Origin of the sequence: Arthrobacter sp. UYCu712 (assembly GCF_040547005.1) — a bacterium.
Classification (GTDB): Bacteria; Actinomycetota; Actinomycetes; order Actinomycetales; family Micrococcaceae; genus Arthrobacter.
Genome location: NZ_JBEPOZ010000020.1, coordinates 1 through 57671, shown reverse-complemented (window position 1 = coordinate 57671; position 57671 = coordinate 1). Strand labels below are relative to the sequence as shown.

Sequence of the window (57671 nt, the reverse complement as noted above, 5' to 3'; positions counted from 1 at the left end):
TGCCCTTGGTGATCTTGAAATAGCCGACCTGGATGATGACGGACAGCGTGATCAGCACGAAGAGTCCGCCGATGAAGGCAAGGAGGAGTTCGGTCCGGGACAGGATGGCGAAGCCCGCGACGGCGCCGCCGATGGCCAGCGAACCGGTGTCCCCCATGAAGATTTTCGCCGGCGACGTGTTCCACCAGAGGAAGCCGACCAGGGCGGCACTCAGGATCGCGGCCAGCAGTGCGAGGTCCAGCGGGTCCCGGACGGAGTAGCAGCCGCTGCCGGCCTGCCGCGGGGAGCCACAGGCCTGGTTGCTCTGCCAGATCCCGATCAGGGTGTAGGCGCCGAACACCATCACCGAGGCGCCGGCGGCGAGACCGTCGAGGCCGTCCGTGAGGTTCACGCCGTTGGTCGCCGCGGTGACGATCAGGTTGGACCACAGCACGAACAGGATGGCGCCGAGCACGGTGCCGCCGAAGGCCAGATTGAGCCAGGGGATGTCGCGGACCAGGGAAATCTGGGTGGACGCGGGGGTCAGTCCGTTCTCGTCCGGGAACCGGAGGGCCAGGACGGCGAAAATGATGCCGACGGCGGCCTGCAGGATCAGTTTGGCCTTGGCGTCCAGGCCGAGGCTGCGCTGCTTGGAGATCTTGATGAAGTCGTCCAGGAAACCGACCAGCCCCATGCCGACCATCAGGAAGAGCAGGAGCAGGGCCGAGGCGGAGGGGCCCGGTGACGCCGGGTTGATCATCCACATGATGAGGTGGGTGAGCCCGTAGCTCGCGAGGACGGCCAGCACCACGATGGTGCCGCCCATGGTCGGCGTGCCGCGCTTGGTGTGGTGCGAGGTGGGTCCGTCATCGCGGATGAACTGGCCATAGCTCTTGCGGACCAGTAGCCGGATGAACAACGGGGTGCCCACGAGGGCAAAAAGCAACGCCAGGCCGGAGCCCATCAGCAGTGCAATCACAGCAGCGCACTCCCTTCAGTGGCGGTTCCGGCTGGTTTTCCAGCGGCATTTCCAGCAGGTATTTCGGCAGGTATTACGGCGGCATTTCCAGCAATGGGTTGCGCAGCGCTTCCGGCGGCTTGTGGACGTAATGCTATCCGATCGCCCAGATGGCGCAGCCCGATGCTGTTCGAGGACTTGAACAGCACCATGTCGCCGGGTTCGAGCTCGGCCTGCAGGAGCTCGTAGGCCGCCTCGGCAGTCTCGGCGAAGACGCATTCGTCGCCCCAGGACCCCTCGTTGACGGCGGAGACATAGAGCGAGCGTGCCTCCCGGCCGACCACCACCAGCCGGGAGATGTTGAGCCGGACCACCTGGGTACCGACCGCCATGTGCTCGCGGATGGAATCGGGGCCCAGTTCGAGCATGGCGCCCAGGACCGCCCAGGTCCGGCGGCCCCGGCCGAGGTCGGCCAGGGTGCGCAGGGCGGCACGCATCGATTCCGGGTTCGCGTTGTAGGCATCGTTGATGATGGTGACGCCGTCGGGCCGTTCGGTGCGTTCCATCCGCCACCGGCTGGCAGCGGTCTGGGCGCTCAGCGAGGCGGCGATCTGCGCGGCTGCTATGCCGGCGGCGTGGGCCGCGGCGGCGGCTGCCAGCAGGTTGGAGACGTGGTGGGCGCCAATGAGCCTGGCGGTGACTGGCTGCCCGGCGTCGTCGCCCGGCAGGAAGAGCTCGAATTCGGGGCTCCCGCCGGCGTTCAGCTCGAGGTTTTCCGCACGGACACGCTGTGCACCGGCGCCGTATGTACCGGCCCTGTCTGCACCGGCTCTGCCGGGCTGGCCGTCGCGGGCGGGCTGGGAGGAGAAGCCGAGCACGGCGGCACTGGTGCGGTCCGCCATGGCGGCGACGCGGGCGTCGTCCAGGTTCAGGACGGCGGTGCCGGTGGCTGCCAGGGCTTCGACGAGTTCGCCCTTGGCGACGGCGATGTTCTCCACCCCGCCGAATTCGCCGGCGTGGGCTGTGCCCACCCCGAGGACGACGCCGATGTCCGGGCGCACCATGTCCGCAAGGTAGCGGATGTGGCCAACGCCGGTGGCGCCCATCTCAATGACGAGGTAGCGGGTGTCGAAATCGGCTTTGAAGACGGTGAGCGGGACGCCCACCTCACCGTTGTAGGAACCCTGCGGGGCGACAGTGTGGCCGGCCCCGGAATCCCCTGCGAGGATCCCGGCGAGCAGGTCCTTCGTGGTGGTCTTGCCCGCGGAACCGGTGATGCCGATGACGGTCAGCGCAGCGCCTTCGGCTGCGCGGCGGGCACGGATCCGACGGACAGATTCGGCGGCGAGCGCCCCCATGGCGAGGACCGAGTCCGCCACCACGACGGCCGGGTAGTTCCGGCCCGCGGCGTCGGCGACGTCATGCTCCACGAGGGCCAGCACCGCGCCGAGAGCGAAGGCGGCGCCGACGAAATCATGTCCGTCGGCCGTCTCACCCGGCTTGGCGACGTAGAGGGAACCCGCTGTGGCTTCGCGGGAGTCGGTCACCACTGAGCCGGGCGTGATGCCCGGTTCGGCGGCCAGCCGGCCGTTGGTCAGGTCGGCGATTTCCGCCGCGGTAAATGCAATCATGTCGGTTTAGGACTCTATCCGCTGGTCTTGGAGAACGGTGAATCCCCGTGCTGTCAAGGCGGAGCGGAGCTCCACCCTGTCGTCGAGGGCGAGGTTGACGCCCTTGACTTCCTGCCACACTTCATGGCCCCGTCCCGCGACGAGGATGGTGTCCCCGGGCCCGGCCAGCTCGACGGCCCGGCGGATGGCGGCGTCGCGCGGGAAGACCTCCTCCACCGTGCAGTCGAGGCCCTCGCGGTCCTTGGCCTCGAGGGCACCGGCGAGTACGCCTGCCCGGATGGCGGCGGCGTCCTCGTCGTGCGGGTCATCGTCGCTGACGATCACGGTATCCGCGAGCCGGGCGGCGATGGCCCCCATCGCCGGGCGTTTGCCCTGGTCGCGCTGACCGGTGGCGCCGAAGACGATGATCACTTTCGAACCCGGCTCCGGTGAACGGACAGCCTCGAGCGCCCGGGCCAGGGCGTCGGGGTTGTGGGCGAAGTCGACCACCGAGGCCGGCGCCGTGCAGACGAGCTGCATGCGGCCGGGGACGGCGACGGTGAACGGATCCCGGGCGTCGAGGGCGGCCTGGACGGCGGCGGCATCGTGGCCCCCTGCGAGCACCATGACGGTGGCCAGGGCGGCGTTGGCGACGTTGAAGCTGCCCGGGAGGCCGGTGTGCACCCGCAGGCCCGTGCCGCCGCGGTGCTGGAGCGTGAAATCAGTGCCGAGGCCCCGCGGGGTCTGGCCGGTGACGGTCCAGTCCGCCGTCCCGCCGTCGGCGTCGGTGGCCGGGTCCGTCGAGAGGGTGGTGACGGGGATGTCTGCCGAGGCAGCCAGCTTCACACCCCATTCGTCGTCGACCGCCACCACGGCGGTGCGCGCGCGTTCAGCGGTGAAAAGGCGTGCCTTGGTCCTGAAGTACTCCGCCATGCTCCCGTGCAGGTCCAGGTGGTCCTGGGTCAGGTTGCTGAAGCCGGCGACGTCGAACACGATGCCGTCCACTCGGTGGAAGGACACCGCATGCGAGGAGACTTCCATGGAGGCCGCATCGAGGCCGCGTTCGCGCATGAGGGCCAGGAGGGCGTGGACGTCGGTGGATTCCGGCGTCGTGAGCAGGCTGGGAATCGGTTCTCCGCCGGCAAGGATCTCAATGGTCCCGATCAGGCCGGTCTTCTGCCCGAGGGCCTGCAGCAGGGCGTTGATGAAGTAGGTGGTGGTGGTCTTGCCGTTCGTGCCGGTGACGCCGTAGAGGGCGGGCGCGGCAGCGTCGTCCGGCCGGCTCCGGTAGATCAGGGCAGAGAGCCGGCCCACGAGGCTCCGGGGCTCCCCCGCCAGGAGCACCGGCACGGTGATGTCGTTGGAGAGCGCCAGCATGCGCGCGCCGGCGTCGTCCGTCAGCACGGCGGCGGCCCCCGCCTCCACGGCCTGGGAAACAAAGTCGGCCCCGTGCCGGGTGGCTCCGGGCAGCGCGACGTACAGGTCGCCGGGCTGCACGGCCCGGGAGTTCAGCGAGATCCCGGTGACGGGCACGGCGCCGGAAGCTCCGGGGACAGCGACGCCGATCGACTCACCAATGGTTTTCAGCGGCACCGCGGCGACCGCGGCGGGCCGGAAGCCAGGGGTCGCGTCATGGCCGGACGGCGCAGGGGAAGCGTCTGGGGCGTTGAGCTCTGACAAGTGGATCTCCATTTGTGGTGCTAGCGGATCTTGCGCTGCGCACGGAAAGATACTCCGGCCCGCAGGCTTCGTTTTGGTACTGGGTGCTCAATGGTGCGGGCGCTACTTGGCGAACTGCGGCAGCCGGGCGGGCTCGCCGGTGGACGGCTGGACGTTGAACGTCCGCAGCGTCTGACTCATCACCGAACGGAATACCGGGCCATTCGAGATACCGTAGATATCACCCTTGGGCCGTTGCAGGACCACTCCAACAATAAACCGCGGATCGTCCATCGGCGCCATCCCCACCATGGAGGCGGTGAAACCGCAGAACCCGGATTTGCCGTCATCGCACGGCGACTGGGACGTGCCGGTCTTCGCGCCGACCCGGTAGCCGTCGATCCCGGCTTCCTTGATCTGGCCCTCGGTCACGGCACTTTCGAGGATGTCGCGGACCTGCCTGGCCGTGTCCTTGGACACCACCTGCCGCGGCTCCTGGGCCGGGACCTTTTCCTCGGTGCCGTCCGGGTCGATGTAGCTGTCGATCAGCCGGGGCTGCAGCATAACACCGTCATTGGCGATGCTCTGGAACGCCCGGACCGTCTGGAGCGTGGACTGCGAGACGCCTTGTCCGAACAGCACCGTGTACTCCTGCCGGCCGTCCCATTCGTCGGCCGGAGTCAGGATGCCCGTGGCCTCAGCCGGGAGCCCGATCTTCGGGGCTTCGCCGATACCGAACTTCTGCAGCCAGTCGTGGCGCTGGTCCTTGCTCAGCCGCTGCCCGGCCATGACGGTTCCGGTGTTCATGGACCAGCCCAGGATGCCTGCCAGGGTCCGCTCCTCGGTGCCGTGGACAAAGGCGTCGCTGAAGGTCTGGCCGTCCACCGTGTACGTCGGCGGGATGGTGAACCTGTCCAGCGGGTTGGACAGGCCCTCTTCGATCAGGGCGGAGGCGGTGATCATCTTTTCCACCGATCCGGGCTCGTAGGCGGCGGTGATTGCCCGGACGCCGCGGTCCTCCGGAGCGGAGTTTCCCGGGTCGTTGGGATCCGGGGAGTTGGTGTCCGCCATGGTGATGATGTTGCCGGTTTTGATGTCCGAGATGATGATGACGCCCCATTCGGCGCCGAGCTTGTCACGCTGGCTTTGGATCGCCTGCTGCGCGAAATACTGGAGATCCGAGTTGAGCGTGAGCTTGATGTCCTTGCCGTTGACGGCGGGAGTCAGCTGGTCCACGCCTACCGGGATACGCAGCCCGTCGGCGCCGATTTCAAAGAGCCGCTTGCCCGGTGTGCCCTTGAGGACCTCGTCCTGGGTCTGTTCGAGCCCGGCCTGGCCGGCGGTGCCGTCCTTCAGGAATCCCACGATGCCGCCGGCGACGGCCCCGTTGGGATAGACGCGTTTGCTGGTGCCTTCGGTCACGATGCCGGGGATCTGCAGTTTGGAGATGCGGTCCTCGACGTCGGGCTTCAGGTTCTTGGCCACGATGTAGTACCGCTTGTCGCCGGTGAGGGCGTCCTTGACGTCGTTCCGCTCCATGCCAAGCACGGCGGCGAGCTCGGAGATGCCCTGGTCCCGGGAAACCTTGACCAGTTCATCCTTGCCGTCGACAGGTTCGAGCCGGCGGAACGTCTCGGTTTTGGTGTTGACGGTCTGGTCGACCACGATGTTGTAACGGATCACACTGCTGGCCAGCACGGTGCCGTTGGAGTCCAGGATGCTGCCGCGTTCGGCCGGCAGCTCGATCGGCGTGAGGCGGTTGTTGAGCGCTGCCTCGGCCATGCCGCCGACGTCGAGTCCCTGGACCAGGAAGAGTTTGCCGCCGACGACGAGCAGTAGCGTGAGCATCAGGCCGAGGCCCAGCCGCAGCCGCTGTGTGGCGCTCGGCACTTTTGCCTTGCGTGCCTTCCGGGTGTTCTGCGCCACGATGATTCCTTGCTGCTTGCCTGGCTGGTGATCCGTCCTGGGTTACTGTCCGGGGACCCTCTGGGCGGGGGCCGGGACGGATCCGCCGTGGAGTTCCGCTGCGGGCGGTGCCGGTTTTGCTGCGGCAGCCGGTGCGGCGGGGTCTGCTGCGCCGGGGGCCGCTGCTTCTGCCGGCACGTCGGCCGCCGGCTTGCGGCTCATGAGCGGCTCGTTGTTGGCGGCGGGCGGGACGACGTTGAGCTGGCCTGCGACGGCCGGCGCGGCGATGACCGCACCGGGGGCGTCGCCCTTCACCGCGGCCTTGGCCTTGCCGGTGACGGTCAGGGTGGACAGGTCGATCTGGCCCTTGCCGGTGGAGGCCACCATGCCCAGCTCGGTGGCTTTCGCCGCCAGGTTCTGGGGGGCGTCGAAGTTCTGCACCTGCTGGGTGAGATCCTGGTTCTGCTTCGTCAGGGTCAGCTGGTCGCTCCTGAGCTGGACCAGCTGGTACTGCGCGGTGGAGACGGAGATGTTGAGGACCAGCACTGCCATCAGCGCGACGGCCAGGATGCCGAAGCAGAGCACGACGAACGGGGCCCGGCGCTTGCGCGGGGCCGAACGTACGAGCGAGAGCGGGGTGCGGGCCTTGCGGGCCGGACCGGGGTTCAGGCCGGGTAGGGCGCGGGCAGTGGCGCCAGTGGCAACGGGGAAACGGTTGACGGCGGCGGTGCTCATGCGGTTCTCCTGGCTTTGATGCGTTCCACGGCGCGGAGCCGGGCGGAAGCTGCGCGCGGGTTCTCGGCAATTTCGGCGGCGGTGGGCACCTCGGTGCCCTTCGTCAGGGTCTTCAGTTCGGCCTTGTGTTCCTCAAGCTCCACCGGGAAACCGAGCGGGGCAGAAGATTTGGAGCCGGCCTGGAAGAAGCCCTTGACGATCTTGTCCTCCAGCGAGTGATAGGACATGACGACGACGCGGCCGCCGAGGGCGATGGCGTTGACCGCCGCGGGGATCGCGCGCTCTAGCACGTCGAGTTCCTCGTTGACCTCGATGCGGAGCGCCTGGAAAGTGCGCTTGGCCGGGTGCCCGCCGGATTTCGCGGCGCCCGCCGGGACAACCCCGCGGATCTGTTCGACGAGCTCACCGGTGGTGGTGAACGGCTTGGCGGCGCGGGCGGCGACGATCCTGTTGGCGATGCGGCCGGCGAACTTCTCTTCGCCCCACTTCCGGATGATCCGGACGAGGTCCTCCTCGCTGTAGTTGTTGACGACGTCGGCGGCGGTCTGGCCGCGGCTCGTGTCCATCCGCATATCCAGCGGAGCATCGAAGGAGTAGGCAAAACCGCGTTCCCGCTCGTCGAGCTGGAGCGAGGAGACTCCCAGGTCCATCAGGACGCCGTGGACCTGCGTGAAGCCGAGGTCCGCCAGGACTTCCGGGATTTCGTCGTATACGGCGTGCACGAGGTCGATCCGGACGTCGAAGGGCTTGAGCCGCTCCCCCGCCAGTGCCAGGGCTTCCTCGTCGCGGTCGATGCCGACCAGGTGGAGATCCGGGAAGCGCTGGAGCATGGCCTCGGAGTGCCCGCCCATGCCGAGGGTGGCGTCGATGACCACCGGGGCCTCGCCGCGGCTGCGGGCCGACTCGAATCCCGGTGCCAACAAATTGATGCACCGGTCCTTGAGGACCGGTACATGCCGTTCGGACGTGGGCTTCTGGTGAGGGTCAGTCATGCCTGCGTCCTTTCCTTGTCCGGGCGTGCTTGCCGTGCTGCCTGCGCAGCTGCGTTCCGCTTCTTGATCCAGATCCCCATCCGCGCCTACCCGGCGTCCGCCTGGCTCCGGGGAAGTGAGCCAGGAAAACAACTGGATGGGCGGCTGGAGATCTCGATCAAGAAACATCGTGTGCTGGTGGTGGTGGGGCTCAGAGAATCCCCGGTATGGCGTCGTCGGTCTCCGAGAAGGCTGTTTCCTTTTCGGCCAGGTACTCATTCCAGGCTTGGGCGTCCCAGATCTCCGCGCGGGTACCGGCGCCGATGACGGCCAGTTCCCTGCTGAGCCCTGCGTATTCCCGGAGCGCCGGCGGAATCGTCACGCGCCCCTGCTTGTCAGGTACCTCGTCAGAGGCTCCAGAGAGGAAAACCCGGATGTAGTCACGCGCCTGCTTGCTGGAGATTGGAGCCTCCCGCATCTGCTCGTGAACCCGGCCGAATTCAGCCTCACTGAAGACATAGATGCAACGTTCCTGGCCCCTTGTGAGAACCAGCCCGCCGGCAAGTTCCTCGCGGAACTTTGCGGGAAGGATAATCCGGCCCTTTTCGTCCAGACGCGGCGAATGTGTGCCGAGAAACACGGCCCACCGCCTGTCTGTTCGTAGGAAGCCCAACGTCCCCTTGCTGCCACTACCCTCTTACGTCCTCCACATTACTCCACATCCCTCCACAGTCAACGACACGCCGAAGAAGACTGCGTATTTTCAGGGTCAAGTGGGTCCGGAAGATCCGCGCAGCGGCAACGAATCGGGCCTGGTGGTGCGTAGTGGAGGGATTCCCGCCTCCGGCACGGACGGGACCCCGGAATTCACGACGCCCGGGCACGGGCCGGGGCCCGCAGCGTCCGGGAAGGACGGTGGATCGCCCCCTGTGGCACCAAAATGAGCCGATGTGACGGGGTTTTAGCGGGTTTAACGGGTGTTAACGGCAAAAGACCCGCCGGAGCGGGTCTCTTGCGCCTGCCGGGCTAGCCCGGTGGTGGGAAATGGAGGACGGGCCCGGCGCGGCTCAGGGCTCGCCCCGGTGCCGTTCGTCCCAGCGTTCCTCGAGGTTGCTCATAAACGAACTCCTCGGCTTTCCGGACTTCCGGCCGGATCCTGCGGCCCTCGCCTTGCCGGCCGCCGAACTGCGCATGGTCGCAAAGTAGACGCCGGCCCCCATCACGATGAAGCCGAGGACTCCAACGAAGATGTTCTGGACGGTGACGCCCACCAGCAGGAGCATGACGCCGGCCAGGGTGGCCAGAACCCCGATCACCAGATGACGGGTAGACCAGGAACGTCCCGGGTCCGAGCCCATTGAGCTGGCGAACTTGGGATCGTCCTCATGCAGCTGCTTCTCAAGTTGCTCAAGCAACTTCTGTTCGTGCTCCGAGAGCGGCATCACGACCTCCTTTAAGTCGGCCAACGTCCAGACTTGGCGCGGCCAGCGTACCTAACCCCATAACGACCGGGATTCCGGTGTGGTTCCCGTCCGCCGTCGTTGGTCGATTCGGGTTCCCACGAGTGGAGTTCCACGGCCCCTTCCGGGCTGTTCAGCTGGTCACGTATCAGCCCGAACGCTCGTTCCAAGTCGTTCTAAACCTACGTATATCTAGGATAGTTTGTTGCGGCCTGTTCTGAAAGACGCTGTGCAAGCTTGGCACACCCAAAACGCCGCCCCGGGCCTAAGAATCAGCCCGAGCCACTGCCGGGGTCCAGAAGACGGGCCGGGAGCACCGATTTTGTCCCGAATTTTCGCGTCACCGCGTCCAGCGCCTGTTCCGCGGCCCGCCAGTTGTCATCCCGGCGGTCCAGGCTCAGCTGAAGCGGCGCCTGGGCAGCTTCCTCCAGCTGCTCGGCCCGGATGCCGACGAGCCGTACCGTCATCGGCCGGTCCCCGACGGATGCCAGGAGCTGGACTGCCACGGCGTAGAGCAGCTGGGCGCTGTCGATCGGGGTGCTGACGGTCCGGCTTCGGGTGATGGTGGAAAAGTCCGCGTACCGGAGCTTGAGCGCGACGGTGCGGGCATGCATGCCGGCGCCGCGCAGCCGCTCCGCCGTGCGGTGTGAGAGCCGCAGCAGTTCGCGGTGCAAGAGCGCCTCGTCGGCTGTGTCCACCGCAAAGGTCTCTTCGGCCCCGATGCTCTTTTCCAGCCGGACCGGTGTTACCGGACGGGGATCGATACCCCAGGAGAGGTTGTAGACGTGTTCGCCGGAGGAGCCGAGAACCTTGCGCAGGGACGGCAGCGGCGAGGCGGCGACGTCCGCCACGGTGCGGATGCCCATCCTGGCCAGCACGTCGACGGTCTTGGCGCCGACGCCCCAGAGTGCGTTGACCGGAAGGCTGTGAAGGTAGGGAACTGTCTCATCCGGCCCGATCAGGAGCAGTCCGTCCGGTTTGCACCGGGTGGAGGCGATTTTCGCCACGAACTTGCTGGCCGCGATGCCGACGGATGCGGTGATGCCCAGTTCCCGGTGGACCCGGGCGCGGATGAGTTCGCCGATCTCACGCGGCGTGCCCAGCCGGCGGATCGCTCCGCCGACGTCCAGGAAGGCCTCATCCACACTCAGCGGCTCCACGAGATCGGTGATCGAGCCGAAGATTGCCATGATCTGTCCGGAGACTTCGTAGTACAGCTTGTGGCGCGGTTCGATGATGACGGCCGAGGGGCACATGCGCGCCGCCACCACCATCGGCATCGCCGATCGCACCCCGAACGCGCGGGCTTCGTAGGAGGCTGACAGCACGACGGAGCGGTCCGCCGGGTAGCCGACGATGACGGGTTTGCCCTTGAGTTGGGACCGGGTGCGCAGCTCCACGGAGACAAAAAACGCGTCCATGTCCACGTGCAGGATGCTGCTGCGCCGGAGTTCGCGAAGCGTCGCTTCAAGCTGCTGTTTATCCCTGTCCGGCCCCACACTGCAATCCTATGCCCAGGGACTGACTAAACTGGAGGCTGAATCCGGCGTCAACACCAGGAGGAAAGTCCCTGTGAAGGTTTTTGGAGAGCGCAAACGTGCTGCGGTTGCCGTTATTGCGGCAGGCGCCATCATGGCCCTGGCCGCTTGCACACCCGCCGCCCCCGGGACCACTTCCTCGTCGTCGGCGCCCGCGGCGTCCTCGACCGCCCCGCCCACCACCACCGCGCCGCCGAGCCCCTCAGCGGAGCCCGGCACGTCGGCGACGGTGGGGGCCATGGTGCCGGGCTTCCCGCAGCAACTGCTGCCGCTCATGCCCGGGGCAAAGGTGGTCTCGAGCAGTTTCGACAAGACCACGGTGCCTGCCACGGTGGCACTGGTCGGCAGCATCACCGCCCCGGCCGCGACGGCCCTGGCGTTCTATACGACCCAGCTGGAGGCCCAGGGCTTCAAGGCTGTTCCGGGTGAGACCGTGGGCTCGGTCCCGTCCAAGGACTTCCTGCGCGGTGATAGCGAGACGGTCAACATCTCGGTCGTGGAGACCGCGGGCGTCTCGACGTTCACCATCGGCGCAAACGTCGCCGCTGAGTCCGTCAAGTGACCCTCGCCGAGCAGCTGCGCCTCGAGCAGACTGACTACGTTGCCGCTGTCGCCGGCAAGCTCACCGATTTCCTGACCCACCGCCAGGCCATCATGTCCTCGATCTCCCAGGACATCGATCCGCTGATGGGCTCCATCTCCAACCTAGTCACCGGCGGCAAGAGGCTGCGGGCACTCATGTGCTACTGGGGCTGGCGCGGCGCGGGCGGCGAGGCCGGGGCGGGCGAAGTGGTCACGGCCGGTTCCGCCCTGGAACTGTTCCAGGCCGCCGCGCTGATCCACGATGACATCATTGACCGCTCGGACACTCGCCGCGGCGGGCCCAGTGTGCACAGGCGCTTCAGCGATCTTCATGAGACCCAGGGCTGGGCGCTGGACAGCGAGCGGTTCGGCCACGCGGCGGCCATCCTGACCGGGGACCTGTGCCTGTCCTTCAGCGAGGAGTCCTTCACCGAGATCGGGGACCGCGCGGCCTCCGGCAGCCAGGCGCGGCTCATCTTCAACCTCATGCGGGCCGAGGTCATGGCCGGCCAGTACCTCGATATCCTCGAAGAGGTCGCAGGCCCGCGGCGGGACCGGGCGGGCGCCGTCAGCCGGGCCCAGTCCATCATCCGCTTCAAGTCGGCCAAATACTCCACCGAGCATCCGCTGGCCCTGGGCGGTGCCCTGGCTGGCGCGTCCGTCGAATTGCTCCGCGGATACTCGGCCTTTGCCCTTCCGCTCGGCGAGGCCTTCCAGCTCCGGGACGACGTGCTCGGGGTCTTCGGCGATCCGGTCACCACCGGCAAGCCCGCAGGCGACGACCTGCGCGAAGGCAAGCGGACCGTGCTGGTGGCACTGGCGCTGGATCAGGCCACGCCGCAGGAATCGGAGTTCATTGACGCCAAGCTGGGCAGCCCTGAGCTGGACGAGGCCGACGTCGACGAGATCCGGCGGATCATCGTGGACTGCGGTGCGCTGCAGGCGACCGAGGTGCTGATTGAAGAGTTCGGGCGGGCCGCCTTCGAGGCCCTGGACCTGCTGCCGCTGGAGGAACTGCCCAAGACGGCGCTCCGGAAGCTGGCCGAGGCCACGGTCAGCCGCACTGCCTAAGGGCAGTGCGGCCGGTGGTTCAATTCTCTCCCGGGGAGTTCCGTGTCCGGACTCCCCGGAGTGTAGTGCGTGCTACCAGGCGAGCGACTGTGCCCGGCGGCGGATCTCGGTCTTGCGTCCCTCACGGAGGGCATCGATCGGGCGTCCGCGCAGGGATTCGTCCGGCGTAAAGAGCCACGTGATGAGTTCCTCGTCCGAGTAGCCGGCGTCCGCGAGGACCACAATTGTGCCCTTCAGGCTCTCGACGGCGTGGCCCTCCTGGATGAAAGCCGCGGGCACCGAACGAATACGCCGGTCGCCGACCCTCAGTGCCGCCAGTGCGCGTTCATCGAGGAGCGCATGGACCTTCGTAATGGAAACATTCAGAAGCTGGGCAACATCGGGCAGGGGCAGCCATTCGCCCACAAGGCTTTCTACAGTACTCACGGATCAAGATTGCCACGGCTGACGCGTCTGCGCCTAGTCGGGACCGGGCTGTTGCCGCACACCCCGAGGCCTTCGATCGATATTTTCCCCGACACTCCGGAAGTGTTCGTTTGCAGAATGTCCAACAGTTCTTGTGCTAATTCCCAAATCGTGAGAGATTCACATAGATCACATTTGTAACAGCAATAACTTTGGTCACACTAGTCACTCCAGTAACACCGGCCTGACCGCAGCGTTCTCCGCTGAGAAGAGGATCTTTCCCATGACGACGTCACGTTCGCCGAAGCACCCGGCCAGGCCCAGCCTGCCGATGATTGCGGCCACGACGGCTGCCCTCCCCGCCGTCGTCCTTTCGTCTTTGGCGATCGCGCAGCCGGCGGCGGCCGAGTCCCGCAGCCGCGCCATCCCCGCGACGCTCGCCGCTGCCATGCGCGCACAGGCGCAGACCGCCACGGCGCTGGCCTCCGCAATGATTCCGTCCAGTTCGGTCTCCGCGGCCATCCCCAGCTCGTTCCGTCCGGCCCAGGTCCAGGCACCCGCGGAATACACGATCGCGCGCGGCGACACGATCAGCGGAATCGCCGGCAAATTCGGCCTCGACACCAATGCCGTCCTGACGCTGAACAACCTGCAGGCCAACACCATCATTTACCCGGGGCAGAAGATCAAGCTGGGCGGCAACCCGCCCGCCCCGGCAGCTCCGGCAGCGACTCCCGCCCCGGCAGCTCCGGCCTCCACCGGCAGCGCGTACACCGTCAAGGCCGGTGACACCCTGGGCGCCATCGCGGCCCGCCACGGCGTCAAGCTTTCCGAGGTCTTCGGCTGGAACGGGCTCAACATGGGCTCCATCATCTACCCGGGCCAGAAGATCAAGATCGGCGCCGGCACTGCCGCGCCGTCGGCTCCGTCCCCCGCCCCGGCAGCACCGGCTCCGGTGGCACCGGCAGCGACTCCCGCCCCGGCAGCTCCGGCCTCCGGCTCGTACACCATCAAGGCCGGTGACACCCTGTCGGGCATCGCGGCCAAGAACGGGGTCAAGCTCGCCGACATTCTCTCGGCCAACCGGCTGACCATGAGCAGCATCATCTACCCCGGCCAGAAGCTGGTGCTTTCGGGCGGCTCCATCGCCCCGGCCTCGAGCCAGCCTCCCGCGACCGTGACACCGCTGGTGCCCAGCACCTTCCTCGGCTTCACCTACCCGGCCGCCGTCGTCAGCTCCGCCAACGAGAACAAGGCATTGCTGAACGCGTCCCCGGCCCCCAGCCGCGCGCAGATGAAGTCAATCGTGGCCGACACGGCCCGCCGGATGGGCGTGGACGTTTCCCTGGCACTGGCGTTTGCCCTGCAGGAATCCGGCTTCGACCACCGCTCCGTGTCCCCCGCCAACGCGATCGGCACCATGCAGGTCATCCCGTCCTCGGGCGAGTGGGCCTCGGATCTGGTGGGCCGCAAGCTGAACCTGCTGGACCCGTATGACAACGCCACAGCCGGCGTCGCCATTATCCGCCAGCTGGTCCGCACCAGCAGTGACCTCGACAACGCGGTCGCAGGTTACTACCAGGGCCAGTACTCGGTCAGCCAGCACGGAATGTTCGAGGACACCGAGCAGTACGTGGCGTCCATCAAGGCACACCAGAAGACCTTCGGCTAAGTCCGAGGGCCAACACCAGCGGGGCGTCCAGGCACTTTTGCCGGCCCCGGCGAATAACGATACGGGTCCGGATCGCATGTTGATTCGGACCCGTTTCCGTGCAGCGACTAGGATCGTAAGGTGCAGGAATACACGTCGGACCCTCTCGTTGGCACCTTGGTGGATGGCCGGTACCTTGTTCAGTCCAGGCTGGCCAGCGGCGGGATGTCCACGGTCTACCGGGCCACGGACCGCCGCCTCGAGCGCGACGTGGCGCTCAAGGTGCTGCACCCGCACATGGCCGGCGACCCCCAGTTCCTGGACCGGCTCGGCCGTGAAGCCAAGGCCGCGGCCCGCCTGTCCCACCCGCATGTCGTCGGTGTCCTGGACCAGGGCGAAGACGCACGGATCGCCTACCTTGTGATGGAGTACATCAAGGGGCACACCCTGCGGGACGTCATCAGGGAAAAGGGCGCGCTCCCGCCGCGCCTGGCCCTGGCCCTGATCGACCCTGTTGTTGAAGGGCTGGGAGCGGCCCACGACGCCGGCCTCATCCATCGGGACATCAAACCCGAAAACGTACTCATTGCCGACGACGGCCGGATCAAGGTCGGCGACTTCGGGCTGGCCCGGGCCATCTCGACGTCGACCAGCACCGGCGCGCTGATCGGGACAGTCGCCTACCTCTCCCCCGAACTGGTGCTCGGCAAGCAGGCTGACGCCCGCAGCGACATTTACTCGGTCGGCATCATGCTGTACGAGATGATCACCGGCCAACAGCCGTTCGACGGCGACGTCCCCATCCAGGTGGCCTACCAGCACGTCAACTCAACCGTGGGTGCCCCCTCGGCCCTCGTGCCGGGCCTTGCCGGGGAACTCGATGAGCTGGTGCAGTGGTGCACCGCCAACGATCCGGACCAACGGCCGGTGGACGGGAACTCGCTGCTCTCCGAGCTGCGCCACATCCGCACCAACCTCAGTGACGCCGAACTCGACATCCAGCCCCCGGCGGCCCGCCGCAGCGTGCTGCCCGTCGTGGCGCCGCCGCCGCGTCCGCCGGGTTCCGGCCGGCCCTCCGAAGCACCCCCGGCCGACCCCCGGGACGAGTCCGGGGCCCAGTCCCGCACCGAAGTGCTCGGCGGGATCCAGCAGCCCACCGCGATCATCTCCCGGGGCAGCAATCCCACGTCCGTGATGTCCGCGCCGCCCAGGCGCCCGGCCTACGGCCCGCTCTCCACCCCGGAGGAAGCTCCGGACGAGATCCCGGACCTCACCGACCGGCAAGCCGCCGTGGCCGCCCCCAGCAAGCGTGTCCTGCGCAAGCAGGACCGCGACGAGGAGAAGGAGCGCCAGCGGGCTGCGGCCACCCCCGTCCGGAACCTGCGGGAAGGCAACGCACGACGCCGCGGGCTGCTGTGGATCGTGCTGCTGGTCATTGCTGCGCTGCTCGCCGCCGGTGCCGGCTGGTTCTTCGGCATGGGCCCCGGCTCCCCCGGAACCATCCCCGCACTGGCGAACAAGACCGTGGCCGAGGCGCAGCAGCTGCTGCGCACGGCCGGCTTCGAGTCCACCACCAAGGACGTCTACGACGACGACGTCGCGGCGGGGCTGGTCGTCGGTTCGGAACCCGAAACGGGGCAGGTCATCCGGAAGTTCCAGACGGTGTCCCTGGCCGTCTCCAAGGGGCCTGAGCTGTTCCCGTTGCCGGAGCTGACCGGGAAGAGCCTGGACGAGGGCAAGGCGGCCCTCAACGGCTCCGGGATGGCCCTGGGAAAGATCACCGAGACCTTCGATGAGACGGCGGCCGCCGGCACCGTCCTGGCCCAGGCCCCGCCGAGCGGCACCGCCGTGCGGCACGGCACCCCGTTGGACCTGACGGTGTCCAAAGGTCCGCAGCCGATCCCGGTGCCGGATATGCGCGGCCAGGAACAGGGCGCGGCGGTCAAGGCCATCGAAGCGGCCGGACTGAAAGCCGTCGTCTCCCCCGAAACGGTCAACGACCGGCAGGTCCCCAAGGGCGCCGTCGTGGCGCAGGACCCGGCCTCCGGCAACCTCACCAGGGGCGGAGCGGTGACGCTGACCATTTCCAAGGGCCCCAGGCTCGTGGACGTCCCCAACTTCATCGGCAAGCAGGCCAACGAGGCCCGCAAGGCGCTCGAGGACCTCGGTTTTGAGGTCCGCGTGGAGAACATCTTCGGCGGCTTCTTCGGCACGGTCCGGGAACAGGACCCGAAGGGCACCAAGGCCCCCGAGGGCTCACTGGTCACGCTCCAGGTGGTCTGACCACAGTCCATACAGTTGTTAACGAGCTCCGCCCGGCTGAAACCAGCCGGGCGGAGCTTTTTGTTGCCGGGGTGCTGTTCCCTAGCGCTTGGACAGGGCGCCGGCCACGAGGAAGGCCATCTCCAGCGACTGCATGTGGTTCAGGCGCGGGTCGCAGACGGATTCGTAGCGGTCCAGGAAGGCTTCCTGGTCCACCGGGTCCGCACCGCCGAGGCACTCGGCCACGTCGTCGCCGGTCATCTCCACGTGCAGGCCGCCCGGGACGGTGCCGAGGGCGTGGTGGACCTCGAAGAAGCCGCGCACCTCATCGATGACGTCGTCGAAGTTGCGGGTCTTGTAGCCGTTGGGCGAGGTGACCGTGTTGCCGTGCATGGGGTCTGTGACCCACAGGACCTGCGCGCCGGAGGCGGTGACGCGCTCCACGATTGCGGGCAGTTTCTCCCGGATGTTGGCGGCGCCCATCCGGGTGATGAACGTGAGGCGGCCCGGCTCGCGGTCCGGGTCGAGCTTGTCGATGAGGCGCAGTGCGTCGTCGCCGCTCGTGGACGGGCCCAGCTTCACACCGATGGGGTTGCGGACGCGGGAGAGGAAATCGACGTGCGCGTTGTCGAGTTCCCGGGTCCGCTCGCCGATCCACAGGAAATGCGCCGAGGTGTCGTACGGGAAGCCGGTGCGCGAATCGATCCGGGTGAGGGCGCGTTCGTAGTCCAGCAGGAGTGCCTCGTGGCTGGCGTAGAACTCCACGCGCTTGAGCGCTTCGAAGTCGGCGCCGCAGGAAGCCATGAACTTGATGGCCCGGTCGATGTCCCGCGCCAGCGATTCGTAGCGGGCGTGGGCTGGGTTCTCCGTGAAGCCCTTGTTCCACTGGTGCACGAGGCGCAGGTCCGCGAAACCGCCCTGGGTGAAGGCGCGGATCAGGTTCAGGGTGGAGGCCGAGGTGTGGTAGGCCTTGAGCATGCGGCTGGCGTCGTGGGCGCGGGACCCGGGGGTGAAGTCATAGCCGTTGACGATGTCGCCGCGGTACGCCGGCAGTGTCACGCCGTCGCGGGTCTCGTCATTGGAGGAGCGCGGCTTGGCGAACTGGCCTGCCATGCGTCCCATCTTGATCACCGGCATGGCCGCGCCGTAGGTCAGGACAACCGCCATCTGGAGGATGGTGCGGACCCGGGCGCTGATCTTGTCCGCGGTGGCGGCCTCGAATGTCTCCGCGCAGTCGCCGCCCTGGAGCAGGAACGCCCTGCCCTGCGCCGCGGCGGCGAGCCGTTCGCGCAGGATGTCGACTTCGCCCGCGAAAACGAGCGGCGGGAGGACGGAGAGCTCCTTGATCGAGGATTCAAAGACGGCCTGATCCGACCAGCTCGGCTGCTGGGAAGCCGGCAGCTCCCGCCAGTTGTCCAGTCCGGGATAGTTGGCGGCACCGCTCTGGGCCGTGCTGGTCATGGAAGAGGTCGAAGGCGCAAATAGCTCAGTCACCCTCTAAGGATAGTTGCCTTGCGGGGATCAATGGAGCCGTCCGTCATTGACAGGGCAGCGACCGTCACACACTTCCGGGTGTTGCGGCGTCGCCGGGGGTCCCGCCCTCGGGTTTGTCCGTGGCCTTGCCGGCGAGCCGGAGCTTCACGACGGCGGCGTACTCGTCGACGTATTCCTGGCCGGAGAGGCGCATCAGTTCATACATGATCTCGTCCGTGACGGACCGCTGGATCAGCCGGTCATCCTCCATACCGTAGTACCGGCTGAAGTCCAGCGGTTCCCCGAAGATCATGCCGATGCGCCGGATGTTGGGCATCCGCTTCCCGATCGGCTGGACTTTGTCGGTGCCGATCATGGCGACCGGGATGACGGGGACCCGTGCCTGCAGAGCCAGACGCGCCACGCCCACCTTGCCGCGGTAGAGCCTTGCGTCGGGGCTGCGCGTGCCCTCGGGGTAGATGCCCAGCAGGGAGCCGTGCTTCAGCACATTCATGCCGGCGTCGAGCGACTGCGCCGAAGCCGCTCCCCCGGACCTGTCCATCGGCAGCTGGTTGGTCAGCCGGAAGAAGGCTGCGGTCAGCTTGCCCTTGATGCCCTTGCCCGTGAAGTATTCCGACTTCGCCAGGAACACCACGGGACGCGGCACCATCAGCGGCATGAAAATTGAATCGGAGAAGGAGAGGTGGTTCGAGGCGAGGATGGCGGCGCCCTCGGCGGGGACATGGTCCATGCCCTTGACCCAGGGCCGGAACAGCGTCTTCAACACCGGTCCCAGAACGAACGTCTTCATGAACCAATAGAACAAGGGGGGTACCTCTCCGGAAGGCGTCCGGCCGGCCCTCCGTCGGGTCCGGCCCGGACTTCAATGACACCCTACTCTAGTGAGTTTTGTGCCGAACAGTGACACGATGGGCACATGACCGGAAGCAGCACTCCCCTGGCGCCCGCAGCGTTCAGCTACCCCGGCCATGGCGCCAACGCGCGCACCGGGGTGGCGATCTGCCACGGCTTCACCGGCAGCCCGCTCAGTGTCCTTCCCTGGGCCGAGCACCTCGCGGAACGCGGCTTCGCGGTGACCGTCCCCCTGCTGCCGGGCCACGGCACCGACTGGCGGGACCTGGCGCGCCACGGCTGGCAGGACTGGTACGCGGCTTTCGAGGCCGCCTACCTCGAACTCGCCGCCGGGACCCGGGACTGCTTCGTCGCCGGGCTCTCGATGGGCGGAACGATCGCCCTGCGCACCGCGGCGCGGCATCAGAGCGCCGGGGTCGCCGTCGTCAATCCCGGTCTGAGCTTCTACGACCGCAGGGTGCGGTACATCGGGCTGCTGAAGTACTTCCAGCGGACCACAGTCCCGGTCGCGGAGCAGAACCCGACCGCGTCGCCCACCGAGGACGGTGACTATTCACTGACCCCGCTGGAGGCGGTCCACCAGCTCAGCCGCTTGTTCAAGGCGACCGCCCGGGACCTTCCCGGCGTGCGGGCGCCTGCCTTGGTGTTCAAATCGGACGCCGACGTCGTGGTCCCGCCGTCCTCCCTGGAGCTGCTGCGGCGCCGCCTTGGCTCCCGCGAGCTGGACGTGGTCGCGCTGCCGCACAGCGGACACGTGGCCACGCTCGACGTCGATGCGCCCCTGATCTTTGAACAATCCACCAGGTTCTTCCTGCAGCACGCAGCCGCTCCCGCCGTGCCGCCGGCCCCGCCATCGTCCGCACCAGCCCCGGAGACCCCATGACCATCAGCCCCGACCACACGCCGTTCAGCAGCCCGTTCACCGGAACGGGCCCCCGGACCGGCGTCGTGGTGTCCCACGGCTTCACCGGCAGCCCGCACGGTGTCCGGGACTGGGCGGCGTCGCTGGCCGATGCAGGCTACGCCGTGCGGATGCCGCTGCTGCCCGGGCACGGCACCAGCTGGCAGGACCTGGCCCGGACGCGCTGGCAGGACTGGCACGCCGGTCTGGACGCCGCCTATCGGGAACTCGCCGATGAATGCGAGCACGTGGTGGTGGCCGGCCTGTCCATGGGCGGGGCCCTCGCGCTCCGGATCGCCGCCACCAGGCCGGTGGCCGGCGTCGTGGTGGTGAACCCGGGACTCGTGATCGATGACCGCCGCGCCCCGCTGGCCGGCATCCTCAAACTCGTGCTCAAGAGCACCCCGGCGATCGCCAACGACATCCTCAAGGAAGGCATCGAGGAAGGCGCCTATCCCCGGACGCCGGTCGCGGCAGCCCATGAGCTCAACAAGATGTTCAAGGACACGGTGCGCCTGCTGCCGCGGATCACGGCTCCGGTCCGGGTCTACCGCTCCACGGTGGACCATGTGGTCTCCGATTCGAGCATGCTGGCGCTGCGCCGCGGCCTCACACATGCCCCGCTGGAGGTCATCCGCCTCGAAAACAGCTATCACGTGGCTACCATGGACAATGACGCGCCCGAGATCTTCCGCGGCACGGCCGAGTTCATCCGCTCGGTGGTTGCCGCCGGCACTGCGGGCGCGGCCAACGCTAGCCAGAAGGACACGTCAGATGACTAGACCGGACCCCAACACCCCGGATTCCGGAGCCAACCAGGACGACGCCGTCTGGCTGGACCTTGTGGCGCGGCTTGAGGCCGGCTCCGGACCGGACGCCGCGGAGCCCGGCGGCCCGGCAGGGGATCCCCCGGCGGCCCGGCCCTTCAGCGACTTCGATCCGCTGGGCCTCTCCGGCGCCCCGCCCGTCGAGCTGTCCGCCAAGGAACGGCTAGCCCAGTCACCGGCGTCCCCGGGAGTCCCGGGCGCGCCCGGCTCCCCGGACGGGATCGAAGCCCCGGGCGGACCGGCGGCTCCCGCCGGGCCGCGGGACTACGAGGCCGAGGACGATGACCCCTTTGTCCCGGAGGAGCCGCCCAGCCTCGCCGGCGCGGACCCGATGACGGTGCTGGCCTGGCTCGGCGCGGTCGGCGGCCCGATCGCCCTGTTGATGTCCGCCATGTTCTGGCGCACCGCACCGCTGACGGCAATCCTGGGCATGGTCGCCGTGTTCGCGGCGTCGGTGATCTTCCTGATCATGAAGCTGCCGGGCGAACACGACGAGCACGACGACGGCGCCCGCGTCTAGGGCTGTCCCCTCCCGGCAGCAGCTTCCCGCTAGCTGTGCATGCGGCTGCTGACCCGGGACAGATCGGCGGCACCGATCAGGCCGGCGTTCGGCCCGAGGGCTGCAAGCTCGATCCGGGCCGCGGGACGGAAGCCGCGTCCCGTCAGGTTCCTGGCGAAGGCCTTCCGGGCCGGCGCCACGAGCAGTTCACCGGCGTCACACAGCCCGCCGCCGATGACGAACGTGCCGGGGTCCAGCGCGGCAGCGAGGTTTGCCAGCCCCAGTCCAAGCCACTCGCCGACGTCCTCGATGAGCTCGCGCGACGTCCGGTCCCCGGCTTCGGCGAGCTCGGTGACGATCACGCCGGTGATGCTCTCCACGTCGCCGTGCACCGCTTTCAGGAGCTCCTGGGCCACCGGGGAGTTGGCGGCCGCCAGTTCCCGGGCCTCGCGCCCCAGCGCATTTCCGGAGGCGTACTGCTCCCAGCAGCCGCGGTTGCCGCATTCGCAGCGGTGGCCGCCCGGCACAATGATCTGGTGGCCGAATTCCCCGGCCACGCCGAAGCGGCCCCGCTCCAGGCGCCCGTCCATCACCATGGCGCCGCCGATTCCGGTGCCGAGGGTGATGCAGACCAGCCGGTTCTCGGCCCGCCCGGCCCCGAAACGCCACTCGGCCCAGCCGGCCGCGTCGGCGTCGTTGGTCAGGAGCACGGGACGGCGCAGCAGCCGCTGCAGATTGTCCCTCAATGGTTCATTGCGCCAGGCCAGATGCGGGCTGAACAGCACCGTCCCGCCGTCGAGGTCCATCCAGCCGGCGGCGCCGATTCCGACCGACCAGATCCGGTGTCCCCGGCCGAGTTCCTCGACGAGTTCGACGATGACCTGTTCCACGGCCCGGGGATCATTGCCCGGGGTGGAGCGCTTGGCCTGGCTCAGGATCCGCCCGTCCGCATCCACCACCCCGGCCGCCACCTTGGTGCCGCCGATGTCGACGCCGATCGCGAGGCCCTTGCGCCCCAGCCTCAAGTGTTCGCGCAAGCCCTGTCCCGCGGCCATGGCGCCGGCACCGGCGCGGGTCCTGCGCCGCCAGGCGGCCGTCCGGCGGTAGGGGGCTGGCTGCGGGCCGGGCGTCGGTGTCTGCATGGTTCCATATTCTATTCACCGGACGGCCCTGCACCCCGGAGGCAGGCCCAGCCCGGGCATCCGGGGTTTCCCGCGGCCGCCTGCGGAAGGGGCCTTAACCATAAAGTTACCCGTCAGTAGGTGTTGGAGAACACACCGGATGCGGCCCGCATACTAGTCTTAGCTGTACCCCCTGCGGGTCTATGGATATCAAAGGAGCTATCGTGCGAGAAATCAGTGTCCCGCCCCTGGTGAACGTCCCCCCGGAAACTAACGTGACGGACCTGGTGCTGCGCCAGGCCGCCAAGGCTTCCAACCCCGCGCTGTTCTCGCGGCTCGACGCCGCGGGCCAGTGGCAGGACGTCCGCGCCACCGATTTCCTGGCCGACGCCTCCCTGCTCGCCAAGGGCATGATGGCCAGCGGCGTCGCCGCGGGCGACAGGGTCGGCATCATGTCCCGCACCCGCTACGAATGGGCCCTCGTCGACTTCGCCATCTGGTTCGCCGGCGCCGTCTCCGTCCCCATCTATGAGACTTCTTCGCCCTCGCAGGTCGCCTGGAACCTTGGCGATTCCGGCGCCGTGGCCGCCTTCGGCGAGTCCGCCCACCACGAGGACATCATCCGGCAGGCCGCGACGTCCGAGGGCCTGACCGCCCTCGCCCACGTCTGGCAGCTCGACGGCACGGGCCTCGACGAGGTCCGCTCCGCCGGTGCCGGCATCAGCGACGATCAACTGGAGGCGCGCCGCAGCATGGCGGGCCTGAAGGACATCGCCACCATCATCTACACCTCGGGCACCACCGGCCGGCCCAAGGGCTGCGAGCTGACCCACGGCAACTTCGTGGAACTCTCCGAGAATGTGCTGGCCACCTCGCTGGGCACGGTCGTGCACGAGCACGCCAAGACCATCATGTTCCTGCCGATGGCCCACGTCTTCGCGCGCTTCATCTCGGTGCTGGCGGTGGCCGCCGGCGTAACAGTCGCGCACACCCCCGACATCAAGAACCTCCTGCCGGACCTGCAGAGCTACCGGCCCACCTTCATCCTCGCGGTCCCGCGCGTGTTCGAAAAGGTCTACAACTCCGCACTGACCAAGGCCGAGGACGGCGGCAAGGGCGCCATCTTCCACCGGGCCGCGGACACCGCCATCGCCTACTCCCGGGCCAGGCAGACCGGCAAGGTGGGCCTCGGGCTCCGGCTCCAGCACGCGTTGTTCGACAGGCTCGTGTACGGAAAGCTGCGCGCCGCGATGGGCGGCCAGGTGGCCCACGCCGTGTCCGGCGGCGGTCCCCTCGGGGAACGGCTGGGGCACTTCTTCCAGGGCATCGGCATGCAGATCCTGGAAGGCTACGGACTGACCGAGACGACGGCTCCCGTCACGGTGAACACGCCCCAGCTGATCAGGATCGGCACGGTCGGCGCGCCGATTCCCGGCAACGCCGTCAGGATCGCCGACGACGGCGAGATCCTCGCCAAGGGCGTCTGCGTCATGCGCGGCTACTTCAAGCGCGATGACCTCTCCGCCGAGTCCTTCGAGGACGGCTGGCTGCGCACCGGCGATATCGGGCAGCTCGATGAGCAGGGCTTCCTGACCATCACCGGGCGCAAGAAGGAAATCATCGTCACGGCCGGCGGCAAGAACGTGGTTCCGGCCCTGCTGGAGGACCAGATCCGCGCCGACGCGCTGGTCTCGCAGGTGCTCGTGGTCGGAGACAACCGTCCGTTCATCGGCGCCCTCGTCACCCTCGACGAGGATGCCCTGCCGGGCTGGCTGAACCGCCACGGGTTGCCCGCCGCGACCACCCTGGCCGAGGCCACGGAGCACACCGCGGTCAAGGCCGCGGTGCAGGAACTGATCAACCACGCCAACCAGTCCGTGTCGCAGGCCGAGGCCATCAAGTCCTTCCGGATCGTGGCGGCCGACTTCACCGAGGCTTCCGGTCATCTGACCCCCTCCATGAAGGTCAAGCGGGCCCAGGTCATGAAGGACTTCGAGACCGTGATCGAGGACATGTACAGCGCCCCGCGTCCCACCCACGCGTAGCAGCCACACAACTGCAAAGAAGGGTCCTTCCGGCTTAGGCCGGAAGGACCCTTCTTCGTTGTCCGCTATTTGTCCGCTAGGGCGCGGTACCGCGGGGTGTGGCTGTGGCTACCCGATGACCAGCAGCAGGTCGCCGCCCTGGACCTGCTCGATAGCGCCCACGGCGAGCCGGGACACGGTGCCGGCGACTGGCGTCGTGATGGACGCTTCCATCTTCATGGCCTCGATCGTGGCCACCGTATCCCCCGCCTTGACCGTGTCCCCGCTCTTGACGGTCAGGGTGACGGCGCCGGCGAACGGTGCGGCCACCTGGCCTGGCTGGGACACGTCGGCGCGTTCGGCGGCCTTGACGTTGCTGACCACGGAGCGGTCCCGGACCACCACCGGCCGGGACTGTCCGTTGAGGGTGCACATCACGGTGCGCATGCCCTTCTCGTCCGGTTCCGAGACGGCCTCGAGCGAGGCGATCAGGCGCACGCCCTTCTCCAGCTCGATCTCGTGCTCCGCGCCCCGCTGCAGCCCGAACAGGTAGTCCCGGGTGTCCAGGACCGAAAGGTTCCCGTAGGTTTCCACACTCTTCTGGTAGTCCTTGGTGGGACCGGCGAAGAGGAGGCGGTTGAGGGTCTGCTGCCGGGTCCGGGAGTCGCCCTGGAGCGCGGCGCTGTCCTCGGCGCTGAGCTCGACGTCGCGGACCTTGATGGTGCGCCCCTGCAGGGCCTTGGTCCGGAAGGGTTCCGGCCAGCCTCCGGGCGGGTCGCCCAGTTCACCGGAGAGGAATCCGATTACCGAATCCGGGATGTCGTACTTCTGCGGGTTCTCGTTGAAATCGGCGGGATCGGCGTTGAGCCCGACCAGGTGCAGGGCCAGGTCGCCCACCACCTTGGAGGACGGGGTGACCTTGACCAGCCGGCCCAGGATCCGGTCCGCTGCGGTGTACATGTCCTCGATGGCCTCGAACCGCTCACCGAGGCCGAGCGCGATGGCCTGCTGGCGCAGGTTGGAGAGCTGGCCGCCTGGGATTTCGTGCTGGTAGACGCGGCCCGTCGGGCCCGGCAGCCCGGATTCGAAGGGTGCGTATACCCTCCGGACGGCCTCCCAGTAAGGTTCCAGGGCGCACACGTTCGCGAGGTTGAGTCCGGTGTCGCGCGGGGTGTGGGCAAGCGCGGCGACGAGGGCGGAGGCCGAGGGCTGGCTGGTGGTGCCGGCCAGGGAAGCCGAGGCCACGTCCACCGCGTCCACGCCGGCATCCACAGCCGCCAGCAGGGTGGCCAGCTGGCCGCCTGCGGTGTCGTGGGTGTGCAGGTGCACCGGAAGGTCGAACCGTTCCCGCAGGGCAGTGACCAGGCGCGCGGCAGCCGCAGGGCGCAGCAGCCCGGCCATGTCCTTGATGGCCAGGATGTGGGCGCCGGCGTCGACGATCTTCTGGGCCAGCTCAAGGTAGTAGTCCAGCGTGTAAAGCTTTTCCTCCGGATCCAGCATGTCCGCGGTGTAGCAGAGGGCGACCTCCGCGACGGCGGTGCCGGTCTCGCGGACCGCCCGGATGGCCGGTGCCATCTGGTTGACGTCGTTGAGTGCGTCGAAGATGCGGAAGATGTCGATGCCCGTCGCGGCGGCCTCGTTGACGAACGCCACCGTGACTTCCTCGGGGTACGGCGTGTAACCGACCGTGTTGCGGCCGCGCAGGAGCATCTGCAGGCAGACGTTCGGCAGCGCCTTGCGCAGCGCGGCCAGCCGGTCCCAGGGGTCCTCGCCCAGGAACCGCAGCGCGACGTCGTAGGTGGCTCCGCCCCATGCCTCGACGGACAGCAGTTCCGGGAGCAGCTTGGTGACTGCCGGTCCGGCCGCCACGAGGTCCCGGGTCCGGACCCTGGTGGCGAGGAGGGACTGGTGCGCGTCGCGGAACGTCGTGTCCGTGACTGCGACGGCGACCTGCGCGCGTAGGGCCTGCGCGAACGCCTCAGGCCCGAGTTCCTGCAGCCGCTGCCGGGAGCCGGGCCGGGCCGCGGAGTCGTCCACGGAAGGAAGCTTGTCGGCCGGGTCACTGTGGACCGTGAGCTCGCCGTTGGGCTTGTTGACGGTGACCTCGGCCAGCCAGGTCAGCAGCTTGGTCCCGCGGTCCGCAGAGACGCGCGCCTTCAGCAGCTGGGGGCGTTCGTCAATGAATGAGGTCGCCACGTTGCCGGCGACGAAGTCCTGATCGTCCAGCACGGCCTGCAGGAAGGAGATATTGGTGGATACTCCGCGGATGCGGAACTCGGCCAGGGCGCGGCGGGCGCGGGCCACGGCGGCGGGGTAGTCACGGCCGCGGCAGGTCAGCTTCACCAGCAACGAGTCGAAGTGCGGGCTGATTTCGGCGCCCGAGTAAACGGTGCCGCCGTCGAGCCGGACGCCGGCGCCGCCGGCGGAACGGTAGCCGGTGATCTTGCCGACGTCGGGCCGGAAGCCGTTGGCCGGATCTTCGGTGGTGATGCGGCACTGCAGGGCTGCGCCCTTGAGCTGCACTGTCTCCTGCGAGAGGCCGAGGTCCGCGAGGGTCTCCCCCGCGGCGATGCGCAGCTGCGCCTGGACGAGGTCGACGTCGGTCACTTCTTCCGTGACGGTGTGCTCGACCTGGATGCGCGGGTTCATTTCGATGAACACGTGCTGCCCGGCCCGCTCCCCCACGGTGTCCACGAGGAACTCCACGGTGCCGGCGTTGACGTAGTTCAGGGCCTTGGCGAACTTCACGGCGTCGCGGTAGAGCGCCTGCCGGATGCCCTCGTCGAGGTTCGGCGCCGGGGCGATCTCGATGACTTTCTGGTGCCGGCGCTGGATGGAGCAGTCACGCTCAAAGAGGTGCATGACGTTGCCCTCGGCGTCGGCCAGGATCTGGACCTCGATGTGGCGGGGGCGCAGGACTGCCTGCTCGAGGAACATGGTGGGATCGCCGAACGCGGCATCGGCTTCGCGCATGGCGGCCTGCAGCGCTTCGGGCAGCGCCTCCCGCGTGTCCACGCGGCGCATGCCGCGGCCACCGCCGCCGGCGACGGCTTTGGCGAAGATGGGGAAGCCGATCTCGTCAGCGGCCGCAATGAGCACGTCGACGTCCTTGGACGGCTGGCTGGACTTGAGCACGGGAACGCCGGCCTTGCGGGCTGCCTCGAGGGCGGCGACCTTGTTGCCGGCCAGTTCCAGGACCTCGGCCGGCGGGCCGACGAACGTGATGCCGGCTTCGGCAGCGGCCCGGGCCAGCCGCGGGTTCTCGGAGAGGAAGCCGTAGCCGGGGTAGATCGCGTCGGCCCCGGATTCCTTGGCCACCCGGACCACCTCGTCGACGTCGAGGTACGCCCGGACAGGGTGGCCCTCTTCGCCGATCAGATAGGCCTCATCGGCCTTCTGGCGGTGGATCGAGTTCCGGTCCTCGTTGGGGAACACTGCAACGGTCTTGGCACCGAGTTCATAGCCGGCGCGGAAGGCACGGATCGCGATTTCGCCGCGGTTGGCCACCAGAATCTTGGAAAACATACTTCTCCTGCATCTTTGCGGGCGGTTCGGTAAGTGCTCACAGTGTCTAAGACCCCCGTAGGCAAACACAAATCATTGTGGTGACTGTCACAGCATTATGCGTCACGTATGCCTGTTGCGCGCAAGGCCGCCGGGCTACCGGCGGAACCTTCCCGACGATCTTCCGCCCCTCCACCCGATGTGACGGGATTCGACGGGCCGTCCACATATGATGAGTGGGTGGGTGGCGCAAGCACGCCCCGGCTCCTTGGAACGCAGGGGCCGGCAGGACCCCGTCCCGGCAACCGGCGTTAGGTATTGGTTTTTCAAGTGCAAGTAGTCAGCATCAGCAGCCTCAAAGGCGGTGTCGGCAAGACATCGGTGACCACCGGCTTGGCGTCCGCGGCATTGGCCGCCGGCATCCCCACCCTCGTCGTCGACCTTGACCCCCATGCGGATGCCAGCACGGCCCTCGGCGTCCGGCCCGGAGAGCAGCTCGATATTGGCAGGATGCTCAAATCCCCGCGGCGCGCGCACTTGGCGGACAACGTCGTCCCCAGCGGCTGGGTGGAACGGGCCGGAAGCAACGGATCCTCCGCCGCAGGCTCAGCTCCGTCGGTCCTGGATGTCGCGGTCGGCTCCGCCTATACCGGCATCTACGACCGTCCTGACCTTGGCCGCCGCGATCTGCGCAGGCTCTCCTCCGTGCTGGCAGGAGCCGAAGGCTACGAACTGGTCCTCGTCGACTGCCCGCCGTCGCTCAACGGACTCACCAGGATGGCCTGGTCCGCGAGCGACAAAGTGACCCTCGTGGCCGAACCCGGGCTGTTCTCCGTCGCCGGCACCGAACGCACGATGCGGGCCATCCAGCTGTTCCGCAACGAGTTCGCCCCCAACCTGTCCCCGGCCGGGATCGTCGCCAACCGGGTGCGCACCGGGTCCGCTGAACACACCTTCAGGCTTTCCGAAATGCAGTCCATGTTCGGTGAACTGCTCCTGGCCCCGCATATCCCGGAACAGGCCAACTGGCAGCAGATCCAGGGCGCGGCACATGCCATCCATCACTGGCCCGGAGATTCGGCCAAGAACGCCTCGGCGCTTTTCGACGCGCTCCTGGCGAACCTGCTCAAATCCAACGGCAACGTCCGCGGCCGCAGCCAGCGCTAGCCTCCAACAGACCGCCGACAGCAAAGGCCGCCTTCCATCCGGAAGGCGGCCTTTGCTTTAAGTTTCTGCTTTAGGTCTCGTGCGTCTAAGGCTCAGCCGGTTTTGCGGGCGGTCCGGCGCTTGCTGAGTTCGTCGTCCGGAAAGGACTGGTCGACGGCGTGTTCGCTCGGGAGGGCTGCAAGGCTGCCCTCCACCTCACGCCAGACCCGGCCGACGGCGATGCCGAAGACACCCTGTCCGCCCTGGACGAGGTCGATGACTTCATCGGCCGACGTGCACTCATACACGCTGGCGCCGTCGCTCATGAGTGTGATCTGGGCAAGGTCCTCGACGCCGCGTTCCCGCAGGTGCTCGACCGCCGTTCGGATCTGCTGCAGGGAAACGCCGGTGTCCAGGAGCCGCTTGACGACCTTCAGGACCAGGATGTCCCGGAAGCCATAGAGCCGCTGGGAGCCGGATCCGGCGGCGCCGCGAACCGCAGGTTCAACGAGCCCGGTCCGGGCCCAGTAGTCCAGTTGGCGGTAGGTGATGCCGGCAGCCTTGCACGCGGTGGGTCCGCGGTAGCCTGCGTCCTCGTCCAGGACGGGAAGATCCTCAGTGAACAGCAGGCCTTGGGCACCGCTGGCGGGTACCGCGATACCACCCGTCGAGGTCTGCTTGAGCTCGCCCGCTTCGCCTTTCGGACTCACGTGGATCCTCCTTGTCATGGCTCCCCGAAGGAAGTTGCAGCAACAGCCGGTCAGCTGACCAGCTCAGTAACCAGAACACCGCACGAAATGCATCCGTGTAATTCGGCCGGGCTGCACTTTCCAGTGTGACTTGCGCGGCTGTTGTATGCAATGGGAACTTGTACCTCCGACGTTAGGCCTGCCAGGGCCCAAGGTCAAAGACGTTCGCGTTATTCGGGGGGCGTGTCGAAACTTTCATCCTCGACTTTAACCTTAACGTGGTCTCAGCCCGCGAAGTCTTCAGGTTCGACGTCGTCGAGGAACTCGCGGAACCGCCGCAGTTCGCCTTCTTCGTCCACTGCGGGGCCGGGGTGCGTGTCCTCGCCCTCGTCGTGTTCGGTGATCCGCACGCCGGCTTCGTCCATGACGGCGTCGGCGCACCAGATCCGGCACTTGGCCCGGAGCGCGAGGGCCAGCGCGTCGGAGGCCCGCGAACTGACGGTGGTGCCGTCCTCGAACTGGAGCTGTCCGTAGAAGATGTTGTCCTCCACCGCCACGATGTTGACGCTGACGATGCTGTGCCCCAGGGACTCGACGACGTCCACAAGCAGGTCGTGGGTCATCGGGCGGGGCGGGACCACACCCTGCTGGGCGAGGGCGATGGCGCTGGCTTCGGGCGTGCCGATCCAGATCGGCACGTGGCGTTCGCCATGGATCTCTTTGAGCAGGACTAGCGGCTGGTTGGACGGTAACTCAATCCGGACGCCTACGATCTCCACCTCAATCATCAGCTGTCCATCCTCGAGATGCGGTCCAGGACCAGAGCCTGATGCAGGGAGAGGCACAACTCGCTGATTTCCCGTGCCGTCTCGGCGGCGCGCGCGTGGGAGGCTGCGTCCTTGCGCGAGGTCAGGGTCGCCACGGCGCGTTCCACCAGGCCGAATTCGCGTTCGGCGGCGGCCTGGAACGGCCGCAGGTGGCGTGGTTCCAGGCCATGGCTCTCCAGCTGCACGCACGCGCGCGCCACCTGGAGGGCATGTTCGTCGAACTTGCCGTTGACGTGGCCGATCAGGCCGTAGCTCAGGAGCGATTCGAGCAGGGGCACGCTCGCGCCGGATTCCGCGCGGAGCTGTTCCTCGCTCAGGCGGCGCACCCGGTTCTGCAGTTCTGCGGCGAGTTCCACGGACACGATCCGGGGCGACACCGTGACGCCCGGCGGAAGGTTGTCCGGGCGTTCGCCGCGGTCGATCGCGTCGAGATAGTCTTTGATGACTTTCAGCGGAAGGTACTGGTCCCGCTGCAGGGACAGCACGAACCGCAGGCGCTCAACGTCGCTCTCCGCATACTGCCGGTACCCGGCAGGCGTCCGCTGCGGGTTGATGAGCCCCTTCTCTTCCAGGAACCTGATTTTCGACGCAGTCATGTTCGGGAAATCCTCGCTCAACTGAGCCAGGACTTCTCCGATGTTCAGGACCTGGGGTCCGCGCCGTTCCGCTTGTGCCATGGCCACAGGCAGCTACCCCGGAATCAGACGTTGCCTGCTGCGCGGGCAGGGCTCAGGTAGAAGGTGAGGCGGAACTTCCCGATCTGCACTTCGTTGCCGGACTTCAGCTCCACGCTGTCGACGCGGTCATGATTCACGTACGTGCCGTTCAGGCTTCCGGTATCCACGACTTCGAAGCTGCGTGCCGTGCGGCGGAATTCGACGTGACGGCGCGAAACCGTGACGTCGTCAAGGAAGATGTCGGCGTCCGGGTGGCGGCCCGCCGCCGTGGTGTCCGAATCCAGCAGGAAGCGCGCGCCCGTGTTGGGCCCGCTGTGGGCGACCAGCAGGGCAGAGCCGTACGGCAGCGCCTCAACTGCAGCCCGCTCCTCGGTGGAAAGCTTCGGTGTGAAGTGGGGCTCGTCGCGGACCGGCGTGAGGTTGATCGATGTGGTCTCTGAAGCTTTCACTCCACCCGTGCCGTGACCGTCACCGGGGTGGTTCCGTTCGTGCCGAAACATTGAGTCCTCCTCATTCGTTGCAGGTGTCCCCCCTGCAAACAACGCATGCCGTCCGGAAATGCCTGGCAGATCCGGTATTCGGTCCTCCGGCGGACCGTGGTTGGCGTATCCAGCGGTCCGGCCCGAAAGACCGTTTCCTTTAGCCTACCTGTTGTTCGTACTCCGATGCACTGAGCAGCGACTCGACTGCGTCCGGCTCCGCAAGCTTGATTTCGATCAGCCAGCCCTCGCCGTACGGATCTGAATTGATCAAGTCCGAATCGGTGTCCAGCGCGTCGTTCCGGGACACCACTTCGCCGGCAACCGGGGCGTAGATGTCACTGACGCTCTTGGTGGACTCGACTTCGCCGACGACGTCGTTCGCCTTGACCGTTGAGCCCACCTCGGGCATCTGGGCGTAGACGACGTCCCCGAGGGCGTCCTGGGCGAAATCGGTGATGCCCACGCGAACGACCCCGTCGGCGTTCGGGGCCGACACCCATTCGTGTTCTGCGGTGTAGGACAGCTCTTCGGGAATGATGCTCATGACGGGCCTTTCATCGGGAATCACCTAGGTCAGCGGCGGCCAATCGAACTGCCCGCCGCTGAAAAGTATAGGCACAACCGGCCGTGGCCCGGGAGGACTCTGACATGATGATGCGATGACGGAATATGCGCGGGCATCGGTCGGGGAAAGCGCCAGCCCGGGTCCCGCCGGCAAAGCCGGAAGGGGCTAGGCCATGCCCGAACTCCCGGAAGTTGCGGCCCTGGCGGAATTCCTGGCCGAACACCTGCGCGGAGCTGTTGTGACGAAGGTCCAGATCGCCTCGGTGGCAGTGCTCAAAACGGCGGATCCCCCTTACTCCGCGCTTGAGGGCCGGGCCGTATCGGGGGCGCGCCGTTTGGGCAAGTTCGTCAGCCTGGATGCCGACGGGCTGCATCTTGTCTTCCATCTGGCGAGGGCCGGCTGGGTCCGCTTCACCGACACTCCCACCGATATCCAGCTGAAAATGGGCAAAGGCTACATCGCGGCGCGGCTGTCCTTTTCCAGCGCTGCCGGCCCGCTCGGCCTGGACCTGACCGAGGCCGGCACGAAGAAGGGCCTGGCGGTGTACGTGGTCCGGGATCCGCAGGACGTTCCCGGCATCGCGGCGCTCGGACCGGACCCGTTCAGTCCGGGGTTCGACGTCGACACCCTGGCGGAGATCCTCGGTTCCAGTTCCCAGCAAATCAAGGGCGTCCTGCGGAGCCAGAGTGTGATCGCCGGCATCGGGAACGCCTACAGCGACGAGATCCTGCATGCAGCCAAAACGTCGCCCTTCGCCATCGCCAGGTCATTGGACCGGGACGCGGTCCAACAACTTTACGACGCCATCCACAGCGTCCTCGGAACAGCGCTGCTGGAAGCGCAGGGCAAAGCGCCCAGTGAGCTCAAGGACGCCAAACGGAGCCACATGCGCGTCCACGCCCGGACCGGCGAACCATGCCCGGTGTGCGGCGACACCGTGCGCGAGGTCTCCTTCGCCGATACGGCCCTGCAGTACTGTCCGACGTGCCAGACCAGGGGGAAGATCCTGGCGGACCGCCGGACGTCAAAGTTCCTGAAATAGGGGCCGGGTGTCGGGCTTGCAGGAAGCCCCCGTCGTCGTTCTCGCATCCCTTGCGTCGGCGCCTCCCGGCGGTCACGATACGAGGGCACCTAAACGGCGTCCGAGGGAGTTGGCTGAACGATGCGCATGCTGATCATGGGTCCCCCGGGGTGCGGCAAGGGCACCCAGGCCGAACGTCTGTCTGGGCGCCTCGACATCACCGGAGTGTCCACCGGCGAGGTCTTCCGCGACCACGTGAAGAACCTGACGCCGCTGGGCCGGGAAGTCGTGCGGCATCTGGACGCGGGCGATTTCGTGCCCGACACCCTGACGAACCGTGTGGTGCGTGACCGCCTTAACCAGAATGACGTCAGTGCCGGGTTCCTCCTGGACGGGTATCCCCGGAACACGGCACAGCAGGCTGAACTCGACGTCATCCTCGCCGCCAACGGGCAAGAGCTGGATGTTGCGGTCCAGTTGAGGGTTGACGACGCCGAACTGGTCCGCCGGATGCTCCACCGCGCCACGCTGACCGGGCGCAGCGACGACGCCGAGGACGTCATCCGGCACCGCTTGGAGCTCTACCAACACGAGACTGAGCCGGTGGCCGCTGCGTACTCACAGCGCGGGATTCTCCTGAGCGTCGACGGTATGGGAAGCGAGGATGAAATCTTCGAACGACTGCTGGCGGCACTCCGTGCCTCCTTCCCGGCGGTCATACCCGATGCCACGCCGGCCACGGGAGACGGAACGACGCCGGGCTGAATGACCCTCCAACAGCTTCGGCCGGATAAAGAGTACAGGCCGCCTCCGGATTTCTCCGGAATCGGACTTTGACCGGCCACTCTGAGGAATCAGGGTGCCAACAGCGCACACACATCAGTGACGGAGCCGGGGCCGGTAAGCCCTCCCGTTCGCATCCGTCGGTGCATTGAGATCCCAATCCACCCGGCCCACGGTGAGGAACAGTCCCGGGGTTCCAGAACCAATGGGAACTTCGATCAGATTTCTTCCTGGCGCCGTCATTTGAATGTCGCCAGACGGGTTAAGTTTCATTGTCACGGAGCCGCTCACGACGTAGCGGACCACCTTCGAAGCCGGCCCGGGACCTGTCAGGGTCACGGTCGCGCCAGGACCAGTGCCGATCAAGACTTTCACGGGAGGGTGAACGGCCTTTTCCACCAAGGCAGGCTGATGAATGTGCTCTTGCCCGTCTGCTGGGCGTCTAAGACGAAGCCTGGGCAGTCGTATTGATACGGTGTCGGGTCGTTGCGCGTGGGCGGTTCGGCAATTGCCGGCCCTATCCCGGTCAGAAGTCCAGCGGCTAGTGCGACGGCAAGAGAATCCGCTTCATGAAGTTACTCCCTGTGTGGCGGGCGAATAAGTCCCCCCATTGGTTCGGGACAATTCCCTGACTGACTTGAACGCCTGCGAGTTCTGGCGTCCGCTCAGCGGCGTAAACAAGGGCCGCCACGGGTTGACCCGGATAACTGGGGCATTGCAGTATTGTCCGACCTGCCAGACCAAGGGGAAGATCTTGGCGGACCGCCGGACGTCAAAGTTCCTGAAATAGCGGCGCCGGTTCAGCCGCCAGCGCGGGTTCCCCGCCGCCGGACAAATGCGGCACGGATCGGACGGGCAAGCCAGACCAGGGCACCAGCCAACAGGACTCCGCCGACTGTGAGGACGAACGGCAGCGGGCCTACGGACCCTGCGGTGGATGCCTGCGATTCTGACGCAGCGACCGGTTCGGACGGCCTTGCGCTCGAACCGGGAGTCGCCGTGGTCTCCGGTGCAGGGGTTGATGACGGTGCAGCGGCCGATGACGGACCAGCGTCGGGAGTCACCGGCGCTTCCGCCGGGATCGCCGCGTCGACCGGGGACTCGACGGCGGGATAAGGGCCGGTCGCCCCTGGGGCCGAGTCGAACTGAACGCCGGTCAGCGGGGCTTGGACCGAGGCCTGCGATTCGACGTTTCCGTTGCCGGACGTCGCCGTAGCGGTGGTCGTGGCGGTGGCCGACGGGGTCGTCGTCGGAGTCGGAGACGCGGTAGCGGTAGCGGTAGCCGTCGGAGACGCGGACGGGGTCGGAGACGCCGTGGCCGTCGGAGACGCGGACGGGGTCGGAGACGCCGTGGCCGTCGGAGACGCCGTGGCCGTAGCCGTTGCCGTAGCGGTTGCCGTTGCCGTAGCAGTGGCCGACGGGGTCGCCGTCGGAGTCGGAGACGCTGTAGCGGTAGCCGTCGGAGACGCGGACGGGGTCGGAGACGCGGTGGCCGTCGGGACGGGAGTTGAACCCAAGGCGCCAGGTTGCACCACCGCTGTGGGGGCCGATCTCCGGACAACGTAGAAGTACCCAAGCCTGATCCCGGTGACCCTGACAGTCAGCGTCTTGCCAGCGTCCGACCACGTCACAACGTAGCTGGACCCGTAGGCACGACCGGAACCGGACCACGAGTAGCTCAGTTTCAGCGGCGACGGGCCCAGGTGCCGAGGTCCATGGTCAGGGTCGACCCGACCCTGACGGTGCCGGTGATCGTGGGGGTGGACCTAACCAGCGCTCCCTTGATGACCACCGCCGTCGGAATCGACGTTCTGGAGTCGGTCGCGTAACCGGTCCGGGACGCAGTCACCCGGACCGTGAACGTCGCCAACAGGTCAGAAGCAACCGGAACGTAGGTCGCACCCGTGGCCCCAACGACCGCCACACCGGAACGGAACCACTGGAAGCCCAACGTCACCGCGGCGGCCCCGCCCCTCCCCGGGACCGCAGTCAGCGTAGACCCCACACTCGCCGTCCCGCTGATCGTCGGAACCTCCCAGCCCGCAGCCACCGGCGCAGTGGCGGCCGAGGTCCTGGTCACGGTGGTGTAACCCGTCCGGGACCCGGTGACCCGGACCGTGAGGGACGCAGCGGCGTCCCTGGCAACAGGAACATACGTGGATGCGGTCGCCCCAAGGATGGCCACGCCCGAACGGTACCACTGGTATGTCAACCTGACCCCGACAGGATCGGAACTGCCCTCGTCGACAGGACCCCAGACGCCCGGATCCGCCGTCAAAGTTGACCCCACCTCAGCGGTCCCCGTAACCGTCGGGACCGGCGAACTACGGAACGCAGCCGCTGCGACTGGGATCCCGAGGGGATGAACGATGCTTTGCCCGGGCGGTTAGTAAGCTTTCGCCGGCAGCGCCCCTGCCAAGAGCGAAGTAAGAGTTAGAGACAGAGCCGCAGTTAGGGCAATGGGCACAGCAACGGTAAAGCCTTTCAAAGTTCCCCCGAGGATTTGAAGCAATCAACTTTGCCGAAGTCTAACTGCAATTCTGGGCCGAACTTGCAAGGTGCGCAGTGCGTGCAGCCGGAGGCAAAAAGAAAAACCGCCCCACCGCCAGGATGATTCCCGGTGATGGAGCGGTTTCTATGGGTCGGGCTGACAGGATTTGAACCTGCGACCCCTTGACCCCCAGTCAAGTGCGCTACCAAGCTGCGCTACAGCCCGTTAGTTCCGCCGTTCTCCGCCTCGATGCCATTCCCTGTATATCCAGGAGATTTCATCTCTGCAGTCCGGCCGAACCACCTCCAAAAGCTTACACGATCTTGGAGGGTGCCCGTGACATTTTCCGCATGTCACGGGCAGTGTGTGTCCTAATTAACGCTTCTTGCCGCGCTTTTCGCGGACGCGCATGTTGACCTCGATCGGGGTGCCCTCGAAACCGAAAGTCTCGCGGAGCCGGCGGGTGATGAAGCGGCGGTAGCCCGGATCCAGGAAACCGGTAGTGAACAGCACGAACTTCGGCGGCCGGCTGGAGGCCTGGGTGCCGAAGAGAATGCGGGGCTGCTTGCCGCCCCGGACCGGGTGCGGGTGTGCCGCGACAAGTTCGCCGAGGAACGCGTTGAGGCGTCCGGTCGGGATGCGCTTGTCCCAGCTTTCCAGCGCGGTGTCGAGGGCCGGGACGAGCTTGTCCTTGTGCCACCCGGTCAGCGCCGAAATGTTGACCCGCGGCGCCCACGCAACGTGGGCAAGGTCCTGCTCGATCTCACGTTCGAGGTAGGTGCGGCGTTCGTCGTCGAGCAGGTCCCACTTGTTGAACGCGAGGACCAGTGCGCGGCCGGATTCGATCGCCAGCTGCAGGATGCGGACGTCCTGCTCGCTGAGGACTTCGTCCACGGCGAGGAGCACGACGGCGACCTCGGCCTTTTCGAGCGCACTCTGGGTCCGGAGCGAGGCGTAGAAATCCGCGCCCTGGGCCATGTGCTGGCGGCGGCGGATGCCGGCAGTGTCGACGAAGCGCCAGGTCCGGCCGCCGAGTTCGATGAACTCATCGACCGGGTCCCGGGTGGTGCCGGCGGTGTTGTCCACCACCACGCGCTCGGAACCGGCAAGCTTGTTCAGCAGCGAGGACTTGCCGACGTTGGGCCGGCCGATCAGTGCGATGCGGCGCGGACCGCCGGAGCGCTCCAGGCCTTCGATCGTGGAGAACTCGGGAAGAGTGTCCATGACGTGGTCCAGCAGGTCGGCGACGCCGCGGCCGTGGAGCGCCGAAACCGGGTAAGGCTCGCCGAAGCCGAGGCCCCAGAGCGTGGCCGAGTCTGCTTCCTGCGCAAAGTCGTCCACCTTATTGGCCACCATGATGACCGGCTTCTTGGACTTGCGGAGCATCTTCACGACGGCTTCGTCCGTGGCCGTGGCGCCGACGGCGGAGTCGACGACGAACAGCACGGCGTCAGCGAGTTCTACGGCCATCTCGGCCTGATCGGCAACGCGGGCGTGGATGCCGCGGGCATCGTGCTCCCAGCCGCCGGTGTCGACGACCGTGAAGTTCCGGCCGTTCCAGGTGGCCGAGTACATAACGCGGTCACGGGTGACGCCGGGGGTGTCTTCCACGACCGCTTCGCGGCGGCCGAGGATGCGGTTGACCAGGGTGGACTTGCCGACGTTCGGACGGCCGATGATGGCCAGCACGGGATCCAGCTTGACCGGACCGTCGAAGTCCTCGTCGTCGTAGCCGCCACTCAGGAGCGCGGCGTCTTCCTCGTCGAGTTCGTAGTCGTCCAGGCCGGCCCGGAGGGAGGCCGCCCGGAGCTCCGCTTCGTCGTCGTCCAGGGCGGCGAGATGCTCAGCTACCTGGTCCGTGCCGGTGGGCGTGTATTCGTCTTCGCCGGCGCCAAAGTTGCCGGAGGTTTGAGTCGTATCGCTCATTGCACTTTCCTTAGATGGTGATCTGCCGGCGTCCCGGCTACTGCTTCATGACGTTCTTGCGGGGAATCCGCGTCGGGCAAGGGCTGCCCACTGTATGTAATGGAGTCTTGGACATGCCTGGCCAGCGCGGCGCGGATCTCGGTTCCCGCCCTGTCCATTGAAACACGGCCGGTCTCACCCGGCCGGCGGCTGACATTGAGGGCCCCGCCGAAGCTGACGTGCAGCCGGCGGCGCAGCCGCGGGACGGCGTCCAGGTGCTCGTCGCCGACCCGGGTGCCGAGGATGGCCACGGGGACCACGGTGGCACCGGAGTTCAACGCGAGCCAGGCGACTCCGTTGTTGATGGCCGCCGCCTCGCCGCTCCCCCGCGTTCCTTCGGGGAGGATCCCCACGCACCGTCCGGCGGCGAGAACCCGCTTGGCTGTCTGCAGCGCCGCACGGTCGCCCGCACGGTCGACGGCGAGCTGGCCGGAGGCCGTGAGCACCAGGCCGAGGAAGCCGGTGAACAGCTCCTTCTTGACCAGGATGTGCATGGGGCGAGGTGCGGCGCCGAACATGACGGGTCCGTCCAGGAAACTGATGTGGTTCCCAGCGAAGATCACCGGGCCGGTGGCCGGAACGTTGGCCCGCCCGGTCACCGAGGTCCGGTAGGCGACGTGGTCCAGCAGCCAGCCCACGGGCCGGCTCCAGGCCGTTGTCCACCGCCCCGGCACTGCCGGCTGCGGCTCAGTCACCCTTGGTGACCTTGTGGTTGATGACGCGGTCCACGATGCCGAGCGCAGCGTCGACGGTCTGGGCGAAGTCCAGGTCCGAAGAGTCCAGGGTCACCACGCCGTCGGCCGCCTGGGTGAAGTTCACCACGGTGGAGTCCCTGGCGTCGCGCTGGGTCACCTGGGCGGCGAGCTGCTCGGCGTTCTGGCTGCCGCCAAGCTGGATCCCCCGGCGGCGCAGGCGCGCCTCCTCGCTCGCGGTGAGGAGCATCCGCACTTCGGCTCCCGGGGCGACGACGGTGGTGATGTCACGCCCCTCGACCACCATGCGGCGGTGGTGGTGCTCGATCAGCTCACGCTGGCGGCGGATGAGTTCGGTGCGGGCGCCAAGCGTGGTGGCCACGGCACTGACGGCCGCGGAGATCGCCGGCTCCCGGATTGCGAGGGTGATGTCGACGCCGCCGACGCGCACGTACTCGTCCTGCGGGCTGGTGCTGATCTCCAGCGGGAGGTTCTCTGCTGCAGCCTCAACCGCGGCCGCGTCATCCAGGTCGGTCCCGGCATCCAGGCAGAACCAGGTCAGGGCGCGGTACATCGCGCCGGTGTCGAGATAGGCAAGCCGGAGCCGCCGCGCGACTTCCTTGCTGACGCTGGACTTGCCCGATCCGGACGGTCCGTCGATAGCCACGACAAGGCTTTTTCCGGGGCGGACAACGTCCACCGTTTCTATGAGTTCCTGGGTCATTACTGGAGTACCCGCCATCCGCGATCGTTGAGGGCTTCGATTAATAGGTCATGTTTGTTCGGCAGTACGGAGATTTCCACCATGCCGACGTTCTGGCCCGAGGAGTGGTCCAGGCGGAGGTCCTCGAGGTTCACGCCGATCTCGCCGATCTCCGTGAGGAGCCTGGCGATCTGGCCGGGGGTGTCATCCACCAGGACCGTCAGCCAGGAGTAGGCCTGCGGCGGTCCGCCGTGCTTGCCCGGAATACGGGACTGTCCCGCGTTGCCTTCGCTGATCAGCTGGGCCAGGTCGAGCCGGGCGCCGGGGGCGGTCGGGTTCTCGAGCGTGCCGATCAGGCGGTTGAGGTCCTCGCGGACCCCGTTCAGGATCCCGACAACCTTGCCCGCGTTGGCGCCAAGGATCTGCACCCAAAGGGTTGGATCGCTGGCCGCGATGCGGGTCACGTCGCGCAGCCCGTTCCCGGCGAGGGAGAGCGCATGCGGCGGCGTGCCCTGCAGGCGGCTGGCCACCAGCGAGGACATGATCTGGGGCAGGTGCGAGACCAGGGCCACGGCCTCGTCATGTTCTTCGGCCCCGAATTCGGACACCACCGCGCCAAGATCCGTTGCCAGCGACCGCCCCGTCTGCAGGGCTTCGGGCGACGTTTCCGCCGAAGGGCACAATACCCAGGGCATCGAGGTGAACAGCTCACCGCGGGCGGCTACCGGACCGGACTTCTCCCGGCCCGCCATGGGGTGGGTCCCGACGTAGCGGGCGAGATCGGCCCCGCGGGCCCGGAGGTCGGCCTGGATGCCGGCTTTCACGCTGGCGATATCGACCACCGCGGACTGCGGGTATTCCGTCAGGGCCTTGGCAACCACATCGGCGGTGACATCCGGCGGAGCGGCCACCACCACGAGTTCAGGCTGTTCCCCGTCGAGGCGCGCCAATGGCAGGCCGGCGCCGATGTCGACGGCGACGGCCTGGTTGGTGGGTGAAGGATCGGAGAGGAATACCGAGACCCCGCGGCCCCGCAGCCCCAGCCCGATGCTGGTGCCGAGCAGTCCCGTCCCGACGACCACCACCGGGCCATTCAGGTGGCCGCGGCCGTGGGTACGAAAAGCGGACATGCTACAGCCCTACGGATGCCAGCAGATGGCCGACTTCCTGCTTGCCAAGGTTGCGGATGCTGCCCTGGCGCTGGTCTCCCAGGCCGATGGGGCCGACCTTGACGCGGACCAGACGCAGCACCGGGAAGCCGACGGCGTCGAAGAGACGCCGGACAATCCGGTTCTTGCCCGAGTGCAGAATGACTTCGATCAGCACGTGGCCCGGGGTCGAGTCGACGAGCTTGAAGGAATCGACCGAGGCGATGCCGTCCTCGAGTTCGACGCCGGCCTTGAGCTCGGCACCGATGCCCTGCGGGAAGGGCCCGCGGACCTGCACGAGGTAGGTCTTGGGCACTTCGTAAGAGGGGTGCGTCAGGCGGTTGGCAAGTTCGCCGTCGTTCGTCAGCAGCAGCAGGCCCTCGGTGGCGACGTCGAGCCGGCCCACGTGGAAGAGCCGTTCGCCGTGGCTGTTCCGGACGAAGTCGCTGATGCAGGGACGCCCGTCCGGGTCCTCCATGGTGGAGACAACGCCCTTGGGCTTGTTGAAGACCATGTAGACCATGTTCTCGTCCAGCTGGATGCGGAGACCGTCGACGTGGATCACGGCGGTCTTCGGATCCACGCGGACACCGAGCTCGGTGACGACCTGGCCGTCGACCTCGACGCGGCCTTCGGCGATCATTTCTTCGCAGACACGCCGTGAGGCGACGCCGGCCGAAGCCATGACCTTCTGGAGGCGGATGCCGTCCTGGTCGTGCAGCTCGGACTGGGGCACCTCGGCGCGCGGTCCGCGCTTGCGCGCGGGCTTGCGCACGGGGCCAAGGTTCTGGCCGAAGCGTTCGCTGCCGAAGGCGCGGGGGCCCGCGAACTTGGCGGCGCCGGTACGCGGCTTGGGCTTGAGGGCACCGGGGGTGCCGGGTGACTTGCCGAAGCCGGGCTTGCGGGCGGCAGCCTTGCGGGCTGCTTCCTTGCCGGAGGGCGCCTTTGACTTCCAGTCCCCGGATGCCGGGCGGCCTGCCGCCGGCGCGCCATCGGGACCCTGCAGGTCAGGATCGATGAATGCCTCTTCGCGGGGCTTGGGGTGCTTGAAGGGGCGGTCTCCGCCGCCCTTGAATCCGGCTCCACCGGTGCGGCTTGAACCGCCCTGTGCGCCGCGGCCTGAGCCCTGCGCCGGGTTTTGTCCGGCCTTGTTTTGTCCGGCCTTGTTTTGTCCGGCCTTGTTTTGTCCGGCACTGTTACGTCCCGAACTGTTACGTGGTGAACCCTGGCGTCCCGCCTGTGTCATGACCCGTCCTTCGTTTGTTGGCCGACGGCCGCTGTCTCCCGACAACACCCGCCGACGGGGCAAAATGATTCCGCCCTGGTGGATACTCGTGTGCAGGCAGTTGTTCCTGCCTACATTCTTCCAGCGTCGTAAAACTCTTCGATGCCTTCAAGCCCCGGAAGATGGGGTGAAAGCTGCGGCAATTCCGCCACCGAGCCGATTCCCATCCGCTCCAGGAAATACGACGTCGTGCGGTACAGGATGGCCCCGGACTCGGGATCTGTTCCCGAATCCTCGATCAGCCCGCGCTGCGTCAGCGTCCGCACGACAGAGTCAACATTGACTCCTCGAATTGCAGACACCCGCGCCCTTGATACGGGCTGGCGGTAAGCGATGACGGCGAGCGTTTCGAGCGCCGCCTGCGTCAGCCTGGCTGTCTGTCCTTCCAGCACAAATCCGCCGACGATATCGGCGAATTCAGCGCGGGAATAGATCCGCCAGCCTCCGGCGATATTCCGCAATTCAAAACCCCGGGCGGTGGCGCTGAAGCCGTTGAAACTGGCATCGTCCACATCCGGGGCATTAACAGTATAACCGTTATACTCCCGCTGCAGTTCCTCCAGTAGACCCTCGACGACGTCGACCGTCAGGTTCAGCCCTGCCGCCAGCCCGGTGGCGGTGGCCGGCTCGTCGATCACCATCAGCACGGCTTCGAGGGCTGCGCGGGCGCCGCCGGGCAGGCCGGCGACGTCGGGTCCGGCGTCCTCGGCCGCGGGGCGTGGCAGTTCGTCGGCTCCGGCCGCTGCCCGGGACGGCCCGGAACGTGTCTCACTCAAGGCTGATCCTCATATTCTTCGCTCAGGTTTCCGCTGCTCCAGTTGTCTCCGCCGGCCGTCCAGTGGACGGTCAGGTCCCCCAGCGGCAGCAGTTGGTCGAACGCCACGGCGCGGTCCCGGAAGAGTTCCAGCAGCGCCAGGAACCGTGCCACCACGACGAGGGTGGACTCGGCGTCGGCGATGAGTGCCCGGAATGTGAGCGGATTGCCCAGGCGCAGGCGCTCACCGAGCAGTTCGGCCTGCTCTTTGACACTGACCGGGCTGCCGTGGAGATGCGCCAGGCCCACCTCGGTGGGGGCAGCTTCCTTGGGCTTGAGGGCTGCCTCGGCCAGGGCGGCGAACTGTTGCGGGGTGTGCCTCCAGACAAGGTCCGGGAGCATCGCGGCGAAGTGATCCTCGAGCGCAACCTGGCGCGGGTAGCGGCGGGCCTCAAGTTCTAGGGTGGACTCCATCATTCCGGCGACGTGCTTGAAGGCCTTGTATTGCAGGAGCCGGGCGAAGAGGAGGTCGCGGGCTTCCAGCAGCGCGATGTCCTCGTCGTCTTCAACCTCGCCGGCGGGCAGCAGCCGGGCCGCCTTGAGGTCCAGAAGCGTGGCGGCGATGACCAGGAATTCGCTGGCCTCATCCAGGGCCCAGTCTTCCCCCAGCGCCTGCAATCCCTTGATGTATTTGATGAATTCGTCGGTGACCGTGGAGAGCGCCACCTCGGTGATGTCCAGCTGGTGCTTGGAGATCAGGCCGAGCAGGAGGTCGAAGGGCCCGGTGAAGTTGACCAGCCTGACCTCGAAGCCGGGCTTTTTCGCTGCCGGCGCGCTGGCGGCAGCCTCCCCGGCAGCGGCCGGCAGCTCAGCCGGAAGTTCCAGCTCAGCCGGCATTTCCAGCTCCGCTGTGGGAGCGCCCGACTCTGCCATGGACCTGGCTAGGGCGCGCCGCCGCGCGAAATGAGTTCTTTGGCGAGGTTGCGGTAGGCGTCGGCGCCGATGTGGTTGCCGGCGTACGTGGTGATGGGCTCGGCGGCCACGGTGGCGTCGGCGAACTTGATGGAGCGCTTGATGACGGTCTCGAAGACCTTGTCGTCGAAGGCTTCCACTAGGCGGGAGATCACTTCGCGGCTGTGCAGGGTGCGGGCGTCGTACATGGTGGCAAGCACGCCGTCCACCTGGAGCCGCGGGTTCAGGCGGTCCTGGACCTTGTCGATGGTCTCCACGAGGAGCGCCACCGCACGCAGGGCGAAGAATTCGCAGATCAGCGGGATGATGACGCCGTGGGCGGCGGTCAGCGCGTTGACGGTGAGCAGGCCGAGCGAGGGCTGGCAGTCGATGAGGACGACGTCGTAGTCGTCCTCGACTTTCTTCAGCGCCCGGTCGAGCACCTGTTCCCGGGCTACCTCATTGACCAGCTGGACTTCCGCGGCGGAGAGATCGATATTGGCCGGAAGCAGATCCACGTTCTCGACACCGGTCTTGTGGATGGCATCCCGGATGTCGACCTTGCGGTCCATAAGGACGTTGTAGACCGTGAGATCGAGTTCGTGCGGGTTGATGCCGAGGCCCGCGGACAGCGCACCCTGCGGGTCGAAGTCGACGAGCAACACCCGGCGGCCGTATTCGGCCAGCGCGGCAGCGAGGTTGATGGTGGACGTGGTTTTGCCCACCCCGCCCTTCTGGTTGACCATGGCGATAACCCGCGCGGGGCCGTGGGATGACAGCGGCGCGGGTTCCGGAAAGACGCGGTGAGGGCGCCCGGTGGGGCCCATGACGGCGTCTTCCAGATCGAGTTCTGTGCCTTCCAGAGTTGCTGAACCCTGTTCGCTGCTCACGTATCTATCCACACTTTCGATGACGGTGATTGTCGTGCTTGATGTTGCTGCCCGCTTGATGTACCTGGCTGCTTAATATTCCTGCCCTGGACTTCCAGCGCCGATCTTATTCCTTCCAAGGCTACAGCGCCCGACACGGTATTCCACGGACCTTGACAGCGGGCCTTAACTGAGCCTCAACCTTCTGGTAGAAGTCGAAGGTGCTGTGGAACCGCGAAAAACCGCCCGCACGCTGGTCTGCGTCCGGGCGGTCTATTCTCTGGTCAACGCGGCCGCTGCTGCAGCGCGGTGGCAGTGAAGCTGGTGGTCAGGCGTTCACGGGAACCGGGCGGACCGGCTCTGCGGGTTCCTCGTGGACGGCATGTCCGGCGATCATGGTCTGTTCGTTGAAGGGCTCGCTGCCGGAGAGGACACGCTCGACCTGTCCGCCGTCGATCTCCTTGACCCAGGTGCCGATCAGCACGGTGGCCACGGCGTTGCCGGTGAAGTTGGTCAGCGCCCGGGCCTCGGACATGAAGCGGTCGATGCCGACGATCATGCCCACGCCGCCCAGAAGCTGCGGCGCATGCGCCTGGAGTCCTGCGGCCAGGGTGGCCAGGCCGGCACCGGTGACACCGGCGGCGCCCTTGGAGGCGATGATCATGAAGATCAGCAGGGAAACCTGGGCGCCCAGGTCCAGCGGGGTGCCCATGGCGTTGGCCACGAAGAGTGAGGCCATGGTCAGGTAGATGGCAGTGCCGTCGAGGTTGAAGGAGTAGCCGGTGGGGACGGTGACGCCGACGACCGGCTTGGACACGCCGAGGTGTTCCATTTTCGCGATCAGGCGGGGCAGCGCGGCCTCGGAGGAGGACGTGGAGAAGATCAGCAGGTATTCGCGGCCGAGGTATTTCATGAGCCGGAAGATGCTGACGCCGGCAACCACCTTGAGCAGCCCGCCGAGGATCACGACGATGAACAGGGCACAGGTGACGTAAAAGGCGCCCATCAGGGTCGCCATGCTGATGATGGCCTGGAAGCCGGTGGCACCGACGACGGCGGCGATCGCACCGAAGGCTCCGACCGGGGCCAGCCACATGATCATGATCAGGATGCGGAACACGAGGGCCTGGCCGTGGCCGACGGCCCTGAGGATCGGGGCTCCCTGCGGGCCCATCTTCTGCAAGGCGAAGCCGACCAGGATCGCGGCGAGGAGGGTCGGCAAGACGGGAATGTCGCCCGGGATGATGCCAAGCAGGAAGTCGACCGTGCTGTCGGTGGCCGCCTTCTTGTTCGGGTCGTAGGGGGCGAGTTTGAGGCCCTCGCCCGGGTGGATCAGGTTGCCGACGACCAGGCCGATGGCCAGCGCGAAGGTGGACATCACCATGAAGTAGGCCAAGGCCAGGCCGCCGACCTTGCCGACCGTGGCCGCCTTGGCGATGGAACCGATGCCGAGGACGATGGTGCAGAAGATGACCGGGCCGATCATCATCTTGATGAGTTTGATGAAGCCGTCGCCGAGCGGCTTCAGGGACTTGCCGACCTCGGGGAACAACAGCCCGACCAGGGCGCCGGCGATCACGGCAACGATGACTGCGATGTAAAGGTAGTGGGACTTGTCCAGTCCCTTGCGCTTCTTGACCGGCGTCGCGGCCGGTGCCGCTGACTCTCCTCGTTGAGAGGCCATGGTGTTCTCCTTGGATAGGCTGGACATTGATGCGGCACAGGCTGTGGGCCCCATCACGTCCGTTCTTGTGTGTACCCCCATCATTGGTGACGGGGTGACGCGCATCACCCTTGCGTTCATATTGGTCATGGAAGGTGCTGATGATCCACCGCTGGAGCATCGCCCGCAGGCTCTTTGTGGCCCATCTGCTGTTTATGGTGGCGCTGACGGCCATCGTCGGCACTGCCACCTTCGTTGACGCGCGCGACCACGCCTACGAGGAGGCCGGCCGCCGGATGGCCGGCATTGCCGTCACTGTGGCCGACACCCCCCTCGTGCTGGAGGCGGCGAGCGCCGCCGATCCGTCGGCGGTGCTCCAGCCGTATGCCCTGAAGGTCATGCAGGATGCGGATGCGGATTTCATCACGATCATGGCCCCGGACCGCACCCGGTGGACCCATCCGCGGGCTGAGGAACTGGGCAATCCGTATATCGGGTCCATCGATGCGGCCCTCAATGGCCAGGTGTTCACGGAGGTCGTGGCCGGCACCCTCGGGCCCTCGGTCCGCACCATCGCCCCGGTCAAGGATGCCGACGGCACCGTGCGGGCCCTGGTGGCGGCGGGGGTGACGGTCCGGACCGTGGACATTGCGGTCTCCGGCAGGCTGCCTGCGCTGCTGGCAATCGTCGTGGCGCTGCTTGCGGGCGGATCAGTGGCGTCCTGGCTGCTGGGCCGGTACCTGCGCCGGGTGACCCGCGGCTGGGGTCCCGAACAGCTCGCCCAGCTCTTCGCCTATTACGAATCGGTGCTGCATTCCGTGCGCGAGGGCGTGATCCTGATCGATTTGAAAGGCCATGTGGTCATGTACAACGACCAGGCCGCGGAACTCCTGGGGCTGACGAAACGCTCCCCCGGCGGCGGCACGGAATCCCCCGGCTCCCCGGCGGAGGGACGGCAGGCAGCCCCGTCCCTGGCGGACCTGCCACTGGCGCCGAGCCTCAAGGAACTCTTCGAATCGGGGCGGACCGCGCTCGACGAGATCCACCTGACCGGCTCCCGGATCCTGGTGGTGAACCAAGGCCCGGCGGTGGGCCCCGGACCTGCCGCGGCCCGCCAGCGGGAGGCGGTCTTCGGCACGGTCGCCACCATCCGGGACCGCACAGAAATCGAATCGCTGGGCAGCGAGCTGGAAACCATGCGCACACTCTCCGACGCCCTCCGTGCCCAGACCCACGAGCATGCCAACCGGCTCCACACGATCGTCTCGCTGATGGAACTGGGACGGGCGCCGGAGGCCCTGGACTTCGCGACCAAAGACCTCGAGCTCAGCCAGCGGCTGACGGATGACCTCGTGAGCTCCATAGAGGAACCCGTACTCGGTGCCCTGATCATGGGCAAGGCAGCGGAAGCGCACGAACGCGGTGTCGAACTGCTCCTCACCACCGGCGGCTCCACGGCGGTGACCGGGCTGGCCGTCCAGGACCTGGTGGCCATCCTCGGGAACCTGCTGGACAACGCCATTGACGCCGCCGCCGAAGCACCGGCGCCCAGGCTCGTTGAACTGTCGGTCCAGACCACCGCCGCGGCCCTCGAGATCATGGTCGAGGACAGCGGCCCGGGGATCGACCCGGAAGCTGTGGAAGACGTCTTCCGCCACGGTTTCAGCACCAAGGCGCCGGGGCCGTTCGGGCGGGGTCTGGGCCTGGCTTTGGTCCGCCAGGCCGTGCACCGCCTGGGCGGTACCATGACAATCACCAGCCCGGCCGGAGCACTGTTCCACGTCACACTGCCGGTCACAACAGAGGGACAGTCATGAGCGATATCCGGGTGCTCGTCGTAGAAGACGAACCGATCGCCGCAGCGGCCCACGCCGCCTACGTCGGCAGGCTGGACGGTTTCACCCTGGCCGGTTCCGCGCCCGACGGGCAGTCGGCCCTGCGCCTGCTGACGGAATTCGCGGCCGCGGGCAACCCGGTGGAGCTGGTCCTGCTGGACATGAACCTCCCGGATCTGCACGGGCTCGACATCGCACGACGGATGCGGGCCTCCGGCCTCTTCGCGGACATCATCGCCATCACCGCCGTGCGGGAACTGAACATCGTCCGCAGCGCGGTGGCCACCGGCGTCGTCCAGTACCTGATCAAGCCCTTCACGTTCGCAACGTTCGCGGACAAACTGGCCAGCTACCGGCTGTTCCGGGAACAACTGGCCTCGTCCGCGACGGGGACTGCCGGGCCCGGCGCCTCCCAGAGTGACGTGGACCAGGCCTTTGCGAGCCTACGGGCACCGTCCGAGCTGCCGCTGCCCAAGGGTCTGGCCCCGTCCACGCTGGAATCCGTTCAGGAATTCGTGAAACTGCAGACCGGGGCAGTGTCAGCCAGCGAGGTGATGGCCGCGCTCGGCATGTCCCGGGTCACCGCCCGTCGCTATCTCGAGTACCTGGCCGACGCCGGCACCGTCTCCCGCGCGGCGCGCTACGGCGCCCCCGGCCGGCCGGAGAACGAATACCGCTGGACCCGGCCGCCGTCGTAAGCCTGCCGCTCCCCGGTGGTTCCTGTCACCGAGGTGACACTTGGCGGCAACGATTCCCGGGGGCAAAGTCCCGCCAAGTGTCATCTCGGTGCGGGACCGGGGCGCAGGGATTCGAGCAGTTGCTCGATCACGCCGGCGTCCTCGATGGTCGAGGGCACCACGTACTCTTCGCCGTCGGCGATCTGGCGCATGGTCTTGCGCAGGATCTTTCCTGACCGGGTCTTGGGCAGGGCTTCCACCACGGTGACGTGCTTGAAGTCCGCCACCGCGCCGATGTCCCGCCGGACCAGGGCAACCAGGTCCTTGGCCAGGAGTTCCGGGGAGATGTCCACCCCGGATTTGAGCACCACGTAGCCGCTGGGCCGCTGGCCCTTGAGCGGGTCGGCGATGCCGATCACGGCGCATTCGGCCACCGCCGGATGCTGCCCGATCACCTGTTCCATGGCGCCGGTGGAGAGCCGGTGTCCGGCCACGTTGATGATGTCGTCCGTGCGGCCCATGACGAAGAGATAGCCGTCCTCGTCCCGGTAGCCGGAGTCACCCGTGGCGTAGTAGCCCTCGAACGCCTGGAGGTAGGAGGACACGTAGCGTTCGTCGTTGCGCCAGAGTGTGGCCAGCGTTCCCGGCGGCAGGGGCAATTCCAGGACGATGTTGCCTTCCGTGCCGGCCTCTACGTCCCCGCCCGAGCCGTCGACGACGTTGAGCCGGAAGCCTGGCATCGGGACGCTGGGCGAACCTGCCTTGATGGGCAGTTCGGCCATGCCGCGAGGGTTGGCGCAGATGGCCCAGCCGGTCTCCGTCTGCCACCAGTGGTCCACGACCGGAACGCCGAGGGTCCGGGAGGCCCAGTGGAAGGTGTCGGTGTCCAGCCGCTCGCCGGCCGCGAACAGGGTGCGCAGGCTGGAAATGTCGTACTTTTCCAGGAGCTTCGCCTCGGGGTCGGCCTTCCGGATGGCACGCAGCGCGGTGGGCGCGGTAAACAGCACGTTGACCTTGTGGTCCTGCACCACCCGCCAGAACGCGCCGGCGTCGGGTGTTCCCACCGGTTTGCCTTCGTAGAGGACGGTGGTGGCGCCGGCCAGCAGCGGCCCGTAGACGATGTAGGAGTGCCCGACGACCCAGCCGACATCGGAGGCGGTCCACATGACGTCGCCGGGGCCGACGTCGTAGATGTTTTCCAGGGTCCAGCTGAGCGCCACGGCATGGCCGCCGTTGTCCCGCACGACGCCCTTGGGGGTGCCGGTGGTGCCCGAGGTGTAGAGGATGTAGAGCGGATCCGTGGCCTGGACGTCGACCGGCCCGGCGGGCTCGGCGGAGGCTATCTCGGTGTCCCAGTCCAGCCAGCCGGCGTGCCCGGCCACCGTGGAGTCGAAGCCTTCCCGGGACTTGACCAGCACGGGGGTCCCGGGTGCTCCGGCCAGTTCCAGGGCCTCGGCGACGGCAGGCAGGTATTCGATCCGGCGGGAGGGCTCGATGCCCCCGGATGCGGTCACCACAGCTGCCGGGGCGGCGTCGCGGATTCGGGCGGCCAATTCCTTGGGGGCGAATCCGCCGAAGACCACGGAGTGCACTGCGCCGAGCCTGGCGGTGGCAAGCATCGCGATCGCGGCCTCGGGGATCATCGGCATGTAGATCACCACGCGGTCGCCCTTGCGGACACCGTGGCTGCGCAGGACGCCTGCGAACCGGGCCACGAGCTCCGTGAGTTCCGCATAGCTGTAGCGCTGCTGGGTGCCGAGCATCGCGGAGTCGTAGATCAGGGCGTCCTGTGCACCCCGGCCTTCCGCGACGTGCCGGTCCAGCGCGTTGTAGGAGGTGTTCAGGATCCCGTCCGGAAACCAGCCGTAAAGCGGAGCGCGGCTGGAATCCAGTGCCTGCCGCGGCGGAGTCGACCAGGAGACCTTGCGTGCGGCCTCCAGCCAGAATTCCGAGGGCTGTTCCAGGCTGCGCCCGTAGCTGTCCCGGTAGCTCTTGATATCCATAAAATACATCCCGTCCACGACGTTGTGATGGAGCTCATGGTAGCCCTGCCAGCGTGCCCGACACAAGGCTTTTGTATACAAAAACCTCTCTTCGGCAGAGAAATCCGGCTGTTACTGGGCTCACAGCCGTTCCGTGTATACACTGGACATTGTCAGCCAACGAAGGAGCCAGGATGCGTGCCAGCGACAAAGCCTACGCGGCCCTTCGCGACGACATCATCGAGTGGCGCCTTCTGCCCGGTACGGTGCTCGCGGAGGTGGAGCAGTCCGAGCGGCTGGGCATCTCCCGCACCCCGCTGCGGGAGGCCCTGAGCCGGCTCACGGCGGAGGGGCTGACGACGGCGGCGGGCGGCCGGGGCGTCGTCGTGACCGACATTTCGCTTGAGGACATCGACGAACTCTTCGAACTGCGCGAAACCCTCGAGGGGAAGGCCGCAGCCCTCGCCGCCGAACGCGGAGACCCTGAGACCTTTGAGCAGCTCCGGCGCGAACTGCTGCAGGCCCCCGGGCTGATCGGCGGCCAGGATCCGGCCCTGCACGACTACTACGGGCTTGTCGGACGGCTGGACGCCGCCATCGACGCAGCGATCTCCAACTCCTACCTGGCCCAGGCGATGCGCAGCCTGCGCGTCCATCTGGTCCGGGTCCGCAGGCTGGCGGCCGACGACGCGGCCCGGCTCACGGCCGCCGCCGCCGAGCACGCCGCCATCGCCGAGGCGATCGCGGCCGGCAACCCCCGGCTGGCCGAGGCCGCCACGACGCTCCACCTGCACCGCAGCCTGTCCCACGTCAAAGCCACCCATACACCTCACCAGAAGGAGCACCATGGTTAAGGAACACCACGTCCGCGTTTACAAGAGCGAGGAAAACCTGGGCCGCGAGGACCAGCTCGCCTACAAGATTGCAAAGGTGGCCGCCGATCCCGTGCCGGTTACCGACGAGGTCACCGACATGGTGATCAACCGCGTCATCGACAACGCCTCGGTGGCCATCGCCTCCCTGAACCGCGCGCCGATCGTCGCCGCCCGTGCGCAGGCACTGACCCACGGCCCGAGCACCGGCGGCAAGGGTTCGAAGGTCTTCGGCATCGAGGAGCGCGTCTCCCCCGAATGGGCCGCCTGGGCGAACGGCGTGGCTGTCCGCGAACTCGACTACCACGACACGTTCCTCGCCGCGGACTACTCGCACCCGGGCGACAACATCCCGCCGATCCTGGCCGTGGCCCAGCACGTCGGTTCCAGCGGCCAGGACCTGATCCGCGGCATCGCCACCGGCTACGAGATCCAGGTCAACCTGGTCAAGGCCATCTGCCTGCACAAGCACAAGATCGACCACGTCGCACACCTGGGCCCCTCCGCCGCCGCCGGCATCGGCACCCTGCTGGGGCTCGACGTCGAGACCATCTTCCAGTCCGTCGGCCAGGCCCTGCACACCACCACCGCCACCCGGCAGTCCCGCAAGGGCGAGATCTCCACCTGGAAGGCCCACGCCCCCGCGTTTGCCGGGAAGATGGCCGTCGAGTCCGCGGACCGTGCAATGCGCGGCCAGACCTCCCCGGTGCCGATCTACGAAGGCGAAGACGGCGTAATCGCGTGGATGCTGGACGGTCCGGAGGCCAGCTACACCGTGCCGCTGCCCGTAGCCGGCGAGGCCAAGCGCGCCATCATGGACACCTACACAAAGGAACACTCGGCCGAATACCAGGCCCAGGCCTGGATCGACCTCGCCCGCAAGCTCCACGGCGAACACCCCGAGGTCACCGACCCGGCCAACGTGGCGTCGGTGCTGATCAAGACCAGCCACCACACCCACTACGTGATCGGCTCCGGCGCCAACGACCCGCAGAAGTACGATCCCACGGCCAGCCGCGAGACGCTGGACCACTCGATCCCGTACATCTTCACCGTCGCCCTGCAGGACGGCTCCTGGCACCACGTCGATTCCTACGCCCCGGAACGCGCCGGGCGTGCGGACACCGTGGAACTCTGGCACAAGGTCACCACGGTCGAGGACCCGGAATGGACCCGGCGCTACCACTCCCTCGATATCGCCGAGAAGGCCTTCGGCGGTTCGGTCGAGATCACCCTGACGGACGGCACCGTCATCATCGATGAGATCGCCGTCGCCGACGCCCACCCGCTGGGCGCCCGGCCGTTCGCGCGGGAGCAGTACGTCAACAAGTTCCGCACGCTCGCCGCAGGCCTCGTCGCCGACGAGGAGATCGACCGCTTCCTCGACGCTGCCACCCGGCTCCCCCAACTCGCCGCCGGCGAGCTGGACCAGCTCAACATCAAGGCGGCCGACGGCGTGATCAACCCCGCCGCCGCTCCGAAGGGACTCTTCTAATGCTGTATTCGAAGGTCACACCGGAACAGAAGCGGATCCGGTTCCGCGAACTGCTGGCCTCCGGCACCATCGCCCAATTCCCGGGCGCGTTCAACCCGCTCTCCGCCCGGCTGATCGAGGAGAAGGGCTTCGCCGGGGTCTACATTTCCGGTGCGGTCCTCGCCAACGACCTCGGCCTGCCGGACATCGGCCTGACCACCCTCACCGAGGTGGCCACCCGGGCCGGTCAGATCGCCCGGATGACCGACCTGCCTGCGATCGTCGACGCCGACACCGGCTTCGGCGAGCCGATGAACGTGGCACGCTCCGTCCAGGAACTCGAGAACGCGGGCCTCGCCGGCTGCCACATCGAGGACCAGTTCAACCCGAAGCGCTGCGGCCACCTGGACGGCAAGAATGTTGTGGACCTGGACACCGCCACCAAGCGGATCCGGGCCGCGGCCGACGCCCGGCGCGACCCGAACTTCCTGATCATGGCCCGGACCGACATCCGCGCCACCGACGGGCTGCAGGCCGCCCAGGACCGCGCCAAGGCACTCGTGGAAGCCGGAGCGGACGCCATCTTCCCTGAGGCCATGAAGGACCTGAGCGAGTTCCAGGCGATCCGGGACGCCGTCGACGTGCCCATCTTGGCCAACATGACCGAATTCGGCCAGAGCGCCCTGTTCACGGTCGATGAGCTGGCCGGCGTCGGGGTCAACATGGTCATCTATCCGGTGACGCTGCTCCGTAGTGCCATGGGCGCTGCGGAGCGTACTCTGGAATCGATTAAGGCCGACGGAACGCAGGAGGCACAGGTTGGAAGCATGCTGACCCGTGCGCGTTTGTATGACCTCGTTGACTACGAGGCCTACAACCGCTTTGACACCGGGGTCTTCAATTTCCAGATTCCCGGTCAGTGACCCAAACACCGGACTTCCGGCTCCGGCCGGCACAACAGGCGACAGGAACAAAGGAGTTTCAGCATGGCTGAACAAGAGATCAAGAAGGGCCTCGCCGGCGTCGTAGTGGACTACACCGCCGTCTCCAAGGTCAACCCGGACACCAATTCATTGCTCTACCGCGGCTACCCTGTTCAGGAACTGGCCGCCAGGTGCAGCTTCGAAGAAGTCGCCTACCTGCTCTGGAACGGCGAACTCCCCACCCCGGAGCAGCTGGCCGAGTTCACGGCACAGGAACGCGCCGGACGCCCGCTGGACCCGGTGGTCAAACAGGTGATCGACGCGCTGCCGATCACCTCCCACCCGATGGACGTCTGCCGGACTGCTGCCTCCGTCATGGGGGCACGGCACCCGCTCGCCGAGGATTCCTCGCGCGAAGCCAACCTGGCCAAGGCGCTTGACCTGTTCGCCGCGATGCCGGCCGTCGTGGCCTACGACCAGCGCCGCCGTCACGGCCTGGACCTCGTGGAGCCCCGCGACGATCTGGGGTACGACGCCAACTTCCTCTGGATGACCTTCGGCGAGGAAGCCGTCCCCGAAGTAGTCGACGCATTCAATGTCTCAATGATTTTGTACGCCGAGCACTCCTTCAATGCCTCCACGTTCACGGCCCGTGTCATCACGTCCACGCTCTCGGATCTGCATTCGGCCGTGACCGGTGCCATCGGCGCGCTCAAGGGCTCGCTGCACGGCGGAGCGAACGAGGCCGTCATGCACACCTTCGACGAGATCGGCATCCGGCCGGAGGAGTCGTTGGAGGAGGCAGCCAGCCGGGCCAAGGCCTGGATGGAAAACGCCCTGGCCCAGAAGAAAAAGGTCATGGGCTTCGGCCACCGCGTTTACAAGCACGGCGACTCCCGGGTGCCCACCATGAAGGCGGCCCTCGACAAGATGATCGCCCACTACGGCCGCCCCGAACTGCTGGGCCTGTACAACGGGCTGGAATCGGCCATGGACGAGGCCAAGGCGATCAAGCCGAACCTCGATTATCCGACCGGTCCCACCTATCACCTCATGGGTTTCGACACCGCAACCTTCACTCCCCTGTTTGTCGCCAGCCGCATCACCGGCTGGACCGCACACATCATGGAGCAGCTGGACGCCAACTCGCTGATCCGTCCGCTGAGCGAATACAACGGCGTCGAGGAACGGCACCTGCCCTAGTCCTTCAGCCTCAGGTATGTACGACGGCGGGCCGGTCACCTTTCATAGGTGACCGGCCCGCTCTCTTGTGCCTGGCCGGACCGCGCCTAGCCTGCCTTGATTTTCAGGGACGTGATCATGCGTTTGGCGTTCAGGTATTCGGAGGTCTGCATGTACGCACGCGCCTCGTCCAGCGAGCCGAAGCTCTTGGCCCCCTTGCGGTTGCCGTTCTCCGCGGTACCGCCCGCGTTGACCTGGAAAGCGTCGGCAAAGGAGTACAGGGGCGACTCGGCCGGCCCGCTGACCACGTTGTAAAACATGCAGGTCTTGCCGTCCCTGCCTGCGGCACTGCTTGTGATCCCGTACGAGGCGGTGACGCTGGCGGGTTCCTGCAGGGCGCGGAAAGTGAAACGGGGTGTAATGGTGCCGGCCGCCGCTGGGTTGTACGGCAACTGGAGCTCCATCGAATCCAGGACGCTGTAGGGAACGGGGTTCTCGCAGGCCCCGCCAATTCCACCCGCAGGCCCGTAGTGCAGCGAGGCCACTACCGTGCCGGCTGCATCCGACACATCGACGTCGACGGCAGCGGCGCCCGCAGCGCCCGGCGGCGACGCAACGTTCCAGGCTGCCGGATACTCGAAGGTGACCTTCCCGCCGGCGCTGGTGAACGTCCGCCATTCGCCGGCTAGGGCTGCGGCAGGCGCCGGCACGGAAACTGATGGCGCGACACTCGGAGTCGGCGTGACCGTCATCGACGCGAACGCGGTTGGCGGCGTCACACCCCCTGCGCTGTCTGCCGGCCCGGGGGCTGAGCCGAGGTTGCCGGCCGCCAGCATACCGCCGGTGACCGCGGCGGCGGCGATGGCCACAAAGACGGCCACCCGGGGCCACCGGCGACGGGTGGCGGCCTCCGCGGCGGAGTCCTGCGTCATTCCGTCGTCGCTGAAAACTCGTCCCGTGGTGTTGTCCTTCGTCGATTCCATGCCTGTCCCCCGCTTCCGTCGGCGTTGCGGGCAGCGCCTGCCGTCAGGCCCGCCGTGTCCTGAGCTGAAGGCTCCCTGTATTACCACCGGCGGGGGCCAACGGTTACATCCACGGCGAAAGCTTTTCGATCGATGCCACGGTCTCGTTGTCATCCTTGAGGACAACCATGATGTCGAGCAGCTCGCCTGCCAGCGCCTTCGGAAGCCAGTGCTCCGCGTCCTGCCACATCCGCTCCAGCGGCAGCGACGCGGCGTCGAACCACTCGGGCGTGATTTCAGGGCTTTCCGCGGGCTCGCCTTCCCACCGTCTGGTGGTGAAGAGCCGGCATGACATGTTCAGTTCGGGCCGGGTGGGAAAGATGAATTCGATGACACCCGCGTGGGCCAGGTCTTCCTGGAGCACCACGAGGCCGGCCTCTTCCCAGACCTCGCGGACCACGGCCTCGGCATCGCTCTCCCCCGGCTCCACGTGGCCGCCGATGCCCACGATCTTGCCGATGCCGAAGCCGGTCCTTTTCAGGCCCAGCAGCACCTCGGTCCGGCTCTCCGCGTCACGGAGCAGGAAGCAGAGGGTGACTGGCGTGAGCTTCATGTGCTCCACCCTATAGCTGCGGCAGGGTACCGAACTGTCCCGTTGAGGGTGTCTTCTTACGCGGACGAGCAGGGATTGGGATTGAGGCTTGCATTGCCGAACGGGCCACTGCTGGTCTATCAGGCGCACTGAAGTAGGAAGCCCTCCGCCTGAGGGTCATCGAGGGGCTCTGCCCAGAACTTATCGTCAGTGTCCAACGCGGTATCCATTGCGGGCAATGCGTGCCCGGCCACGAAGGAGTGCCACTCCGGGAAGGGGTCCGGAGGCTGTTTCGATTCGGGGTCCTGGTACGGGTTCTGGCCGGGGTCCTCGGTGGCCAGGGTGTGGTGCGGTAGGTGGGGTGGTTCCCAGTCCTGGTGTTCGCTGGGGTAGTGCCGGCCTGAGGGTGAGGTCCAGCCTGGTGGTTTGTGTTTGCTGGCTCCGGATGGTGTC

50 protein-coding genes, 1 tRNA gene and 1 pseudogene (1 of these 52 running past the window's edge) are annotated in these 57671 nt (G+C 67.2%); 19 read left to right on the top strand and 33 right to left on the bottom strand.

Annotated elements, in window-relative coordinates:
• The 9 genes from mraY to dinB form a co-directional block, all read right to left on the bottom strand.
• Window positions 1–958, bottom strand: partial view of a phospho-N-acetylmuramoyl-pentapeptide-transferase gene (mraY, locus tag ABIB51_RS17240; RefSeq protein ID WP_354190176.1) — the 5' portion only. Its footprint begins 152 nt before the window's first position; only the first 958 of its 1110 coding nucleotides appear in the window; it begins with the start codon at window positions 956–958; its stop codon lies off the left edge, out of view.
• Window positions 955–2568 carry a UDP-N-acetylmuramoyl-tripeptide--D-alanyl-D-alanine ligase gene (locus ABIB51_RS17235; RefSeq protein WP_354190174.1) on the bottom strand — a complete coding sequence of 538 codons (1614 nt, stop codon included), beginning with the start codon at window positions 2566–2568 and terminating at the stop codon, window positions 955–957. The genes mraY and ABIB51_RS17235 overlap by 4 nt, the downstream gene beginning before the upstream one ends.
• Window positions 2569–2574: 6 nt before the next feature.
• Window positions 2575–4227 carry a UDP-N-acetylmuramoyl-L-alanyl-D-glutamate--2,6-diaminopimelate ligase gene (locus ABIB51_RS17230; protein ID WP_354190172.1) on the bottom strand — a complete coding sequence of 551 codons (1653 nt, stop codon included), beginning with the start codon at window positions 4225–4227 and terminating at the stop codon, window positions 2575–2577.
• A gap of 102 nt (window positions 4228–4329) precedes the next feature.
• Window positions 4330–6132 (bottom strand): peptidoglycan D,D-transpeptidase FtsI family protein, encoded by a 1803-nt coding sequence (locus ABIB51_RS17225; RefSeq protein WP_354190170.1) that lies wholly within the window; start codon window positions 6130–6132, stop codon window positions 4330–4332.
• Between the two features lie 42 nt (window positions 6133–6174).
• Complete coding sequence (ftsL, locus tag ABIB51_RS17220) at window positions 6175–6846, bottom strand: cell division protein FtsL (RefSeq protein WP_354190168.1); 672 nt, start codon at window positions 6844–6846, stop codon at window positions 6175–6177.
• On the bottom strand, window positions 6843–7838 hold the full coding sequence (gene rsmH, locus ABIB51_RS17215; protein WP_354190166.1) for a 16S rRNA (cytosine(1402)-N(4))-methyltransferase RsmH: 996 nt from the start codon (window positions 7836–7838) through the stop codon (window positions 6843–6845). Before rsmH ends, ftsL begins: the two co-directional genes overlap by 4 nt.
• 190 nt (window positions 7839–8028) lie before the next feature.
• Window positions 8029–8457 (bottom strand): division/cell wall cluster transcriptional repressor MraZ, encoded by a 429-nt coding sequence (gene mraZ, locus ABIB51_RS17210; protein ID WP_354190164.1) that lies wholly within the window; start codon window positions 8455–8457, stop codon window positions 8029–8031.
• Between the two features lie 427 nt (window positions 8458–8884).
• The gene (locus tag ABIB51_RS17205) at window positions 8885–9259 is read right to left on the bottom strand and encodes an SCO2097 family morphological protein (RefSeq protein WP_354190162.1); all 375 of its coding nucleotides are present in this window, start codon (window positions 9257–9259) and stop codon (window positions 8885–8887) included.
• 290 nt (window positions 9260–9549) lie between these two features.
• Entirely contained in the window at window positions 9550–10776 is a 1227-nt protein-coding gene (dinB, locus tag ABIB51_RS17200; RefSeq protein ID WP_354190160.1) for a DNA polymerase IV, read from the bottom strand.
• 73 nt (window positions 10777–10849) lie between these two features.
• On the opposite strand from dinB, the gene ABIB51_RS17195 reads away from it, so the two are divergent.
• On the top strand, window positions 10850–11377 hold the full coding sequence (locus tag ABIB51_RS17195; protein WP_354190158.1) for a hypothetical protein: 528 nt from the start codon (window positions 10850–10852) through the stop codon (window positions 11375–11377).
• Window positions 11374–12468 (top strand): polyprenyl synthetase family protein, encoded by a 1095-nt coding sequence (locus ABIB51_RS17190; protein WP_354190156.1) that lies wholly within the window; start codon window positions 11374–11376, stop codon window positions 12466–12468. The genes ABIB51_RS17195 and ABIB51_RS17190 overlap by 4 nt, the downstream gene beginning before the upstream one ends.
• A gap of 72 nt (window positions 12469–12540) precedes the next feature.
• On the opposite strand, the gene ABIB51_RS17185 is transcribed toward ABIB51_RS17190, so the two are convergent.
• Window positions 12541–12894, bottom strand: a complete 354-nt coding sequence (locus tag ABIB51_RS17185; RefSeq protein ID WP_354190154.1) for an Rv2175c family DNA-binding protein — start codon at window positions 12892–12894, stop codon at window positions 12541–12543.
• Between the two features lie 262 nt (window positions 12895–13156).
• On the opposite strand from ABIB51_RS17185, the gene ABIB51_RS17180 reads away from it, so the two are divergent.
• Both ABIB51_RS17180 and ABIB51_RS17175 read left to right on the top strand, forming a co-directional pair.
• On the top strand, window positions 13157–14545 hold the full coding sequence (locus ABIB51_RS17180) for a LysM peptidoglycan-binding domain-containing protein (RefSeq protein WP_354190152.1): 1389 nt from the start codon (window positions 13157–13159) through the stop codon (window positions 14543–14545).
• A gap of 120 nt (window positions 14546–14665) precedes the next feature.
• Window positions 14666–16807 carry a Stk1 family PASTA domain-containing Ser/Thr kinase gene (locus ABIB51_RS17175; RefSeq protein WP_354190151.1) on the top strand — a complete coding sequence of 714 codons (2142 nt, stop codon included), beginning with the start codon at window positions 14666–14668 and terminating at the stop codon, window positions 16805–16807.
• A gap of 81 nt (window positions 16808–16888) precedes the next feature.
• Here the strand turns inward: ABIB51_RS17175 and ABIB51_RS17170 are convergent, their stop codons facing one another.
• Both ABIB51_RS17170 and ABIB51_RS17165 read right to left on the bottom strand, forming a co-directional pair.
• Complete coding sequence (locus ABIB51_RS17170; protein ID WP_354190149.1) at window positions 16889–18280, bottom strand: class II 3-deoxy-7-phosphoheptulonate synthase; 1392 nt, start codon at window positions 18278–18280, stop codon at window positions 16889–16891.
• A 64-nt stretch (window positions 18281–18344) separates the two neighbouring features.
• Window positions 18345–19085 carry a lysophospholipid acyltransferase family protein gene (locus ABIB51_RS17165; RefSeq protein ID WP_354190147.1) on the bottom strand — a complete coding sequence of 247 codons (741 nt, stop codon included), beginning with the start codon at window positions 19083–19085 and terminating at the stop codon, window positions 18345–18347.
• 111 nt (window positions 19086–19196) lie between these two features.
• On the opposite strand from ABIB51_RS17165, the gene ABIB51_RS17160 reads away from it, so the two are divergent.
• From ABIB51_RS17160 to ABIB51_RS17150, 3 genes are read left to right on the top strand one after another with little or no spacing between them, the layout of a single operon-like run.
• Window positions 19197–20015, top strand: a complete 819-nt coding sequence (locus ABIB51_RS17160) for an alpha/beta hydrolase (RefSeq protein ID WP_354190145.1) — start codon at window positions 19197–19199, stop codon at window positions 20013–20015.
• Window positions 20012–20815, top strand: a complete 804-nt coding sequence (locus ABIB51_RS17155) for an alpha/beta hydrolase (RefSeq protein WP_354190143.1) — start codon at window positions 20012–20014, stop codon at window positions 20813–20815. Before ABIB51_RS17160 ends, ABIB51_RS17155 begins: the two co-directional genes overlap by 4 nt.
• Window positions 20808–21380 (top strand): hypothetical protein, encoded by a 573-nt coding sequence (locus ABIB51_RS17150; protein WP_354190141.1) that lies wholly within the window; start codon window positions 20808–20810, stop codon window positions 21378–21380. The genes ABIB51_RS17155 and ABIB51_RS17150 overlap by 8 nt, the downstream gene beginning before the upstream one ends.
• 29 nt (window positions 21381–21409) lie before the next feature.
• On the opposite strand, the gene ABIB51_RS17145 is transcribed toward ABIB51_RS17150, so the two are convergent.
• Window positions 21410–22501: an ROK family glucokinase gene (locus tag ABIB51_RS17145; protein ID WP_502916163.1), complete on the bottom strand. Its 1092-nt coding sequence runs from the start codon at window positions 22499–22501 to the stop codon at window positions 21410–21412.
• Between the two features lie 203 nt (window positions 22502–22704).
• Between ABIB51_RS17145 and ABIB51_RS17140 the strand changes: the two genes are divergently transcribed.
• Window positions 22705–24525, top strand: coding sequence for an AMP-dependent synthetase/ligase (locus ABIB51_RS17140; protein ID WP_354190139.1), 1821 nt, complete (start codon window positions 22705–22707; stop codon window positions 24523–24525).
• Between the two features lie 108 nt (window positions 24526–24633).
• Here the strand turns inward: ABIB51_RS17140 and ABIB51_RS17135 are convergent, their stop codons facing one another.
• Entirely contained in the window at window positions 24634–28029 is a 3396-nt protein-coding gene (locus tag ABIB51_RS17135) for a pyruvate carboxylase (RefSeq protein WP_354190137.1), read from the bottom strand.
• Between the two features lie 309 nt (window positions 28030–28338).
• On the opposite strand from ABIB51_RS17135, the gene ABIB51_RS17130 reads away from it, so the two are divergent.
• A complete protein-coding gene (locus tag ABIB51_RS17130; RefSeq protein WP_354190135.1) occupies window positions 28339–29175 on the top strand; it encodes a ParA family protein in 837 nt (278 codons plus the stop codon).
• Between the two features lie 92 nt (window positions 29176–29267).
• On the opposite strand, the gene ABIB51_RS17125 is transcribed toward ABIB51_RS17130, so the two are convergent.
• From ABIB51_RS17125 to gcvH, 5 genes are all read right to left on the bottom strand, one after another.
• Window positions 29268–29864, bottom strand: a complete 597-nt coding sequence (locus tag ABIB51_RS17125) for a MerR family transcriptional regulator (RefSeq protein ID WP_354190133.1) — start codon at window positions 29862–29864, stop codon at window positions 29268–29270.
• A gap of 263 nt (window positions 29865–30127) precedes the next feature.
• On the bottom strand, window positions 30128–30631 hold the full coding sequence (locus ABIB51_RS17120) for a bifunctional nuclease family protein (RefSeq protein WP_354190131.1): 504 nt from the start codon (window positions 30629–30631) through the stop codon (window positions 30128–30130).
• Entirely contained in the window at window positions 30631–31347 is a 717-nt protein-coding gene (gene ftsR / locus ABIB51_RS17115) for a transcriptional regulator FtsR (protein ID WP_354190129.1), read from the bottom strand. The genes ABIB51_RS17120 and ftsR overlap by 1 nt, the downstream gene beginning before the upstream one ends.
• A gap of 23 nt (window positions 31348–31370) precedes the next feature.
• On the bottom strand, window positions 31371–31847 hold the full coding sequence (locus ABIB51_RS17110) for an FHA domain-containing protein (protein WP_354190127.1): 477 nt from the start codon (window positions 31845–31847) through the stop codon (window positions 31371–31373).
• Window positions 31848–31986: 139 nt separating this feature from the next.
• Window positions 31987–32373 carry a glycine cleavage system protein GcvH gene (gene gcvH / locus ABIB51_RS17105; protein WP_354190126.1) on the bottom strand — a complete coding sequence of 129 codons (387 nt, stop codon included), beginning with the start codon at window positions 32371–32373 and terminating at the stop codon, window positions 31987–31989.
• 193 nt (window positions 32374–32566) lie between these two features.
• Here gcvH and ABIB51_RS17100 point away from each other — a divergent pair, with 193 nt between their 5' ends.
• The 4 genes from ABIB51_RS17100 to ABIB51_RS17085 all read left to right on the top strand — a co-directional run bounded on the left by ABIB51_RS17100 (window position 32567) and on the right by ABIB51_RS17085 (window position 36288).
• A complete protein-coding gene (locus ABIB51_RS17100) occupies window positions 32567–33436 on the top strand; it encodes an Fpg/Nei family DNA glycosylase (RefSeq protein ID WP_354190124.1) in 870 nt (289 codons plus the stop codon).
• A gap of 126 nt (window positions 33437–33562) precedes the next feature.
• Entirely contained in the window at window positions 33563–34180 is a 618-nt protein-coding gene (locus ABIB51_RS17095; RefSeq protein WP_354190239.1) for an adenylate kinase, read from the top strand.
• Between the two features lie 1332 nt (window positions 34181–35512).
• Window positions 35513–35764: a hypothetical protein gene (locus ABIB51_RS17090; protein ID WP_354190122.1), complete on the top strand. Its 252-nt coding sequence runs from the start codon at window positions 35513–35515 to the stop codon at window positions 35762–35764.
• 338 nt (window positions 35765–36102) lie between these two features.
• Complete coding sequence (locus ABIB51_RS17085) at window positions 36103–36288, top strand: hypothetical protein (RefSeq protein ID WP_354190120.1); 186 nt, start codon at window positions 36103–36105, stop codon at window positions 36286–36288.
• A 552-nt stretch (window positions 36289–36840) separates the two neighbouring features.
• Here the strand turns inward: ABIB51_RS17085 and ABIB51_RS17080 are convergent.
• From ABIB51_RS17080 to ABIB51_RS17035, 10 genes are all read right to left on the bottom strand, one after another.
• Window positions 36841–36914, bottom strand: a tRNA-Pro gene (locus ABIB51_RS17080).
• A 150-nt stretch (window positions 36915–37064) separates the two neighbouring features.
• On the bottom strand, window positions 37065–38615 hold the full coding sequence (der, locus tag ABIB51_RS17075) for a ribosome biogenesis GTPase Der (protein WP_354190118.1): 1551 nt from the start codon (window positions 38613–38615) through the stop codon (window positions 37065–37067).
• Entirely contained in the window at window positions 38612–39349 is a 738-nt protein-coding gene (locus tag ABIB51_RS17070) for a lysophospholipid acyltransferase family protein (protein WP_354190116.1), read from the bottom strand. The genes der and ABIB51_RS17070 overlap by 4 nt, the downstream gene beginning before the upstream one ends.
• Window positions 39342–40070, bottom strand: coding sequence for a (d)CMP kinase (gene cmk / locus ABIB51_RS17065; protein ID WP_354190114.1), 729 nt, complete (start codon window positions 40068–40070; stop codon window positions 39342–39344). The genes ABIB51_RS17070 and cmk overlap by 8 nt, the downstream gene beginning before the upstream one ends.
• Window positions 40070–41179, bottom strand: coding sequence for a prephenate dehydrogenase (locus ABIB51_RS17060; RefSeq protein ID WP_354190112.1), 1110 nt, complete (start codon window positions 41177–41179; stop codon window positions 40070–40072). The genes cmk and ABIB51_RS17060 overlap by 1 nt, the downstream gene beginning before the upstream one ends.
• 1 nt (window position 41180) lies before the next feature.
• Window positions 41181–42443 carry a pseudouridine synthase gene (locus ABIB51_RS17055; RefSeq protein WP_354190110.1) on the bottom strand — a complete coding sequence of 421 codons (1263 nt, stop codon included), beginning with the start codon at window positions 42441–42443 and terminating at the stop codon, window positions 41181–41183.
• A gap of 110 nt (window positions 42444–42553) precedes the next feature.
• A complete protein-coding gene (scpB, locus tag ABIB51_RS17050; protein WP_354190237.1) occupies window positions 42554–43207 on the bottom strand; it encodes an SMC-Scp complex subunit ScpB in 654 nt (217 codons plus the stop codon).
• Window positions 43208–43254: 47 nt separating this feature from the next.
• On the bottom strand, window positions 43255–44169 hold the full coding sequence (locus ABIB51_RS17045) for a segregation and condensation protein A (protein WP_354190109.1): 915 nt from the start codon (window positions 44167–44169) through the stop codon (window positions 43255–43257).
• An 8-nt stretch (window positions 44170–44177) separates the two neighbouring features.
• Window positions 44178–45077 (bottom strand): ParA family protein, encoded by a 900-nt coding sequence (locus ABIB51_RS17040; protein ID WP_354190107.1) that lies wholly within the window; start codon window positions 45075–45077, stop codon window positions 44178–44180.
• A 307-nt stretch (window positions 45078–45384) separates the two neighbouring features.
• On the bottom strand, window positions 45385–46740 hold the full coding sequence (locus ABIB51_RS17035) for a cation:dicarboxylate symporter family transporter (RefSeq protein WP_354190105.1): 1356 nt from the start codon (window positions 46738–46740) through the stop codon (window positions 45385–45387).
• Between the two features lie 140 nt (window positions 46741–46880).
• On the opposite strand from ABIB51_RS17035, the gene ABIB51_RS17030 reads away from it, so the two are divergent.
• Together ABIB51_RS17030 and ABIB51_RS17025 are read left to right on the top strand one after the other, a co-directional pair.
• Window positions 46881–48536 carry a sensor histidine kinase gene (locus ABIB51_RS17030; protein WP_354190103.1) on the top strand — a complete coding sequence of 552 codons (1656 nt, stop codon included), beginning with the start codon at window positions 46881–46883 and terminating at the stop codon, window positions 48534–48536.
• Window positions 48533–49252 carry a response regulator gene (locus tag ABIB51_RS17025; protein ID WP_354190102.1) on the top strand — a complete coding sequence of 240 codons (720 nt, stop codon included), beginning with the start codon at window positions 48533–48535 and terminating at the stop codon, window positions 49250–49252. The genes ABIB51_RS17030 and ABIB51_RS17025 overlap by 4 nt, the downstream gene beginning before the upstream one ends.
• A gap of 80 nt (window positions 49253–49332) precedes the next feature.
• Here the strand turns inward: ABIB51_RS17025 and ABIB51_RS17020 are convergent, their stop codons facing one another.
• A complete protein-coding gene (locus ABIB51_RS17020; RefSeq protein WP_354190100.1) occupies window positions 49333–51234 on the bottom strand; it encodes a propionyl-CoA synthetase in 1902 nt (633 codons plus the stop codon).
• A 173-nt stretch (window positions 51235–51407) separates the two neighbouring features.
• Here ABIB51_RS17020 and ABIB51_RS17015 point away from each other — a divergent pair, with 173 nt between their 5' ends.
• The 4 genes from ABIB51_RS17015 to ABIB51_RS17000 all read left to right on the top strand — a co-directional run bounded on the left by ABIB51_RS17015 (window position 51408) and on the right by ABIB51_RS17000 (window position 55685).
• Window positions 51408–52067 (top strand): GntR family transcriptional regulator, encoded by a 660-nt coding sequence (locus tag ABIB51_RS17015; RefSeq protein WP_354190098.1) that lies wholly within the window; start codon window positions 51408–51410, stop codon window positions 52065–52067.
• Complete coding sequence (locus ABIB51_RS17010; RefSeq protein ID WP_354190096.1) at window positions 52060–53580, top strand: MmgE/PrpD family protein; 1521 nt, start codon at window positions 52060–52062, stop codon at window positions 53578–53580. Before ABIB51_RS17015 ends, ABIB51_RS17010 begins: the two co-directional genes overlap by 8 nt.
• Complete coding sequence (gene prpB / locus ABIB51_RS17005; protein ID WP_354190094.1) at window positions 53580–54482, top strand: methylisocitrate lyase; 903 nt, start codon at window positions 53580–53582, stop codon at window positions 54480–54482. The genes ABIB51_RS17010 and prpB overlap by 1 nt, the downstream gene beginning before the upstream one ends.
• 63 nt (window positions 54483–54545) lie before the next feature.
• Window positions 54546–55685 (top strand): bifunctional 2-methylcitrate synthase/citrate synthase, encoded by a 1140-nt coding sequence (locus ABIB51_RS17000; RefSeq protein WP_354190092.1) that lies wholly within the window; start codon window positions 54546–54548, stop codon window positions 55683–55685.
• A gap of 86 nt (window positions 55686–55771) precedes the next feature.
• Here ABIB51_RS17000 and ABIB51_RS16995 read toward each other — a convergent pair whose 3' ends face one another.
• From ABIB51_RS16995 to ABIB51_RS16985, 3 genes and pseudogenes are all read right to left on the bottom strand, one after another.
• Window positions 55772–56647: a hypothetical protein gene (locus tag ABIB51_RS16995; protein WP_354190090.1), complete on the bottom strand. Its 876-nt coding sequence runs from the start codon at window positions 56645–56647 to the stop codon at window positions 55772–55774.
• A gap of 103 nt (window positions 56648–56750) precedes the next feature.
• Window positions 56751–57239, bottom strand: a complete 489-nt coding sequence (locus ABIB51_RS16990; protein WP_354190088.1) for an 8-oxo-dGTP diphosphatase — start codon at window positions 57237–57239, stop codon at window positions 56751–56753.
• A gap of 119 nt (window positions 57240–57358) precedes the next feature.
• Window positions 57359–57671, bottom strand: a pseudogene (locus tag ABIB51_RS16985) (hypothetical protein); the annotation flags it as partial.

Bases quoted from the DNA above. Each gene is read 5' to 3' on its own strand.
- ABIB51_RS17235 (WP_354190174.1), bottom strand. From the start codon at position 2,568: ATGATTGCATTTACCGCGGCGGAAATCGCCGACCTGACCAACGGCCGG.
- ftsL (WP_354190168.1), bottom strand. From the start codon at position 6,846: ATGAGCACCGCCGCCGTCAACCGTTTCCCCGTTGCCACTGGCGCCACT.
- rsmH (WP_354190166.1), bottom strand. From the start codon at position 7,838: ATGACTGACCCTCACCAGAAGCCCACGTCCGAACGGCATGTACCGGTC.
- ABIB51_RS17205 (WP_354190162.1), bottom strand. From the start codon at position 9,259: ATGCCGCTCTCGGAGCACGAACAGAAGTTGCTTGAGCAACTTGAGAAG.
- ABIB51_RS17180 (WP_354190152.1), top strand. From the start codon at position 13,157: ATGACGACGTCACGTTCGCCGAAGCACCCGGCCAGGCCCAGCCTGCCG.
- ABIB51_RS17160 (WP_354190145.1), top strand. From the start codon at position 19,197: ATGACCGGAAGCAGCACTCCCCTGGCGCCCGCAGCGTTCAGCTACCCC.
- ABIB51_RS17155 (WP_354190143.1), top strand. From the start codon at position 20,012: ATGACCATCAGCCCCGACCACACGCCGTTCAGCAGCCCGTTCACCGGA.
- ABIB51_RS17150 (WP_354190141.1), top strand. From the start codon at position 20,808: ATGACTAGACCGGACCCCAACACCCCGGATTCCGGAGCCAACCAGGAC.
- ABIB51_RS17145 (WP_502916163.1), bottom strand. From the start codon at position 22,501: ATGCAGACACCGACGCCCGGCCCGCAGCCAGCCCCCTACCGCCGGACG.
- ABIB51_RS17135 (WP_354190137.1), bottom strand. From the start codon at position 28,029: ATGTTTTCCAAGATTCTGGTGGCCAACCGCGGCGAAATCGCGATCCGT.
- ABIB51_RS17120 (WP_354190131.1), bottom strand. From the start codon at position 30,631: ATGATTGAGGTGGAGATCGTAGGCGTCCGGATTGAGTTACCGTCCAAC.
- ftsR (WP_354190129.1), bottom strand. From the start codon at position 31,347: ATGGCACAAGCGGAACGGCGCGGACCCCAGGTCCTGAACATCGGAGAA.
- ABIB51_RS17110 (WP_354190127.1), bottom strand. From the start codon at position 31,847: ATGTTTCGGCACGAACGGAACCACCCCGGTGACGGTCACGGCACGGGT.
- gcvH (WP_354190126.1), bottom strand. From the start codon at position 32,373: ATGAGCATCATTCCCGAAGAGCTGTCCTACACCGCAGAACACGAATGG.
- ABIB51_RS17100 (WP_354190124.1), top strand. From the start codon at position 32,567: ATGCCCGAACTCCCGGAAGTTGCGGCCCTGGCGGAATTCCTGGCCGAA.
- ABIB51_RS17095 (WP_354190239.1), top strand. From the start codon at position 33,563: ATGCTGATCATGGGTCCCCCGGGGTGCGGCAAGGGCACCCAGGCCGAA.
- der (WP_354190118.1), bottom strand. From the start codon at position 38,615: ATGAGCGATACGACTCAAACCTCCGGCAACTTTGGCGCCGGCGAAGAC.
- cmk (WP_354190114.1), bottom strand. From the start codon at position 40,070: ATGACCCAGGAACTCATAGAAACGGTGGACGTTGTCCGCCCCGGAAAA.
- ABIB51_RS17060 (WP_354190112.1), bottom strand. From the start codon at position 41,179: ATGTCCGCTTTTCGTACCCACGGCCGCGGCCACCTGAATGGCCCGGTG.
- ABIB51_RS17055 (WP_354190110.1), bottom strand. From the start codon at position 42,443: ATGACACAGGCGGGACGCCAGGGTTCACCACGTAACAGTTCGGGACGT.
- ABIB51_RS17045 (WP_354190109.1), bottom strand. From the start codon at position 44,169: ATGGCAGAGTCGGGCGCTCCCACAGCGGAGCTGGAAATGCCGGCTGAG.
- ABIB51_RS17035 (WP_354190105.1), bottom strand. From the start codon at position 46,740: ATGGCCTCTCAACGAGGAGAGTCAGCGGCACCGGCCGCGACGCCGGTC.
- ABIB51_RS17030 (WP_354190103.1), top strand. From the start codon at position 46,881: ATGATCCACCGCTGGAGCATCGCCCGCAGGCTCTTTGTGGCCCATCTG.
- ABIB51_RS17025 (WP_354190102.1), top strand. From the start codon at position 48,533: ATGAGCGATATCCGGGTGCTCGTCGTAGAAGACGAACCGATCGCCGCA.
- ABIB51_RS17020 (WP_354190100.1), bottom strand. From the start codon at position 51,234: ATGGATATCAAGAGCTACCGGGACAGCTACGGGCGCAGCCTGGAACAG.
- ABIB51_RS17015 (WP_354190098.1), top strand. From the start codon at position 51,408: ATGCGTGCCAGCGACAAAGCCTACGCGGCCCTTCGCGACGACATCATC.
- ABIB51_RS17010 (WP_354190096.1), top strand. From the start codon at position 52,060: ATGGTTAAGGAACACCACGTCCGCGTTTACAAGAGCGAGGAAAACCTG.
- prpB (WP_354190094.1), top strand. From the start codon at position 53,580: ATGCTGTATTCGAAGGTCACACCGGAACAGAAGCGGATCCGGTTCCGC.
- ABIB51_RS17000 (WP_354190092.1), top strand. From the start codon at position 54,546: ATGGCTGAACAAGAGATCAAGAAGGGCCTCGCCGGCGTCGTAGTGGAC.
- ABIB51_RS16995 (WP_354190090.1), bottom strand. From the start codon at position 56,647: ATGGAATCGACGAAGGACAACACCACGGGACGAGTTTTCAGCGACGAC.
- ABIB51_RS16990 (WP_354190088.1), bottom strand. From the start codon at position 57,239: ATGAAGCTCACGCCAGTCACCCTCTGCTTCCTGCTCCGTGACGCGGAG.